The organism is Anaerosolibacter sp. (genome assembly GCF_029240175.1).
Classification (GTDB): Bacteria; Bacillota; Clostridia; order Peptostreptococcales; family Thermotaleaceae; genus Anaerosolibacter.
The window spans coordinates 230,685-279,351 of the sequence record NZ_JARBTM010000016.1 but is presented as its reverse complement, the minus strand read 5'-3'; the positions used below and the strand labels follow the sequence as shown (position 1 = coordinate 279,351).

52 protein-coding genes and 1 tRNA gene (1 of these 53 running past the window's edge) are annotated in these 48,667 nt (G+C 38.9%); 36 read left to right on the top strand and 17 right to left on the bottom strand.

Going from position 1 to position 48,667, the window contains the following annotated elements; genetic code table 11:
• Both K0R93_RS13235 and rpsR read left to right on the top strand, forming a co-directional pair.
• Nucleotides 1-412: single-stranded DNA-binding protein (locus tag K0R93_RS13235; protein WP_330685159.1), on the top strand; the 412-nt coding region annotated here is incomplete at its 5' end.
• 18 nt (nt 413-430) lie between these two features.
• Nucleotides 431-658, top strand: coding sequence for a 30S ribosomal protein S18 (rpsR, locus tag K0R93_RS13230; RefSeq protein ID WP_300302115.1), 228 nt, complete (start codon nt 431-433; stop codon nt 656-658).
• Between the two features lie 52 nt (nt 659-710).
• Here the strand turns inward: rpsR and K0R93_RS13225 are convergent, their stop codons facing one another.
• Complete coding sequence (locus K0R93_RS13225; protein ID WP_300302113.1) at nt 711-1,430, bottom strand: DUF4367 domain-containing protein; 720 nt, start codon at nt 1,428-1,430, stop codon at nt 711-713.
• Complete coding sequence (locus K0R93_RS13220; RefSeq protein WP_300302111.1) at nt 1,405-2,013, bottom strand: RNA polymerase sigma factor; 609 nt, start codon at nt 2,011-2,013, stop codon at nt 1,405-1,407. The genes K0R93_RS13225 and K0R93_RS13220 overlap by 26 nt, the downstream gene beginning before the upstream one ends.
• A 197-nt stretch (nt 2,014-2,210) precedes the next feature.
• Here K0R93_RS13220 and K0R93_RS13215 point away from each other — a divergent pair, with 197 nt between their 5' ends.
• On the top strand, nt 2,211-2,504 hold the full coding sequence (locus tag K0R93_RS13215) for a hypothetical protein (protein WP_300302109.1): 294 nt from the start codon (nt 2,211-2,213) through the stop codon (nt 2,502-2,504).
• 33 nt (nt 2,505-2,537) lie between these two features.
• Here K0R93_RS13215 and K0R93_RS13210 read toward each other — a convergent pair whose 3' ends face one another.
• Together K0R93_RS13210 and K0R93_RS13205 are read right to left on the bottom strand one after the other, a co-directional pair.
• On the bottom strand, nt 2,538-3,548 hold the full coding sequence (locus K0R93_RS13210; protein ID WP_300302107.1) for a LysM peptidoglycan-binding domain-containing protein: 1,011 nt from the start codon (nt 3,546-3,548) through the stop codon (nt 2,538-2,540).
• A 162-nt stretch (nt 3,549-3,710) separates the two neighbouring features.
• The gene (locus K0R93_RS13205) at nt 3,711-4,973 is read right to left on the bottom strand and encodes a response regulator (protein WP_300302105.1); all 1,263 of its coding nucleotides are present in this window, start codon (nt 4,971-4,973) and stop codon (nt 3,711-3,713) included.
• Nucleotides 4,974-5,292: 319 nt separating this feature from the next.
• On the opposite strand from K0R93_RS13205, the gene K0R93_RS13200 reads away from it, so the two are divergent.
• The 15 genes from K0R93_RS13200 to K0R93_RS13130 all read left to right on the top strand — a co-directional run bounded on the left by K0R93_RS13200 (nt 5,293) and on the right by K0R93_RS13130 (nt 19,631).
• On the top strand, nt 5,293-5,940 hold the full coding sequence (locus K0R93_RS13200) for a corrinoid protein (protein WP_300302103.1): 648 nt from the start codon (nt 5,293-5,295) through the stop codon (nt 5,938-5,940).
• 2 nt (nt 5,941-5,942) lie between these two features.
• A complete protein-coding gene (locus K0R93_RS13195; protein WP_300302101.1) occupies nt 5,943-6,998 on the top strand; it encodes a uroporphyrinogen decarboxylase family protein in 1,056 nt (351 codons plus the stop codon).
• Nucleotides 6,982-7,998 carry a uroporphyrinogen decarboxylase family protein gene (locus K0R93_RS13190; RefSeq protein WP_300302099.1) on the top strand — a complete coding sequence of 339 codons (1,017 nt, stop codon included), beginning with the start codon at nt 6,982-6,984 and terminating at the stop codon, nt 7,996-7,998. Before K0R93_RS13195 ends, K0R93_RS13190 begins: the two co-directional genes overlap by 17 nt.
• Before the next feature lie 6 nt (nt 7,999-8,004).
• Complete coding sequence (locus tag K0R93_RS13185) at nt 8,005-9,732, top strand: ASKHA domain-containing protein (protein WP_300302097.1); 1,728 nt, start codon at nt 8,005-8,007, stop codon at nt 9,730-9,732.
• A 12-nt stretch (nt 9,733-9,744) separates the two neighbouring features.
• A complete protein-coding gene (locus tag K0R93_RS13180) occupies nt 9,745-10,689 on the top strand; it encodes a CobW family GTP-binding protein (protein ID WP_300302095.1) in 945 nt (314 codons plus the stop codon).
• Nucleotides 10,674-11,507, top strand: a complete 834-nt coding sequence (locus tag K0R93_RS13175) for a putative manganese transporter (RefSeq protein WP_300302093.1) — start codon at nt 10,674-10,676, stop codon at nt 11,505-11,507. The genes K0R93_RS13180 and K0R93_RS13175 overlap by 16 nt, the downstream gene beginning before the upstream one ends.
• Before the next feature lie 4 nt (nt 11,508-11,511).
• Nucleotides 11,512-12,387 (top strand): uroporphyrinogen decarboxylase family protein, encoded by an 876-nt coding sequence (locus K0R93_RS13170; protein WP_300302090.1) that lies wholly within the window; start codon nt 11,512-11,514, stop codon nt 12,385-12,387.
• A gap of 77 nt (nt 12,388-12,464) precedes the next feature.
• The gene (locus K0R93_RS13165) at nt 12,465-13,190 is read left to right on the top strand and encodes a DUF5714 domain-containing protein (RefSeq protein WP_442870183.1); all 726 of its coding nucleotides are present in this window, start codon (nt 12,465-12,467) and stop codon (nt 13,188-13,190) included.
• A 176-nt stretch (nt 13,191-13,366) separates the two neighbouring features.
• Entirely contained in the window at nt 13,367-14,656 is a 1,290-nt protein-coding gene (larA, locus tag K0R93_RS13160) for a nickel-dependent lactate racemase (protein ID WP_300302086.1), read from the top strand.
• 172 nt (nt 14,657-14,828) lie between these two features.
• On the top strand, nt 14,829-15,674 hold the full coding sequence (locus K0R93_RS13155) for a transporter substrate-binding domain-containing protein (protein ID WP_300302084.1): 846 nt from the start codon (nt 14,829-14,831) through the stop codon (nt 15,672-15,674).
• A gap of 119 nt (nt 15,675-15,793) precedes the next feature.
• The gene (locus K0R93_RS13150) at nt 15,794-16,450 is read left to right on the top strand and encodes an amino acid ABC transporter permease (protein WP_330685161.1); all 657 of its coding nucleotides are present in this window, start codon (nt 15,794-15,796) and stop codon (nt 16,448-16,450) included.
• Nucleotides 16,434-17,159 carry an amino acid ABC transporter ATP-binding protein gene (locus K0R93_RS13145; RefSeq protein WP_300302080.1) on the top strand — a complete coding sequence of 242 codons (726 nt, stop codon included), beginning with the start codon at nt 16,434-16,436 and terminating at the stop codon, nt 17,157-17,159. The genes K0R93_RS13150 and K0R93_RS13145 overlap by 17 nt, the downstream gene beginning before the upstream one ends.
• 23 nt (nt 17,160-17,182) lie before the next feature.
• Nucleotides 17,183-18,346, top strand: a complete 1,164-nt coding sequence (locus K0R93_RS13140; RefSeq protein WP_300302077.1) for a pyridoxal phosphate-dependent aminotransferase — start codon at nt 17,183-17,185, stop codon at nt 18,344-18,346.
• 138 nt (nt 18,347-18,484) lie between these two features.
• Complete coding sequence (locus K0R93_RS13135; protein ID WP_300302074.1) at nt 18,485-18,967, top strand: CBO0543 family protein; 483 nt, start codon at nt 18,485-18,487, stop codon at nt 18,965-18,967.
• A gap of 148 nt (nt 18,968-19,115) precedes the next feature.
• Nucleotides 19,116-19,631, top strand: coding sequence for an ECF transporter S component (locus K0R93_RS13130; protein WP_300302072.1), 516 nt, complete (start codon nt 19,116-19,118; stop codon nt 19,629-19,631).
• Between the two features lie 85 nt (nt 19,632-19,716).
• Here the strand turns inward: K0R93_RS13130 and K0R93_RS13125 are convergent, their stop codons facing one another.
• The 6 genes from K0R93_RS13125 to K0R93_RS13100 form a co-directional block, all read right to left on the bottom strand.
• On the bottom strand, nt 19,717-20,274 hold the full coding sequence (locus K0R93_RS13125; protein ID WP_300302070.1) for a tyrosine-type recombinase/integrase: 558 nt from the start codon (nt 20,272-20,274) through the stop codon (nt 19,717-19,719).
• Nucleotides 20,235-20,603, bottom strand: a complete 369-nt coding sequence (locus K0R93_RS13120) for a tyrosine-type recombinase/integrase (RefSeq protein ID WP_300302068.1) — start codon at nt 20,601-20,603, stop codon at nt 20,235-20,237. The genes K0R93_RS13125 and K0R93_RS13120 overlap by 40 nt, the downstream gene beginning before the upstream one ends.
• Entirely contained in the window at nt 20,578-20,811 is a 234-nt protein-coding gene (locus K0R93_RS13115; protein ID WP_300302066.1) for a hypothetical protein, read from the bottom strand. Before K0R93_RS13115 ends, K0R93_RS13120 begins: the two co-directional genes overlap by 26 nt.
• 177 nt (nt 20,812-20,988) lie before the next feature.
• Complete coding sequence (locus tag K0R93_RS13110; RefSeq protein WP_300302063.1) at nt 20,989-21,213, bottom strand: helix-turn-helix domain-containing protein; 225 nt, start codon at nt 21,211-21,213, stop codon at nt 20,989-20,991.
• A gap of 13 nt (nt 21,214-21,226) precedes the next feature.
• The gene (locus K0R93_RS13105) at nt 21,227-21,373 is read right to left on the bottom strand and encodes a YvrJ family protein (RefSeq protein WP_300302060.1); all 147 of its coding nucleotides are present in this window, start codon (nt 21,371-21,373) and stop codon (nt 21,227-21,229) included.
• Nucleotides 21,374-21,375: 2 nt separating this feature from the next.
• Complete coding sequence (locus tag K0R93_RS13100; protein ID WP_300302057.1) at nt 21,376-21,912, bottom strand: sigma-70 family RNA polymerase sigma factor; 537 nt, start codon at nt 21,910-21,912, stop codon at nt 21,376-21,378.
• A gap of 448 nt (nt 21,913-22,360) precedes the next feature.
• On the opposite strand from K0R93_RS13100, the gene K0R93_RS13095 reads away from it, so the two are divergent.
• Nucleotides 22,361-22,582 (top strand): SH3 domain-containing protein, encoded by a 222-nt coding sequence (locus K0R93_RS13095; protein ID WP_300302054.1) that lies wholly within the window; start codon nt 22,361-22,363, stop codon nt 22,580-22,582.
• Nucleotides 22,583-22,765: 183 nt separating this feature from the next.
• On the opposite strand, the gene K0R93_RS13090 is transcribed toward K0R93_RS13095, so the two are convergent.
• Nucleotides 22,766-23,317 carry a DUF881 domain-containing protein gene (locus K0R93_RS13090; RefSeq protein ID WP_300302051.1) on the bottom strand — a complete coding sequence of 184 codons (552 nt, stop codon included), beginning with the start codon at nt 23,315-23,317 and terminating at the stop codon, nt 22,766-22,768.
• 672 nt (nt 23,318-23,989) lie between these two features.
• On the opposite strand from K0R93_RS13090, the gene K0R93_RS13085 reads away from it, so the two are divergent.
• Entirely contained in the window at nt 23,990-24,454 is a 465-nt protein-coding gene (locus K0R93_RS13085; RefSeq protein WP_300302047.1) for a L,D-transpeptidase, read from the top strand.
• A gap of 41 nt (nt 24,455-24,495) precedes the next feature.
• Here K0R93_RS13085 and K0R93_RS13080 read toward each other — a convergent pair whose 3' ends face one another.
• A complete protein-coding gene (locus K0R93_RS13080; RefSeq protein ID WP_300302044.1) occupies nt 24,496-25,335 on the bottom strand; it encodes a hypothetical protein in 840 nt (279 codons plus the stop codon).
• A 230-nt stretch (nt 25,336-25,565) separates the two neighbouring features.
• Nucleotides 25,566-27,263, bottom strand: coding sequence for a putative bifunctional diguanylate cyclase/phosphodiesterase (locus tag K0R93_RS13075; RefSeq protein WP_300302042.1), 1,698 nt, complete (start codon nt 27,261-27,263; stop codon nt 25,566-25,568).
• Nucleotides 27,264-27,593: 330 nt separating this feature from the next.
• On the opposite strand from K0R93_RS13075, the gene K0R93_RS13070 reads away from it, so the two are divergent.
• The 11 genes from K0R93_RS13070 (at nt 27,594) to K0R93_RS13020 (ending at nt 38,858) form a co-directional block, all read left to right on the top strand.
• On the top strand, nt 27,594-27,920 hold the full coding sequence (locus tag K0R93_RS13070) for a MazG-like family protein (protein WP_300302039.1): 327 nt from the start codon (nt 27,594-27,596) through the stop codon (nt 27,918-27,920).
• Between the two features lie 12 nt (nt 27,921-27,932).
• Nucleotides 27,933-28,886, top strand: a complete 954-nt coding sequence (locus tag K0R93_RS13065; RefSeq protein WP_300302036.1) for a YybS family protein — start codon at nt 27,933-27,935, stop codon at nt 28,884-28,886.
• An 18-nt stretch (nt 28,887-28,904) separates the two neighbouring features.
• On the top strand, nt 28,905-30,902 hold the full coding sequence (locus K0R93_RS13060) for a DHH family phosphoesterase (protein WP_300302034.1): 1,998 nt from the start codon (nt 28,905-28,907) through the stop codon (nt 30,900-30,902).
• The gene (gene rplI, locus K0R93_RS13055) at nt 30,899-31,345 is read left to right on the top strand and encodes a 50S ribosomal protein L9 (RefSeq protein ID WP_300302031.1); all 447 of its coding nucleotides are present in this window, start codon (nt 30,899-30,901) and stop codon (nt 31,343-31,345) included. Before K0R93_RS13060 ends, rplI begins: the two co-directional genes overlap by 4 nt.
• Nucleotides 31,346-31,358: 13 nt before the next feature.
• The gene (gene lonC / locus K0R93_RS13050) at nt 31,359-33,272 is read left to right on the top strand and encodes a Lon family ATP-dependent protease (RefSeq protein ID WP_300302029.1); all 1,914 of its coding nucleotides are present in this window, start codon (nt 31,359-31,361) and stop codon (nt 33,270-33,272) included.
• 114 nt (nt 33,273-33,386) lie between these two features.
• Nucleotides 33,387-34,718 carry a replicative DNA helicase gene (gene dnaB, locus K0R93_RS13045; RefSeq protein ID WP_300302027.1) on the top strand — a complete coding sequence of 444 codons (1,332 nt, stop codon included), beginning with the start codon at nt 33,387-33,389 and terminating at the stop codon, nt 34,716-34,718.
• A gap of 114 nt (nt 34,719-34,832) precedes the next feature.
• The gene (locus K0R93_RS13040) at nt 34,833-35,321 is read left to right on the top strand and encodes a ferritin-like domain-containing protein (protein WP_300302025.1); all 489 of its coding nucleotides are present in this window, start codon (nt 34,833-34,835) and stop codon (nt 35,319-35,321) included.
• Between the two features lie 108 nt (nt 35,322-35,429).
• Nucleotides 35,430-36,188 carry a GNAT family N-acetyltransferase gene (locus K0R93_RS13035; RefSeq protein WP_300302023.1) on the top strand — a complete coding sequence of 253 codons (759 nt, stop codon included), beginning with the start codon at nt 35,430-35,432 and terminating at the stop codon, nt 36,186-36,188.
• Between the two features lie 247 nt (nt 36,189-36,435).
• Nucleotides 36,436-36,645 carry a DUF1858 domain-containing protein gene (locus K0R93_RS13030; protein ID WP_300302021.1) on the top strand — a complete coding sequence of 70 codons (210 nt, stop codon included), beginning with the start codon at nt 36,436-36,438 and terminating at the stop codon, nt 36,643-36,645.
• Nucleotides 36,646-36,743: 98 nt separating this feature from the next.
• Nucleotides 36,744-37,406, top strand: a complete 663-nt coding sequence (locus tag K0R93_RS13025; protein ID WP_300302019.1) for a DUF421 domain-containing protein — start codon at nt 36,744-36,746, stop codon at nt 37,404-37,406.
• 165 nt (nt 37,407-37,571) lie between these two features.
• A complete protein-coding gene (locus K0R93_RS13020) occupies nt 37,572-38,858 on the top strand; it encodes an adenylosuccinate synthase (protein ID WP_300302017.1) in 1,287 nt (428 codons plus the stop codon).
• 211 nt (nt 38,859-39,069) lie between these two features.
• Here the strand turns inward: K0R93_RS13020 and K0R93_RS13015 are convergent.
• The 3 genes from K0R93_RS13015 to K0R93_RS13005 form a co-directional block, all read right to left on the bottom strand.
• Nucleotides 39,070-39,145, bottom strand: a tRNA-Lys gene (locus K0R93_RS13015).
• Between the two features lie 101 nt (nt 39,146-39,246).
• Nucleotides 39,247-40,230: an ATP-binding protein gene (locus tag K0R93_RS13010; RefSeq protein WP_300302015.1), complete on the bottom strand. Its 984-nt coding sequence runs from the start codon at nt 40,228-40,230 to the stop codon at nt 39,247-39,249.
• Between the two features lie 14 nt (nt 40,231-40,244).
• The gene (locus K0R93_RS13005) at nt 40,245-41,294 is read right to left on the bottom strand and encodes a DnaD domain-containing protein (RefSeq protein ID WP_300302013.1); all 1,050 of its coding nucleotides are present in this window, start codon (nt 41,292-41,294) and stop codon (nt 40,245-40,247) included.
• 154 nt (nt 41,295-41,448) lie between these two features.
• Between K0R93_RS13005 and K0R93_RS13000 the strand changes: the two genes are divergently transcribed.
• Both K0R93_RS13000 and K0R93_RS12995 read left to right on the top strand, forming a co-directional pair.
• Nucleotides 41,449-42,966, top strand: coding sequence for a M1 family metallopeptidase (locus tag K0R93_RS13000; RefSeq protein ID WP_300302011.1), 1,518 nt, complete (start codon nt 41,449-41,451; stop codon nt 42,964-42,966).
• Between the two features lie 263 nt (nt 42,967-43,229).
• On the top strand, nt 43,230-44,657 hold the full coding sequence (locus K0R93_RS12995; protein WP_300302008.1) for a LysM peptidoglycan-binding domain-containing M23 family metallopeptidase: 1,428 nt from the start codon (nt 43,230-43,232) through the stop codon (nt 44,655-44,657).
• 34 nt (nt 44,658-44,691) lie between these two features.
• Here the strand turns inward: K0R93_RS12995 and K0R93_RS12990 are convergent, their stop codons facing one another.
• Nucleotides 44,692-45,990: a S8 family peptidase gene (locus K0R93_RS12990; protein ID WP_300302005.1), complete on the bottom strand. Its 1,299-nt coding sequence runs from the start codon at nt 45,988-45,990 to the stop codon at nt 44,692-44,694.
• Between the two features lie 224 nt (nt 45,991-46,214).
• Here K0R93_RS12990 and K0R93_RS12985 point away from each other — a divergent pair, with 224 nt between their 5' ends.
• From K0R93_RS12985 to K0R93_RS12975, 3 genes are all read left to right on the top strand, one after another.
• Nucleotides 46,215-47,036 (top strand): peptidase MA family metallohydrolase, encoded by an 822-nt coding sequence (locus tag K0R93_RS12985; protein WP_300302003.1) that lies wholly within the window; start codon nt 46,215-46,217, stop codon nt 47,034-47,036.
• 382 nt (nt 47,037-47,418) lie between these two features.
• A complete protein-coding gene (gene yycF / locus K0R93_RS12980; protein WP_300302001.1) occupies nt 47,419-48,108 on the top strand; it encodes a response regulator YycF in 690 nt (229 codons plus the stop codon).
• Nucleotides 48,109-48,110: 2 nt separating this feature from the next.
• Nucleotides 48,111-48,667: the 5' portion of a sensor histidine kinase gene (locus K0R93_RS12975; RefSeq protein ID WP_300301999.1), read on the top strand. 1,246 nt of this gene lie beyond the right edge of the window; only the first 557 of its 1,803 coding nucleotides appear in the window; it begins with the start codon at nt 48,111-48,113; the stop codon falls past the right edge of the window.

Sequence of the window (48,667 nt, the reverse complement as noted above, 5' to 3'; positions counted from 1 at the left end):
AATCATGAATCAGGTAATCCTTATTGGTAGATTAGCAAGGGACCCAGAGCTTCGCTTTACTGCAGGTAGCGGCAAAGCAGTAGCCACCTTTTCAATAGCAGTGAATAGACCATTTTCTAAGGAAAAAGAAGCGGATTTTTTCCGAGTAGTTGTTTTCGGTAAAACAGGTGAAAACTGTGCGAACTACCTTGCCAAAGGAAGAATGGTTGCAGTTCAAGGAAGAATTCAGAACAACAATTATGAGACACAAAGTGGTGAGAAGCGATACACCACAGAAGTAATAGCGGATCAAGTAGAATTCCTTGAGTGGGGCAATAAGGCAAGTTCAGGCGGCGGCTTCGAAGGTTCATCCTATGTGGATACCAACGGCTTCCAGGCCATCGACGAAGATGACGATGATATTCCGTTCTAAAAAGGAGGGAAAAATAAGATGATGAAAAAGAGACGTTCTCGTAAAAAAAGAGTATGTAACTTCTGTGCTGATAAAGCAAAGCATATAGATTATAAAGATATCAGAAAGCTTGGCAAGTACGTTACAGAAAGAGGAAAGATTCTTCCAAGAAGAATTTCTGGAACTTGTGCGACACACCAAAGAGCTTTAACTGTAGCAATCAAAAGATCAAGAGTTATTGCTTTATTACCATATACACAAGACTAATCAAAAGAGAAGTGAGAAATCACTTCTCTTTTATAGTTTATTCATAAATGAATTACTCACTTTTCAAGGATAAGGCAATTTTCAGTGCTTCCTCTTCGTGGACATTTCCTTTCAATGTATATTTCACTTCATCCATATCCCAAATCATTTCAGTAAAGCCATTGGTAAACCTTATGATATGATATTTGTGTCCACCTTCAAGGTGCTCGCTTATGGTGGCATATTCACCTTGGATGGGTTCTTGAAGGATCTCAAGGATGTCATCTCCATTGGTATATAGGAGACGAAGGTTTATTGTTTTTTTACCTAGTTGGATTAACAAAACCTTGTCAAGAACAAAACCATTGGGTATATAGGATGGTAACATTACTTGGAAGTTGGCTATTTCCAGAGCTGTTTCATAAGGTAACTCTATCTCTTGGAGGTCATTCATTTGGGAGGGGTTACTGTCCTCTAAGGTTTGGGCAAGTTCTCCAGGTGTCTTGTTTTGTACTTGAATATGAGTAAGGGTAGCTGTTGAGGTTGTTAGGAATTTCAGGGATCTAAAGTAGCTTGCATAACCTTGGTTCATATAGCCTATTCCCATAAAAGATAAGAGGATGATCACCGCTGCTGCGAAGCCAGCAGCTTTTTTGAGACGCTTCATCTTCTGTTGAAGAATATGGTGTTCTATATAAATCCAAACATCATTCATATCAGGAACTATGATGCTTTCTACACTATCTTTTAAAGCTTCTTTTATGGCTTTATCGAGCATATCTTGATTTTTCATGGTTATGATCCTCGCTTTTACCTTCTGAAATCATCATTTTCTGTTGTCTTTCTAGATTGTCTTTAAGATATCGCTTACCCCTAAAAAGCCTGGATTTTATGGTGCCAAGATTTTCACCAGTAAACTTGCTAATTTCTTCATAAGATAGTTCCACAAAGTAGTACAGATAAATGACTTCTCTATACTGATTAGGAAGGGCATTGATTTGTTCCATTAAATGAGCAGAAAATTCTTTTTGAATCAATAAATCTTCAGGGATATTAAAGGGAGTAGAAGGGTCTATCCATGGAATGATTTTGTCTTCATGATCAACAGGGAGCTCCCTTTTGTTTTTATTATATCTTGATTTTGCATGATTGCTGGCGATGGTAGTTATCCAAGCTGTAAACTTGTCCTTATCTTTGAGTTGGTCAATTTTTTCGAAAACAGTGATGAATGTATCCTGTACAACATCCTTTGCATCTTGTTCGTTTTTCAATATGAAGTAGGCTATTTTATAAATTCTATCTTTATGATCTTCAAATAATATACGAAGATAAGATAACGTATCTACTTCTTTCCGTGTGTTTTTAGAAAAAAGCATTGTATCGACTCCATTCCATATATTGGATTTTATGGTTATATCATACCATGTAAATAAAATTTGTTAAAGTCTTGACAATGAAATTTATGACAGAATATCAAAGAAGTAACTAGACTGTGAAAAAACTTTCTTGCTGATAAAGGAATAAAAATTTAGCAAAGGAAAATCCTAAGAAAAAGACCGAGGGAGGAAGGCTCATGGCTATAGAATGCTATATCGGTGCCGACTATATGGAGAATCATCCCATATCTTACAGTGGATTGCTTTTAGAAATCTATGAGGATGATCAGCCTGTTTGGCCTGTTTGGATCAATACAGGGCATGGATTTGAAAAGGATTTTGAAATGTTTCATGAATTGGTTGATGCATGGCAGCAGGAGGGAGAGTTGGTAACGGTTCTGCATCATCGATCTATTGACAGTTATCAAAAAGAAACAGGGATACAAGGATATTATCAAAATTCTGTTTGCGATAGGCCTCAATTACAATAAATAAGCGGAAGGCCACAGGGGGCCTTCCCTACATTAACGTACACCAATGGTCTTCATCATGGCGTAGAAGCTGGGGATAATACCTTCTGCCGCTTCAGTGTTGGGAAGGTGCATGGTGAAACGGAACAGTGAACCGTCGATTTCCATCACAATAATGTTCTTGGAAACCGTAGGGCTAGATGCATGGAGGAAGAATCGTGCATTACGGAAGAACGGATCAAATATTTCTTCTCCTTTCATTTCATGGGGTGTGCCAATAAGCCTTAACTCTGTTAATGCATTTTCACGTAAGTCTTCAATGTTTGCATTGTTAGGAAGCCGCTCTATGCGCACAAAGAATCGATCATCAAAGGTGGAAAACAACAAATCTCTTCCAGGTTCTTCGGCTGTAAATTGGAAGCGATCCAATACATAAATATAGTATCCTTGCTCGCTGCGCTGTAATTTGGCTTGTCGGTATTCCGTTTGTCCTTCTACGATGACAGGAATGTTTTTGGTTGCTGGTAAAGTTTGACTCGGCCTCGGAATGCAGACGGTTTGCCCGATGAGTAAAGCTGTTGGATTAAGGGCTGGATTGGCCCGTACAATAGCTGATACTGTGGTGTTAAACTGTTGGGCAAGCTTTGTAAAAGTATCTCCGCTTTGAATCACATAGGGTGTTGTGTCAGGAGGACAAGTTTGAGGAGGCGTAGCTAAAGGAATACATATCACTTGACCCACCATGAGCATGTAGGGATTGATTCCTGGATTTGCTTCAACCAGATCAGCCAGGGAGATGTTATAGGTTCTGGCAATGCCATAGAGGGTATCTCCAGAACGAATGGTATAGTAGTTTCCCTCGGGGCAGGCAGGATAGATCTGCTGTCTTGGAATGCAAATAGACTGCCCTATCTGAAGGGTATCAGGCGTGGCCAATGGATTTGCTGAAATAAGGGCTGGTACGGTGGTTCTAAATCTCAGGGCCAAACGATAAAAAGTGTCCCCAGGCTGAATGATGTAAGGAAAAGTGCCTGGAGGGCACGGTTGACGATAATATGAATACATGATTTTCACCTCTCAATAAAATGTACGCTAAAGCAACAATGTTGCAAATATCAGCATAATACATTATATGGAAAAAGTGAAACCCTGGTTCCTTTCGTCATTTGACCTTTGTGATAGAGAAAGGAAATCATGTATTAAAAAAGGCATCAGTAGATGCCTTTTTTAATACATGATTTTATTTCGTCCGCTACTTTTTGCTTTATAGAGCAAATGGTCTGCTTTTTTTACTAGCTCAAGGGCACTGTGATTTTCTAGGGATGCCACACCACCACTGATAGTTACCTGGAGGGTTGGATGGCTATAGGTAAGTTCCGAAACTTGACTCCGAAGTCTTTCTGCCAGCTTTATTCCTTGAGACAAGCTTGTTTCAGGAAGTATAATAAGAAATTCTTCTCCCCCATATCTTCCTAGAATATCGGTAGACCTACATATATTTTTTAGTGCGTTACTTACTTTAACGATGACTTCGTCTCCCGTTGGATGGCCATAGATATCATTTACTTCCTTAAATTTATCAATATCAATCATAACAATAGAAAGATCATGGTGGTACCTTTTGGATCGTTGAATTTCTTCTTCTAGACGATCATAGATATATCGATGATTGTATAGCCTTGTTAAACTGTCCAGCTTTGCCATTTCTTCCAATTCGAGATTCTTCTGCTTAAGCTCCTGTAAAAGCCTGTAGGTACGAATATTTGCAGTTAGTCTAGCCATAAAGATATCTTTGTTGACAGGCTTTGAAATATAGTCATCAGCCCCTGAAGTTAGGATTTGAGAGATGATTTTTTCATTGGCAATAGAAGAAATACCAATGATCAAAGCATACTGGTTCCTTTGCCTTACCTCCCAAACCACCCTTTCCCCTGAAATGTGGGGTAATATGAAGTCAATCAGATAAAGGGCATATTGTTTATTGCTGTTGAGCAGATCATTAGGATGAACATAATAGTCTACGTTTCGAATGTGGTAGGACTCAAATATGTCCTTAATGACCCGAATCTGCAGCTCATTATCATCTAAAACGGCAATACTTATGTTTTGTAATGTTTTGTGAAAGGAATCCAGGGAAGCAATATTGTTCAGGTAGGGAACAAATCGATCAATAAATAATGACTTTGGAATAAAGTCAATGACCCCTAATTCAAAAAGGGTAGTTTTTGTGGATAGATCATCCCTAGAAGACAATACGATAATGGGAATCTTTTTATACTTACTCTTATGAATCGATAAAATGAAGGCATCGCCAGTCCCATCAGTAAATTCTAATCCAGTGATAATCAGATCTACCTCATTGTTTTCCAGTAAGTGAAAGGCTTCCTGTATATTTCTTGCAGTTAAATATTCAATTGAATTTTGCGAAACCACGTCTTTGGCGATCTCGGCATAAAAAGGATTGCTATCCACATGTAGTACACAGAACATGGCATTCACCTCAAATGTTTATAAGAGAGTATAAATACAGGCTTGACTTTTTACAAGGAAATATCTTGCATGCAAGATATGAATGAGGAAGCAAAATATATACATATCGATCAATAGAGGCTTTAAATAGATAAAAAGACATAACATTTTGAAATTCGACGCAGAGCAAAGAATTCCTCTATTATAGTATAGCCCTTTTATAGATGAATCTTATCTAATTTTCAATTTCATGAAATATTTCTATAGATAACCATAGCCATAGTTTTCATATATAATCCACAGTATAATGGGATTGAAGATTAAATAGGGGGCGTTATAAATGAATAAAGAAACCATATTGAAAGAGATCCGTGAATCACTGGTGGAAATGGAAGAAGAAAAAGTAGTAGAACTATGCGAGAAGACACTGGAGCTAAATATCCCTGCCTATGAGACCATAACAGAAGGATTAATCCCTGGTATGGATGAAGTATCAAGGCTTTATGAGGAAGAAGAATACTTCCTTCCAGAAGTTTTGGTTTGTTCTGATGTGATGAATGCAGGATTAGATATCGTGAAGCCTCACTTAGATAAAAGCAGTATGCAAGAACCCATCAAGGTTGTGATGGGTGTTGTAGAGGGAGATACCCATGATATTGGAAAGAATCTTGTACGAATCATGATGGAAGCATCGGGTATGGAAGTCCATGATTTGGGAAGGGATGTGCCGCTGGAGCGTTTCATTGAAAAAGCAGAAGAGGTAAACGCGGATCTTATCGGCATGTCAACACTGATGACGACAACCATGGATGGCATGAAGACTGTAATAGATCGACTATCAGAAAGAAATATACGAAATAAATATAAAATCCTTGTAGGCGGAGGACCAATCTCACAAAATTTTGCTGATCGTATTGGTGCCGACTTATATACAAAGGATGCCAGTGAAGCCGTAAGAAGAGTAAAAGAAATTTTTGGGAGGGCATAACAATGGAAATCAGACAAGACATTTTAACCCCAAAGGAAAGATTATTGGCTTTTTTAACAGGAAAACCCCTAGATCGAATTCTCTGTATGCCCATTGTAACCAGCAATGCAGCCCATCTCATTGGTAAAACCGTAAAAGAATTTCAGTTAGACGGTAAAGTCATGGCGGATTCCTATATGGCAGCCATGGATCGATTCGGTTATGATTTAAACTATCTTTTTACCAACTGCTCTTATATCGCAGAAGCCATGGGGCAGGAACTTGTCTACTCTGAAGATGAACCTGCAAACTGTGAAAATCCAGTGGTACAATCCATGGAAGATTTAAGTAAAATCAAGGTTGCGGAAAAGACTGACGGAAAGTTTCCTGTTTTTTATGAAGCCTTGGATATCTTAAACACAGAAGTAGGAGACAAAATATTTAACTCCGTATGCTTCTCAGGACCAGTATCTACGGCGGCAACCCTCAGAGGAACGGAAGACTTTGCTAGGGATACATATGCAAATCCCGAATTATGCCACGCCCTTCTCAGAATGGCTACGGACAGCTGTAAAAACTTTATAAAGGAAGTTGTGGCAAAGGGAGCGATTCCTATTATTCTTGAACCTATTGCTTCTGGGAGTATCTTTAGCCCTAAAATGTTTGCCAAATTTGCATTTCCATATATTAAAGAACTAGTAGATTATGCCCATGAATTAGGAGCGGCAATCCCTCTTCATATTTGTGGAAAGACTCATAAAATTGTAGACCAAATGACAGAGACTGGAACGGATATCGTCAGCCTGGATATATGTGATTTAGCAGTAGCAAGGGAAAAAGTAGCCGGAAGAGCTGTATTGTTAGGGAATATTGCCCCAGCCGATGAACTATTGTTTGGTCCTATAGAAAGAATTCATGAGGTATGTAAGAATGCCATGGATATTATGGAAGGCTATACCCCAGGGTTTATTTTAGCTTCCGGCTGTGAAATTCCGACAAAGGTTCCCTTTCAGCATATTGATGCCATGATGGATGCAGCGAGAAGCTATGGTGCCTACGATTATGCAAAAGCGGAGTAATCTCACAGAAAAAGAAAGACTTCTAAAGGTGCTGAAAGGAGAGGCGGTTGACCGCCCTCCTGTTATTTGTCCTGGGGGAATGATGAATGCCAGCGTAACAGAGGTCTTAAAAGATATTGAGGAAAATCACAATATAGACTTAGACGCTATGACAGCGGCAGCCAAAGCGGTGCGTGAGATAACAGGTTTTGAGAACTATGGTGTACCCTTTGATATGACAGTAGAGTCAGAACCACTAGGAGCTAAAATTGATTTGGGAGACAAATTCATTGAACCAAGGGTAACAGAATACAACAATAAATCGATTGAAGATATTATCCAAAATTATAAAGTAAACCCCAGAGATTCCCATCGAATGGGGATTACAATTCAAGCTGTTGAGAAGCTAAAAAATGATGAAATACCTGTCATTGGAAATATCACAGGACACATCAGTACAGCCACATCTATTATAGATCCCCTGTATGCCCTTAAAATGCTCAGAAAAGACCCGGATAAGATCTATCGTTTTTTCCAATTCATTCATGATTACTCCAAGGAATATGCAGTAGAAATGATTCGGGCTGGGGCTGATATCATTGCAATCTCAGACCCCACAGCCACAGGGGAAATCCTAGGGGCAAAAAATTTTGAAAGGTTTGCCATACCTTTCTATAAGGATATGATTGCGACCATTCACCAGTTTCATGTTCCAGTGATTATTCATATTTGTGGAAACGCCAATACCATCATAGACAGTTTAAATGACACAGGTGTAGATGCGGTGAGTTTTGACTCAATGGTAAACATGCGCTTTGCCAAGTCCAAGCTGACTACCCGTTTGATGGGAAATGTAAACACCCAGCTCCTTCATACCGGTGAACAGGGAAAAATAGAGTCTATCACCAAAAACTGTATGGATTCAGGCGTGGATATTGTCTCGCCTGCCTGCGGCTTAAGCATGGCAACATCTGTAAAAAATCTGCGGGCTATGACGGAGTTTGTAAAGAGAGGTATTTAGAAATAGATGATACAAGTACATTTTATCAATGAAAATAAATCTATGGAAGCAGAAGTTGGAGAGCGATTAATTGACTGCATACGCAGGGCAGGATTGGTTGTGGAAGCCCCTTGCAACTGTATTGGCATTTGCGGAAAATGCAGGGTGAGAGCTTGGGGAGCGTTATCTCCACCGTCGCCAGCGGAGCAAAAGCTCTTGATGGGACAGGATGGCATTCGGCTGGCATGTCTAGCATTGGTACGAGGAGATGTGGAGATAGAATTATTCCATGGAAAAAATGAACTGAAAACCATTAACTGGGGATATACTGTAGAAGTCGAAGCAAACAATTCGATACAAAAGGTAGAGCTACCTAAAATAGATAGGAAAAGTCCTATACCCTACGAGGAATACATCGGCTACCCTATTGAATCTATGCATTTGTATGAGAAAATCGGGCGCATGGAAAAAGGCCAAGGGGAAAGAATCTTTGGCATCATATCCGAGAATCGTTTGATAGATATAGGAGAAGATTTGAAGGAAATGCTGGGGATCGCGGTAGATATAGGTACTACGGGAATCTCTGCCTATCTTTTAGATTTAGAAACAGGAGAGGTGCTGAATAAAGTATCCTGTTTAAATCCCCAAGCCCAATATGGTGGGGATGTTTTAACCCGAATTAGTTATTGCAAGGAAAATGAGGATGGTTCAAGGCGCCTAAAAGAACTGATGATAGATTGTATGAATGAAATCGTAATGAAATTGTTGAGCAATCAGTATCATAGGGATGCTGTATATCAAATGATGATCGCAGGCAATACAACAATGCTTCATTTGTTGGTAGGGATTGATTCCATGACCATTGCAAAGGCCCCTTACCGACCGGTTTTTTTGAAAAAGATAGACATTAAGCCTAAAGAATTATCGATTGAAATAAATAAGGGCGGAATCATAACATTGCTGCCTTCTGCATCGGGATATGTAGGGGCAGATATTTTGGCAGGTATTGCGGCAACTGATTTTGATGAGAAGAAAGACACATCCATATTTATAGATATAGGAACCAACGGAGAAATCGTGGCCATTGTAAATGGAAGAATGGCAGCCACGTCTACGGCGGCTGGGCCAGCCTTGGAGGGGATGAACATAGCCTGCGGATGTCGAGCTGAAGCGGGAGCCATCGATTCTTTTTACATAGATGAGGGATATCAGATTCACTATTCCACCATTGGGGATCTACCTCCAAAGGGCATTTGCGGAAGTGGTCTTATTGACATTGCCGGGGCTTTGGTAAAAAAGGAAATTATCCTTCCCAATGGAAAGTTCAATCTGGATATAAATGATCGAATAGACGGAAGACTGCGGGATAAAAAATTCTATATTACCGATACGGTGTATATTTCTCAAAGAGATATTCGACAAATCCAACTGGCAAAGGGAGCGATTGCTACGGGGGTTACCATGCTGTTGAAAGAGATGGGGGTATCAATTGCAGAGGTAAAAGAAGCAGTGATTGCCGGGGCCTTTGGCTATCATCTAAACCCGGACAATATACAGGAAATAGGACTCATACCCAAGGGCTTTAAAGGTAAAGTCTCTTTTGTAGGAAATTCGTCCGTAGAAGGGGCTAGACTAGCTTTAATCAATAAAGACGTATTGAACAAGATATCATCCTTCAGAAATAAGATGGAAGTATTGGAGCTTTCTATGAAGGATGAGTTTCAGAGCTGCTTTGTCAAGGAATTAAAATTTTAACCGAGGTGGATTATGATCAAGATTGATGTGATTTCTGGATTCCTAGGTGCGGGAAAGACAACCCTTATCAAAAAGCTGTTGAAGTCTTATGAGCATGAGAAGGTAGTATTGATTGAAAATGAATTTGGAGAAATTGGGATCGATGGAGACTTAATAGAGAGAGAGGGATTTGAAGTCTTTGAAATTTCCAGCGGATGTATTTGCTGCATCATGCAAAAAGACTTCATCGGGATGCTTTCCAGGGTGATTGATGAGTTTAAGCCTGAACGTATTATCATTGAACCAACAGGTATCAGCATATTGAGTGATATCATTGAAATATTAAACAAACCCACCTTTAAGGAAACATGTACAATTCATTCTTTGGTTACAGTGATTGACAGTATGAACTATTTGGCCCAATGTGAAGTTTTTGGGGAGTTCTTTGAAGATCAAATTGCCCATGCATCTTCTTTGGTTCTAAGCAAAAGTCAATTTGTTTCTGAGCATCAGGTAAAGGAAATTATAAGCTCATTGAGAGAGCTAAATGAGACAGCACCCATTGTCGCAGCCAGCTGGGAGAATATGTCGATAGAAGATGTAAAAGCCCTTTTGTCAGGGGATCTGACCATGGAATTCAAGGAATTGATTCACCCGAGCCATAGACCATGCAGAGAAAATGAGTTTGATACCTTTGCTATAGAGACTTCCGCAAAGTATACGGTAGAAAGCTTGGAAGAGATACTAAATGAATTAAAAAATCCTCTTTATGGAAAAATTCTGAGAGGAAAGGGATTCCTGAGAGGGCCTGGGTATTATCTGGATTTTAGTTATACAAATGGGCAGTTCGATATCCATAAGACCGATCATAAATCCAGTGGAAAGCTTTGCCTGATCGGCATGAAGATGGATGAAAAAGAACTGAAACGCTTGTGGAAGGCTAAGGGGGGAGGGCTATTCAATTGGTTGACATTTTAGTGGATAGCATCAAAGATACAGTTCGCGTTGTGCCTATTATTTTTCTTCTATTTCTATTTGTTGATTTTTTCATGATAAAGGTGAACAACGAGAATCGTCTGATTGATAGGATATCCAAGTATGAGGTTGTTGGAGGCGGGCTTTTAGGGATTATACCCCAGTGTGGCATTCCTGTAGGATTTGCCAAGCTTTACGCCAATGGTCATATAACTTTGGGAATGCTTTTTGCCATATTTCTTTCTAGTTCCGATGAAGCCCTTATCATTATGGGTGCCCATCCAGACCAAATAGGATTTGTCATGAAATTAATTACTGTGAAAGTACTCATTGGCATTGTTGTGGGTTACGTCATATACGCAGTAATTAAGGAAAAAAGAAATCGTATAAAAGGTTGTGACGCTGACTGCACATGTCCGAAATGTACTAAGCATAGAAATATATTCATAAATAGTTTCATACACACCCTCAAAATATCTCTATTTTTACTATTGACGGTGTTTCTCCTGAGTCTTGGACTTGAAAGAATCGGGGAGGCGGGTCTTGGTGCTCTTCTTGGGAAAAATACATTTATGCAGCCCATTTATGCTGCTGTGATAGGCGCCATTCCGAGCTGTATGTCATCTGTGGTACTAGCCGAGGGATATATACAAGGGGCCGTGGGATTGGGTGCATTAATCAGTGGACTATGCGCCAATACAGGCTATGGAATCCTTGTAGTACTAAAGGAGCTTCCTTTTAAAAAAGCTATAGGCATTATTTTTCTTTTATTAACAATCAGTATTGCCATTGGCGAAATAATCTTTGTGTTTGGAGGTTAATGACATGGAACATATAGTGACATTCAAATGTGAGGGTGAAAACCTGGAGCAAATACCCGAATCAATCATCCAGCGGACAGGCATCAGCTTCCCAAAGGCCCATTTAGATCAAGAACAGATGATGATCCTTGCAAAGGAATTAAAAGCGTATAAGGGGGATCGGTTTGTCAGAGTACCTTTCTGTGTCACGGTAGAAGCAGAAGCACTGGGGGGAAGGATTAAGCTTGGAGACGACAAGAACGGACCTCGCGTGGATCAATATTTATTTTCAACGATTGAAGAGCTTGAGAGAATCCAAGAAATTGATTTAACTAGGGGTAGAATAAAAGAAGTATTAGATGCGGTAGAGAGATTAAACAGAGATAATGAAATTGTAGCCTTGAATGTGGAAGGTCCTTTCACAATTATATCTTCACTGATAGATCCTATGATTTTTTATAAGGGAATACGGAAAAACAAAGAACGCATTGACAAATTTATGAAGATGATTGAAGATAATATTGTGAAGTACATTCTCGCAGGGATAGCGCGCGGGGCCAAAATAATTTCCTATGGAGATCCTGTGGGATCTTTGGATATCGTGGGACCTAAAGTGTATCAAGAAATCAGTGGACAGACAACGTATAATATATTAAAACGAATAGAACCATTTTTGGATGGAAGAATCGTGCATCTTTGTGGAAAGACCTCCACAGCCTTTGATAAGCTTGGATTTAGTGAGACCTATGCTATTGAGGCAAATGAAGACCTTACTTATGGGGAAGCGATTCTTCAGTTGATGAACAGCAATCAGAAAATTAAATTCATCGGGCACGCTTGCATCAAAAAGACACCTTTTAAAATGAAAAAGGCGGTTGTTTGGAATGTTTGCTTGAAGTAAGGTGCATGATTGTTTCTGTAGGAGGTGTGACCATGGAACATAGACAGCAAGGCTGCTGAGGCCCATCCCATGATGGTATTGGTCAATACCAAAATGAGAATAGTGAAAACTGCATGATGTGTGGCCAAAAGCTCATATATTTAGAAACGGGCAGAGAATTTCAGTGTTTGAAATGTAATAGGACAGAGCAGGGATATGTGTATTGCCCAAGTAATCATTATGTTTGTGATGAATGCCATGGTAAGGAACAGTTTGATGAGGTTCTGCGTATAGCACTGCTGGTAAAAGGGAAAGATCCCATGACCAATGCTGAATATATGATGAAAAAAATAAACATCCCTATGCTGGGCTGTGAGCACGCATGGATTGCGACGGCATCTCTCATGGCCGCCATCAGAAATACGGGTGAGATTACAATCACTGATGAACAGATCAAGGAAGCTTTGCAGCGTACAAAAAAACAGGCTATAGGTGCCTACTGTGGGCTAACAGGGATTTGTGGCATTGCTCCTGCCATTGGAGCATCCTTTAGTGTAATTTTGGGGGCAGCTTGTCCAAAGGATCAAGAAACTGCTGTGACTATGCACGCAGTGGCTCGGGTGATCGAAGCTATAGCCAATGAGGCGGGTCCCTGCTGCTGTAAGAATTTTTTAAGGACATCGCTAAGTTTGGCCAGTGAGCTGGCAGAGGAATATCTAAAGATAAAACTCGTGAAAGATGGAAAAGTAACCTGCGTCGATAGTCATCATCATCCCCATGGTTGCAGAGAGACAAAATGTAAGTATTTTAATAATGTACGATAATCGAGCTGGCCAGAAGGACAGCTTTTTTTTACTCCATCATCCGCGCAAATATTTATACAGTTTACTAGCATAAATATACATGATATACTAAGCAAGAGAGAAAGACAAAAGAATTTTTAAAGGGTTTTGTAGAAATCAATACTATATATACTGTATAAATCGGAGGGAGAAGCCGTATGAAGACGTATCCTATGAAGTATGGAACAGAAGAGATATCGGTAACCGTACCTGAAAAAAATCTACTGGGCGTTATCAAAAGCCATGGTGATCATATAAAGAAGAGCGAAGAACAAGTGATATTGGATGCATTACAAGATCCCATTGAGAGTCCAAGATTAAAAGAGATTATATCCCCAGGAGATACAATCTGTATTGTGATTTCTGATATTACACGGGCATGGCAGAAAATGGGCTTCTATTTGCCTTACTTGGTAGAAGAGTTAAATCAGGCAGGTATAGAGGATAAGGATATTGTATTTCTTTGTGCAACGGGATCCCATCGAGGACAGACCCAGGAAGAGCATGGGGTATTGTTGGGAGAAAAGCTGAGCAAAAGGTTTCAAGTAATTGATCATGATTGTAGAGCTGAGGATAATATGGTATATGTAGGTACCACCACCTTTGGAACCCCAGTAAAGATAAATAAGGTTGCCATGGAATGTGATCATATCCTACTGACTGGGGCAGTGGTCTACCACGATTTGGCTGGTTGGGGAGGCGGCAAAAAATCCATCCTTCCAGGGATTAGTGCCTATGAATCCATCATGGCCAATCATTCCTTGTCTTTAAATCCAGTTGTAGGAAAAGGATTAAATCCAAAGGTACGATGTGGTAATGCTTTGGATAATCCTCTGCATCTAGATATGGTGGAGGCAGCAGTCTTCGTAAAGCCATCTTTTTTGCTGAACGTGATTATGGATGATGAAGGCAATATTGGAAAGGCAGTGGCGGGTCACTACTTGAAAGCCCATGAAGCAGGACAGAAGCTGATAGAAGAAATGGATGGCGTCAGCATCTCTGAAAAAGCGGATTTAGTGATTTCATCGGCGGGAGGATATCCAAAGGATATAGAGTTGTATCAGTCATCGAAAGCATTGATCAATGCAAAGGGGGCAGCAAAATTAGGCGGCAGCATCATTTTGCTGAGTCAGTGCATCGAAGGCTTTGGTCATGACGAAGTGGAAGAGATTATTGTGAATTATAACAGCAATCAAGAAAGGGAGGCGGCACTGCGGGAGAATTATACCGTGGCAAAATATACAGGTTATCTCATTTCAGAGATTGCAGCGGCTTATAATGTAGTGTTGGTGTCCCAAATGCCGCCTAAGTCATTAGAAAAAATCAATATTCCCATCGTAGCTACCTTAGAGGAAGCATTAGAGATAGTTTATGCAAAAAAAGGTATGGACTTACAAACATATCTAATACCCTACGGTGCAAATACATTGCCGAAAATGAATGAATAGTGTATTAATTCTAAAAACGAGCAAGCTGAATGCCGAAGGACCCTAAACCGGGTTCTTTTTTTGATGCAAAAAAACTCAAAAAAATTTATAAAAAACCTATTGCTATTTTATCAAACGCCGTGTATAATGATACAATATGAAGAATAAATATTCAGTATAGGGGGAAGAAAATATGTTTAAAGGAAAAACAAAAAAAATAATGGCACTCATACTTGCATTGGTATTTGTGTTTGCATTCACAGGCTGTTCACAAAAGCCAGCCACAGAGGAGAAGGCACCTGCACCGGCAGAACAAGCAGCTCCTTCAAAGGTTGAAGAAATTCAAAAGAAAGGTAAGATCGTGCTAGGAACATCTGCTGACTATCCACCATATGAGTTCCACAAGCTTATCGATGGTAAGGACGAAATCGTAGGTTTTGACATCGAAATCGCGAAGACAATCGCCGCAGATCTTGGTGTGGAGCTTGAAATCAAAGATATGAAGTTTGATGGTCTATTGGCAGCATTGGTTGTGGATGATATCGACTTCATCGTTGCAGGAATGGTTCCAAAAGAAGAGAGAAAGAAAAGCGTTGATTTCTCAAAGCAGTACTATCAAGCGGAGCAAAAGATTCTAATCAGAGCAGAAGATCAAGATAAGTTAAAAACGCCAGAAGACTTTAAAGGTCTAAAGGTTGGAGCACAAAAGTCAACGGTACAAGAGGAAATCGCCTTGACAATTGAGGGTGCAGAAGTAAAATCTTTAAGTAAGATTACTGACTTGGTATTAGAGCTAAAAAATAAAAAGATTGATGCCATCGTATTGGTAGATCCTGTAGCTGCAGCTTATGCAAAGCAAAACGCTGACTTGGTTGTACCAGAGATATCCTTTGGGACAGAGGAAGGTGTAGCCATCGCTGTAAACAAAGGAAATGAGGATTTGGTAGAAGCGATTAACAAGACGATTGATAAGCTATTAAGTGAAGGAACGATTGATAAGTTTATTGAAGAAGCAACAACATTAGCAGAAGAAGAATAATTACAAAGGAACGATAGAGTGGCAAAAGACGGATGTCTTTTGCCCTCATTATTTCTCGACAAAATATTACAAAAACGTAATAATTATAAAATATAGATAAGGAGGTGAAAGGAGTGGTTATGGAATTTATTGCCAAGTACCACAGTTTTTTTATCACAGGTACGGCAGTCACTCTCTTTCTTTCATTCTTTGGCGTAATATTAGGTGTTGTTATCGGTGTAATTATTGCATTGATGAAGTTATCGAAAAATAAAGTGGTGAGTGTTTTGGCATCCGCCTACATTGAAGTAGTTAGAGGAACACCCCTCTTATTGCAATTATATATCGTTTATTATGGGTTGCCTCGATTGATAGGGATAGAGTTACCTGATATGACATTGGGAATTATCGCAGTATCCCTAAATAGTGCAGCTTATGTGGCTGAAATCATCCGTGCAGGCATATTGGCCATCGATAGAGGTCAGATGGAGGCAGCGAGATCTTTAGGAATGACCCATGGGATGGCCATGAGATACATCATTATACCCCAGGCATTTAAAAATATTCTTCCTGCTTTAGGGAATGAATTTATTGTACTGATTAAGGAATCAGCGATTGTATCTATCGTTGGTATTGCAGATCTTATGTATAAAACAGACACCCTTCGAGGGATTACCTATAAGCCGTTTTTACCGCTCATCATCGCAGCAGTCATTTACTTTGTGATTACCTTTACACTATCCAAGCTGCTGGGAATCGTAGAAAGGAGGTTGAGAGCTGGTGATTCAAGTATCTAATCTACACAAAAAGTTTGGTAAGCTCCATGTGTTAAAGGGGATTAATGAACATATTGAACAGGGAGAAGTAGTCGTAGTGATCGGACCTAGTGGGTCTGGGAAAAGTACTTTTCTTCGCTGCCTCAATCTTTTGGAACAACCCACCGACGGAGAAATCATATTCGAAGGGGTTTCCATCACAGATGCGAAGAATGATATTAATGTGCAAAGACAAAAAATGGGGATGGTATTTCAACAGTTTAATTTGTTTCCCCATTTAACAGTGCTAGAAAATGTTACATTGTCTCCGATCAAAGTAAAGAAAATGACCACGGAGGAAGCTGAAAAGGTAGCTTTCTCTCTATTGAAAAGAATTGGTCTTGAAGATAAAGCTCATAACTATCCAAATCAATTGTCCGGCGGACAGAAACAAAGAATTGCCATCGCGAGAGCCCTGGCCATGTCCCCAGATGTGATGCTTTTTGACGAGCCGACTTCAGCATTAGACCCAGAGATGGTGGGCGAGGTATTGGATGTTATGAAGAAGCTGGCAGCAGAGGGAATGACCATGGTGGTTGTTACCCATGAGATGGGCTTTGCTAAAGAGGTAGGGAACAGAGTGATCTTTATGGATGAAGGGCAAGTGATTGAGGAAGGTTGTCCTACGGAGATTTTTAGCAATCCAAAGCACCCTAGAACCCAAGACTTTTTAGGCAAAGTGTTGAAGTAGGGTTAGAGAAGGTAGGGATTTATATGAAGCATAGATTTCTTGCAAAGAGATATTGGAACAGTACAACCACCGCCATGAGTGCCACGGCGGATCTGGTGAATCGGTATAGTGATTTAATCAATCTGAGTTTGGGAGATCCAGACTATATCACAGATAAGCTTATTATAGATGGTGCCTTTGCCGATGCCCATGAAGGACATACCCGATATACAGATCCCCAGGGGCAGATGGAACTGAGGGAGGAAATCAGTAAATTCTATAGGGAACAGCACGGTTATGCCGTAGACCCTAATCACATTATGGTGGTAGTAGGGGCTTGCCATGGGATGTATTTGGTACTGGAGGCAATCTTGGATGATGGGGATGAGGTTATTGTCCCAGCCCCATATTTTACACCCTATGATCATCAGATTGGCTTAGCAGGGGGTAAACCTGTGGTTCTGGAAACCTATGAAGAGGATGGGTTTCAGATTGATATTGAGCGAATGAAAGCATTGATTACCAATAGAACAAAAGCTATTATTATCAATACGCCAAACAATCCTACAGGGGCTTGTCTTAGTCATCAGACCTTAGAAGCGGTAGCAAAGGTAGCCAAGGATCATGACTTGATTGTTATTGGTGATGATGTTTATGGCGCATTCTCCTTTGGGGAACCCTTTAAACCGATGACAGCCTTTGAAGGTATGGCAGATAGAACCATTACCATAGGCAGCTTTTCTAAGGATTATGCCATGACAGGCTGGAGAATCGGCTATGTGATCGGCCCCGAATTTTTGGTTTCCTGTATTCGAGATATCAATGAGGGGGTGTGCTTTTCTGCACCATCCATATCCCAAAGGGCAGCGATCCATGCATTAAGAAATCGTGAGCAAGTTCAGCCTGGAATGATAGAAGAGTATCAGAAAAGGGTATATTATGCCCATGACCGCATCAATGGGATTGCCAACATGTCGGTGATTGCACCCCAAGGGAGCTTTTATCTATTTGTAAATATAAAGAAAACAGGGCTTAGCTCTGAAGACGTCAGCAAGAAGCTTTTAGAAGAGGCCCACGTGCTGGTAATTCCAGGGAACGCCTTTGGACAATGCGGTGAGGGCTATGTACGGATTGCCTGTACCGTAGGTGTAGGTAAACTGAAGGAAGCCTTTGATCGTATAGAGAAAATGCAGATTTTTTCGATATAAAGGAAGTTCCTCCTCCAACAATAATGAAAGAGCCCTTTTCTGTTTTAAGAAAAGGGCTCTTTCTAATAGTATTTGTTTAAGGAATATAATTCTGATAGATGCACACATACTAAATAGTATTTAGAGGAGGGAGTATGAATGAGCAGTAAAACGTGGGACTTAGTTTATTCTATAAGTGCGATTATCATTGTATGGGCGATATTTCTTTATATAGCAGACAGAAAAAGATGGAAAGAATATTTTGTGGCCTTTGGATACTCCATATTTATCGCGGAATTAATATGCTCTTGGGCCCGTGTGTATGACTATTGGTACTATCCAACAAAAGCATACAATGAGTTTTCTGCTATGCTTATTAAGGATATATTCTTTTTCGCAGTGTTTGGTTTGATTTATGTTCATTTTTTAAAAGATCGCTTGGGTAAAAATATTTTTCTTGCCCTATCCATGGCAGGAATGAGCACAGTCATAGAAGCCATCACTTTATACACCACACAATTAGTGGGTTACACTGAAAAGATGAACTTTTATATTACATATACAACCTATTTAATCGGCTATCTGTTTGTCATGGGTGCCCACTATATTTATACATGGAAGGAAAAAAAAGGGTCTGTGTAGAAATTCTAAGAACAAGGAATTTTGCATAGCATGATAATGTAGAAGAGTCTTAGACAGGTTTTTGCAAATCTTATCAAGCAAGGAGAACACCACCTATTTTTCATGAATGCAGCTCGGGCATAAAATTAAAGGGGAAAGAAGGGAACGTATGAATCAAGGAACGCAGAAAATAACCAGGGTAGGGATTTTGTTGGCATTAACCCTAGCCATTCAATTCATGTCACTGCCCCAATTGGTAACAGGAACGGCTATAAATGCCATGCTTCTCATTTCAGCTGGCACAGTTGGGATGATCCCTGCAGTAATGATCGGATGCATTACGCCGGTTGTAGCGTTAATGGTAGGCATTATGAAAGCGCCCATGGCGCCAGTGATTCCTTTTGTCATAGGAGCCAATGCAGTGTGGGTATTGGTCTATGGATTTATTCAAAATAGAAATAGATATATGGCGATGATCTTAGCAGCCGTGACAAAGTTTCTGGTATTGTGGACTGCTGTAAAATGGATACTTATCGGTATGCTGCCTGGACCTGTACTGGAAAAAGCAGCAGTGGCATTTGGTATTACCCAGCTCTTCACGGCTTTGGCTGGAGGTGCAATTGCACTGGCAGTGATACCATTCCTACACAACTATCTAAATAAAGGGAAAGAGATAAGGATGTAGAGAGATGCAAATCTCTCTTTTTGTTTTGTATAGTCTTGATTTATTTTGTTATTCCTTAAAATTGTATTTAGGGAAAAGTTAGAAGTTATTCTTTCCATTCCCCATTTCGAGAGTAACCAAAGAATTTAACATATATAGATTTAGGTAAGTCATCTAATATATAGTCCACCTTATAAATACCGTAGCCCTTCCCAATCCAATCACCTTTAAATGCATCAAAGGGTCCTGCAGTAAAAAAACCTTTGTGCATTTTTTTTATCTTAATTACCTGACCACCTAGTGATTCTATTTTTTTCTGCATTGCTTTTGAGCGGATTCTTTGCCTTATGAAAGGATCTACTACGATGAAATATATTATTATTACTAAAAATAAATCCAACTTATAGCCTCCCTTGCATAATAAATTCAATCTCATATAGGCATCGTTGATCTCATCTTGGGTGATCCCAAGATATCTTTTGGTTACTGTTAAGCTGCTGTGGTTTAATACTTCCATGATGATCGGCAGCGGCACACCACTCTTCCATGCCCAGTAGCCCCAGGTCTTTCTCAAGGTATGGGTTCCAATGTTTCCCGTAACCCCCACAGCTCTACATGCATCGTTTATAGTACGCCACGCCATAGATCGTGATATGGCGGCCATATTTCCTTTTCTAGAGGTAAAAATTGGACAAGCATATCCAGGTTATACTGATCCTTTAAAAGTCGTTTTAGGCCATCCTGGGCGCTCTCATTGATGGGAAATTTCTTTTCTTTTCCGGTCTTCCCTTCCCGGATATAAATGTGGTCTTTAAACTTCTTTTTTTCATCCAGGACGTCACTCCATTTCAGATCCAGAAGATCCGAAACCCTAAGGCCGGTGTTGATCCCTAAAACGAATAGACAATAGTCTCGGATCTTCCCAGCTCCCAACAGGTACTTCTTTATAGCATCAATCTTTTTCTTATCACGAATGGGTTCTACGGTGTTCATGTTCTTGGCTCCTTCTTATTCTTCTACTCTTTTCTTCCATCTTTTTTTCCAAAGAATCTAATCGTTTCATCACATCCATCAGCAAGATGAAAATGCTCATGGCTGCACCAAAGATAAGACCTACAGCTGCACCTGGAAAAGGCATCGGTATAAAAAGACCCACTGCAGCACAGAAAATAGAAAGTACAAAAAAGCTAAATAGATTCATCCCAATTCCCCCTAAAATAGAATGCAACATATTATATATACATCATATAATATGTTGCATTCAAAAACAACAAAATAAAAAGGTGATTAGTATAATCACCTTCTATGATAGTCATATCAATATTTACATGGTTTTTACTGAATGCAACACAATTACTATTGTGTTGCGTTCGGTAATCTAACTAAAATAATTTGTTATGTCTGATATGTTCGTAAATTTGAAGTTTTTGATACAGTATATAAATTTAATACAAAGTTCCTGAAAACAATCACAATCGAAGCATCCATTGATACAGCTATTTTTATAGATCATGGGTTGAAATATATCCAAGATAGCTCCTATGGCATCACCATCTCCACGTTGGGCTGCATCAAACAATTGTCTTAGAAATGCATCACTCATAGGCTAACCTCCTTTAATGCTGGGTTTTTCCCAGGGTCTCAATCACGAGTAATAGGGTTTTATTGAGTTCATCTAGCTTCTTTTCAATTCGAACCAATAGAAAGGCTGTGACGGCAATAGGGAAGCCCAATGTTGAAACGAATTCATTTAATATTTCCATGTCTACTTCCCTCCTATCTGTTTCCTTAACTTATCTAAAGCAGTTTTCTTAATTTTATTAACGGCTTGCTTGCTGATTCCCAGCTCCTTAGCCAACGTCTCTTCTTCTTTATCTTTAATAATGCATTCATGGATGATTTGTTTTTGCCTGTCTGTTAATGTGCTTATGGCTTCTAGGACTTCCTTGTCCGTAAATAGGTCTCGATAATCTATATCTTCTTGATCCCTATAGATTTCTTCTGCAAAATCCATAGGGGCATCGGCAATGGTGTTGATCTTTTCCTCTTCAAAATCAGCATCTAATACATTTAGGTATAGCCCTTCTTTTTCTCTGATTTCACTATCCTTTTTCTTTAGATCCATGGCTGCATAGAAAATGGTCTTCTTTATGTAGCTGTAGAGATTGATTCGAAACAGGTAATCATTAAACTTTTGATTGAGGACATTTAAAAAACTGTCATTTTTGAAGATAATTCCCTGGACGTATAGATCCTTATTTGCCGTATCTTCCTCCAAAAACTTCTTTGCTAAACTATCCACCTTATCCCCTCCTTGTGTAACCCCCTGTAACCTGTTAACCAATAAGATTCATTTTAGAGATTGTTAAAAATTAATCTCTTTAATATATAAGACGTCTAAAAAGTAAATTCAGTCAACCATTTTATATACATTTATCTAAAAAATTTAAAATTAGGTCAATTATTATAATTAAATAACAATACATATCCAGATTATATCATAATTTACGAACGTAAGTTCGATTAAATTTAGAAAAAAATATCAAATTTCCCTAGAGAAAATTTGATCTCTATATATAAAACGGATTTTTTTGAAAAAAATCAACCTCTTTTGAAAAAATTTTTAGAAATTATTTTTTGATTTGGTTGATTTTCGATCCCTTTCCCCCTTTTTATTTAGTGTAGGGCAAAACGAACTGGCCAGGGAGTAGACGCCTAGAAAGATAAAACGTAAAAGGAGGATTATTTATATGGGTATTGGATATGTTAAATCACAATATTTGAAATCTGATGTTAATAGGGGATCATCATGGCCTGCAGTTGTTAATTTACAAGATCCTAATAGTTATTTAAATGTTAGATCTATACCTTCAACAAGTGGCTCCATAATTGGAACACTATACCATGGAGATACTGTAACAGTATATCTAGATCGTACCATTCCTTCCGATTGGTCAAAAATTGGTTTCTAATAATAACAAAAAGAATCTTCGCCTTGGAAAATCAAGGTGAAGATTCTTTTTTATAAGGGTTATTAATGGTTTAAAGGATTTTACTAGGTATGGATTTAACACTAGAATCTATAATATTTGTTTTAGATAATGTGTTTTATATAAATTTATATTTGTAAATTCTAGTTATATATTAAAGAAACTTCATTTTTTTTCTGCTGACTTAGCATAGTTAAAATGTATATTTCCTGTGTACTTAGGGATAAATAATTTTTCATGCTTTTCTATTTTTATATCTATATGTTCTCTCAATAAACTAAGATAGCTTTCTTCAGCATTCAATACATTATTTAATGTTTCAGAATCTCCTATAGCTCTGATAACAAAAGGACTACTGTATTCATTATTATTTATTTGTATCATCATATTATTAGCTTTTATCTTGCTTACTGAAATTAATCGTTCATCATTTATAGAAATGACTTCTGCTCCAGCAGATGTTAATAGATTTATAATTTTAGTAAGGTCAACATCATGAATAATATTATTTGGATTATTTATCTGGGTCTCATTATCTGTGAGCATTATACTAATACCCTCACCTTCGACATCTACTGCTCCTGCGAGTATTTCTTTGTTTTCCATGTTTTGTTCTAGCGATACTGATTTTTCTACGTTTGTACATCCTGTTACCATTAAAAATGCTACTATTGGAACTATAAACTTTAGTGAATTTTTTCTTAATAGTGATATCATACTAACAGCTCCTTACATATCTTATTTCTCTTTTACTAACGCAATACTAACGAATTATAACTTAAAAGTAAAAAAATGTAAATAAATAACTACATATCAGTATAACGATCTTTTAAGATTTTATTCCCCCTTTTTTAGTTTCTTAACAGTAAGACACTTTTAACTGGAGATATGTTCCATTATTTGTTTATATTTCAAAAATTAACCACAATTAACTACTTACCTTTTATGACTTCCATATCTAAAACGGCTATTCTGCTTATTTTATATGGTAGGTAATTTCTTATGATAAACCTAAACATTCTTTCGGTTGCAGTTATGTGCCAGAAGTTATTTTGAATAGAGGTTTAATAGTATTGATAATATTGAATTACTCTACTACCTATGGTTGGAATGTCCACCATATAGTATAAGCGGTATTGTACTATTTATCGACGTTCCAAAGACCTAAAGAAAGTAAAAAAGTATCAAATTCCTCCTAAAGAAGATTTGATCTATATAAAGGATTTTTTAGAAAAAAATCAACCATTCCTGAAGAAATTTTCAGGAATTTATTTTTTAGGATTTGGTTGATTTTCCATCCTTTTTCCCCTTTTTATTTAGTGTAGGGCAAAACGAACTGGCCAGAGAGTAGACGCCTAGAAAGATAAAAAATAAAAGGAGGAATATTAAATGGCTTGGTCAATTGAAATCAATCTCCCTGAAAACAGGGATTATAAAGGCACATTAAAAATGTATGCTAATGGAAGTGTTGTTCATACTTGTGACTGTTTAGGAAGAGGCAGCGAGTGCCCAGATCATACCCAATGGTGGGCTACCAATGGGGACACTCCTACCGGTTCATATGATGGTTCTTTGGTAGGTGCAGGTTCCCCAACCTCTAGTTATGGACCATATAGGAGAATTTCTTTAGACCCAATTGGTGGACACGCTTTGCAAGCTGAGCAAGCAGGAAGAAGTGGTATTATGATTCACGGTGGGGACCCAGCAACTAGTGGGACATGGGCGCCATTGAGACCTACCCATGGTTGTATTAGAGTTTCTAACAGCGATCAAAAGACTCTTGCTGATCTTGTTAGTGCATACGGTGGAACTGGTTACATTGGTATCTATGGTACTCAAAAGGAAAGGCCATAAAGAACTTCATTAAACAATAAAAAATAATAGGCAAAAGCCTATTATTTTTTATTGTTTAAATTCAATGGTATTTTTAGAGATTTTATGTTTTCTAAATAATAACTACCGTTCGCTATAGCTTCTTCAGGACAATCAAAACGATCTATCCCTTTCTTCTTATATATTGCTTTTACCATCCCTGGATACTCTTTATTTATTATCTCCTGAAGATCTCCAGCCTTATATTTCAAAGAAGCTTTATTCATAATCAAGCAATCATCTGTGATATCAAACATGTTCTCCATATGTATATTATCCCATACAAAGTACTTATCATCTTCTGCATAGGCAAGGGTGCTAATATTACCTGCATCAAAAATATTTATTTTCTTAGATATAGCCATATAATTGGAGTAACCATCATCAAAATTCATTGTGTAGTAATATCCATTATCCATATACAGTCCTTTATTACCGACCCACATGAACGCTACATTATCTTTTATTTCTATTAATTTATCAGTTTCGATATCATAAATGCTATTCCTTATAAAAATATATCCTTCATTTTGAGACCATTGTATATTATATTTTTCTAAATTATACATTGAATATGGATCCTCTGATAATGGCGAATAATTCTGGTAGATAACCTTCATAGTCTCTTGATTGCCACTTTTCACATGAAGTACTAATTCATTATCACCAGTACACGCTATTTCTTTATCACCACTCGGGGATACACTTAAAACATAACTTTTATTATCTTTAAGTACTCCTTCTTCAACTGCATTTATATTATCATTAACCTCTATTTCAGTGACATGAGTATCTCTTAATATCCAGACTCTGACCATTATTACAGCAGCAATAGCAGTAAAAATTAGTACTCTCTTTAACATTATCCATCACTCCTATTTCCTAATTTATTATGAGGTTATTATTTTTGCATAGATATAGATTACCTCTAGTTTTATGCATCAATTATTCCTATAGATTAAACGTTACGTTATCCTTTCATAATTGTTCTCAAAAAGAAGACATTTTTTTTTCGTATTTGTTCCATTTTTTATCATTTTAGAGAAATTTATTTTTAGACAAAGAGTTCCTTAAAGAACAATTTAAGGACTAGTTAAATACCTGATTTGGCCGATAGAAACGTGTCTTCAATCTCATGGGCAGGGAGGGGCTTGCTAAATAAATAACCTTGAAACTCATTACAACCTAGGGTGCCTAAAAACTCCAGCTGTTGTGATGTTTCAACGCCTTCAGGAAGTACCTGTATCTCTAATGCTTTGGCCATGGCAACAATGGCTTTGATAATAGCTTCATCCTTCTGACTCTTAGAAATGCCGTCAATGAATTGTTTATCGATCTTTAATACATCTATGGGAAGTTCCTTGAGATAACTAAGGGATGAATAGCCTTTTCCGAAATCATCAAGAAGGATTTTTATGTTTCTTTTCTGTATTTCACCTAAGGTATAGGCTGTATGATGAATATCTTCAATGGCAAGTGTTTCTGTAATCTCAATGCTGATACAGGTAGGATCTGCTGCAGTTTCGACTAAAATTTGATCAAGCATATTCAAAAAGTTTTCTTCTTTAAATAAAGCAGCAGAAATATTTATTGAAATATTTACAGGGGCCAAACCTTTATTTTCCCAATTTTTTATTTGCAGACATACCAATTTCAGCACAAGCTTGTCGATCTCCTTTATAAGACCGGTTTCTTCTGCTATAGGAATGAAATTGTTTGGATAGAGCAGTCCCAGATCTGGGTGAGTCCATCGCACTAAGGCCTCTATTCCAGTAATTTCGTTATTACGGAGAGCAGCCTTTGGTTGATAATGGAGAATGAATTCATTTTTCCCAAGTGCCTCTCGAATCTTCTCAGAGGTATCCTGTTTTAGGGCTATAGCCTCTCCCATGGCGCTGTCATAGAAGTTGTAGCGGTTTTTCCCTTTTGACTTAGCCCTATACATGGCCATATCTGCATTTTTTATCAAGGTGTCAACGGTACACCCATCATAGGGAAACATAGAAATACCTATACTGCAGCTAATATGTACAGAAGTAATTTCTGTTTTAATGGGTGTATGTAACTGATTGAGAATTTTTTTCGCCATCTCTTCTACAGCATCTACTGAATATAAACTATGGACTATAATCAAAAACTCATCTCCAGAAATACGAGCTAAAATGATTTTATCATCGGTCAGTCGATTTAATCTTTCAGTCACTTTCTGTAAAACAAGGTCTCCAAAGCTATGTCCGAAAGTATCATTCAATATCTTAAAATTATCTAGATCGATAAATAAAACAGCGATTAAAGAGCTTTGCTTATGGGCGTGATCAATGAAACGGGTAAGTTCTTTAATGATAAAGTCTTTGTTAGGTAATCTAGTCAATGAATCATGGGAAGATGTATATTTCAGGGTATTCAAGAGTCTATTTTGTTTTAATATCGTACTATAGAATCCATGGGAGATGATTATCATCCCTAGAAGAAGGAAAGGTTTTTCTACGAAAAGGTCTAGCATATCAATTATCTGGTGAAGCGCACTGATAAATTCCAATTCATCAAAAACATCTATTAAAAATGAGGCAGCGACCAATGACCATCCTATGCTTAGCATCTTAATATTAAGGTGTGATGAATAAAGCACTCCAAGAATACTGAGAATGAGACAGCTTATTCCAGTTATATAATCATACCAATCTATACTTAAGTTGTAGCCAAATAATATAATATTTACTACAAGCGCTGTGACTATAAGGATGAAGAAAGTAAAAGATTTAAATAGCTTGCTTATAGACGGTATTCTCATGATGTATTACCCCTTAGGTTTTAGGATGAAAGCGGTTTTCAATAGATATAAAAAGTTTATTATAAAAGAATTATCGAATGCAGCTGAAAAAGCAGAAAATTAAAATTTTGTGGGGTTTGTTCAATTATTTTTGTAAAGCGATTCCATTTTAAGAGCCTTTTTACGAAAAAAGTATCTATGATACCTAATAAGAATACGTATGAGAAAGAATAAGTGTATAGCTTTGGTTTCAATGGAAAATATTTTAAAAAGGAGTCCAATCTTTCCTGCAGAATATATACATTAAGGGGTAATCTGCTATAATGTATATAAAGGGAGGAGAGTATACTTATGGCGATGGGTGATCAACAAATAGATGTAACGAAAAACATAAAGACGATCGAATGGCTGAAAAGCGAATTGCTGACAACCATTGCATCCTTGTTTGAACTTTTAGTGAGAGGTGTAAAGGGAACACAGGATGCCTTGATTGATGTATTGGCAAATATTATCCTGGTGACCTACATACTAGGCAAACGTTTAGGCATTAACTTTGCGACCATCGATATGCGGATTGAGGACAAAATCCGTTTGGGAATATTGGAGCAGCATAAGGTGGAGGGCTGGTATGGGGATTTATCCAGTTTGAAACAATATCTAGATAGAAATAGAAGCTAGGAGGAGCAGGATTTGGAAAAACAGAACAAAGCACGATCGTTAGCGGAGGCTGCCATGATCATTGGCATTGCAAGCCTATTTACGATTATTGGTAATTATATACCGTTCCTGACGATTCTGCTATTTTTACTACCAGTACCTTTTATGATACTTGGAAAAAGGCAAGGCTTATATGTTGAACTACTTTCAATTGGTATAACGGGTACAATTGTTGTCGGGCTTATCGGTATTTGGTCTACAGCCATATTGTTCTCTTTGACCAGTATCGTAGCCATTACGATGGGTTATATGATGGATAAGAGATACGATCCTATGAAGATATGGGCGGGAGGAATCGTTTCATTTGTAGCTTCTATTGTTTTGATCATGGGGGTAATCTCATTGGCCATGGGAAACAATGTGGTACATGGCCTCATGAATATGCTAAATCAGTCCAAGGATATGGCCATATCCCTGTATAGCGGTATGGGTATAGAACCTGACAAGTTAGGGCAAATGGAAACGGCCTATGAAGCATTTATTGTGATTTTTGGTATGACATTTCCATCCATATTGATTTTAATTTCCGTAGCCTTTTCGTATATTAATTATTTATTAACAGCGTATATACTGAACAAGGTGGGAGATCGAACACCGATATTTCCACAATTTAAGTATTTTAGGCTGCCTGACAGCATTGTTATGGGTACGGTAATCATCTTATTGCTAACGTACCTGACCCAGTACATTCGGGTTGTAGATTTCAATACATTATCAGCCAATGTATCATTGCTTTTCAGGGCAGCTTTTTTTATTCAGGGCCTTGCAGTGATCAGTTTTTTGATAGAAAAATACCGTCTGGGCAGATTATATAGAACCTTTGTATTTGTATATGTGTTGTTTAGCCCAGCGGGTGGCTTGATGGCTGTTATTTTAGGGCTTATAGATGTATTTGTGGATTTTAGAAAACTAAAAAAGTTAGGTTAATTTATAGGAGTGCAGCCCATGGGAAATAAACGATTTATAAAAATGCTGGTGCCCGATACAAAGATACATCTATGGATCATGACTGTATTTATCTCGATTCTGGCCTATTACAATCTATTTATTGGTGGAATCGGTATTTTTGTATTAGTATATCTGATTTATCACCACTGGAAGACCCAGCATGATCGAAAGGAAATGTGGACCAGCTATATCGAAAGCTTGTCCTCAGATATCGATTCTGCAACGAAACATGCTATCCTCAACCTTCCGATTCCCTTGGCCATTGTAGAATTTGATGGCAGCATTGCATGGTATAATCCCAAGTTTGCCGAAATGGTGGATGTCAAGGATATACTAGAGAAAGACATTGAGGATTTGATTTCTGGATTAAAAGTCAGCAATATTTTGCAAGACAAAAAAGATATGGTAACAGAGGTAACAATTAATGATAGACATTATAAAGTCCTCTATAATATAGTTAAAATAACAAATGACTATGAGTCCCGATATATCATTATGTTATATTGGATTGATATTACCCATTTCCAGAATCTCAAGGTGAAATATAATGAAGAAAAGCCAGATATCGCATTGATTCAGGTAGATAACTATGATGATGTAATTCAAGGTATGGAGGAAGCCAACCGACCGATGGTTACGGCAGAGATTGACCGGAGAGTGACGCTTTGGGCGAGCAGAATGAATGCTGTAGTGAAAAGATATACAAAGGATAAATACATAGTATTCTTTGAGCATAAGTATCTAGAACGATTGGAGTCAAAAAGATTTGCCATACTTGATGAAATCCGGGAAATACAAGTGGGGAATGAGATTCCTATTACCTTAAGTATAGGGGTAGGTGTGAATGGAAAAACACCGATACAGCTGGAGGAGTTTGCAAGGGCTGGTGTAGATCTAGCCTTGGGAAGAGGCGGAGATCAAGCTGTTGTCAAGAAGATTGATACTTTGAGTTTTTATGGTGGAAAGACCAAGGCTGTTGAGAAGAGAAATAAGGTAAAGGCAAGGGTCATTGCCCATGCTTTACGGCAGCTTATAGATCAGTCCAGCAAAGTCATTATCATGGGACATAAGATCCCGGATATGGATAGCTTCGGAGCGGCTATTGGCGTATACAAGGCTGTGAAAAGCAGAGGAAAAGAAGCTTATATTGTTTTTGACGGGGTCAACCCGGCCATAGAGAATCTTTATGAACGTGTGACGCAGCATGGGGAATATCGTATGATCGATTGCGAAGATGTGCTGGAACAGGTGGATGAACAGACGCTGCTAGTGGTAGTAGATACCCATCGCCCTGGATTTACCCAATGTCCAGAGGCTATACAGAAGGCAGACAAGATTGTATTGATTGACCATCATCGAAGGGGTGCAGAGTTTATTGATAATACTGTGCTTACATATTTGGAACCCTATGCGTCCTCTACCTGTGAGCTGGTAACGGAGATTCTTCAATATATGGAGGATAAGCTGACCTTGGAAAAGGTAGAAGCGGAAGCTCTTCTGGCGGGGATTACAGTGGATACAAAAAATTTCTCCTTTAAAACAGGTGTTAGAACCTTTGAAGCGGCGTCACTGCTTCGTAGGGCTGGAGCCGATACTACCAGCGTCCGGCAGTTATTTCAAGATGATTTGCAAACCTTTGTGGCGAGAGCCCAGGTGGTAAAAAATGCTGAGGATATTGGCCGAAATATCGCCATATCCATTTGTCCAAAGGGAACCCATAACGCCAGCTTAGTTGCTGCCCAAGCTGCCGACGAATTGTTGGATATCCGGGGAATCATGGCATCCTTCGTATTGGGCGTGCGGGATAATGAGGAATCATTTATTAGTGGAAGGTCTTTGGGCGATATCAATGTGCAAGTGATCCTTGAAAAGCTAGGCGGAGGGGGTCACTTAACAGTTGCAGGAACCCAGCTGACCAATGTGGGGTTAGAAGAAGCAAGGGAAATGCTGATCAAAGCAATAGATGAATATTTTGAGGAAGGTGAAGTAAAATGAAGGTGATTTTATTAAAGGATGTAAAAGGAATGGGTAAAGCTGGAGATGTAGTAAATGCCAGTGATGGACATGCCAGAAACTATTTATTCCCTAGAGGACTTGCCAAAGAGGCGACTGAAGGCGGCATGAAGGTGCTGGAGAAGCAAAAAGCTGCTGAGGAGAGAAAGAAGCAAGAAGAACTGGCAGAAGCGAAGGCTTTGGCCGATAAGATATCTCAGCTTACTGTAAACCTAAAAGGAAAAGCAGGCGATGGTGGAAGATTGTTTGGTTCCATTACTTCAAAGGATATTGCAGAGGCGTTGGAGAAGCAGCATAAAGTTAAGATTGATAAGCGTAAGATGCATTTGGATAATCCAATCAGAGAATTAGGTGCAGTATTTGTAGAAATCAAAGTTTATCCAGAAGTAGCAGCAAGATTAAAAGTAGAGGTTGTAGCAGAATAGAAGGGAGATACCCATGGCGTCACAATTTGATCAATATCCAGAGATCTCAGATATGGCAAGTGTTCACGAAAAATTAAATGAGAGGGGACTTGTGCCAAAGCAGATTTCCACTCTCTATCAAATTCTAGACCATGTTTTAGGAACAGAGAAAGTTTCCAAGCGGGTTGAAAAGACAGGGGCGGGAGAACTGATACATTCCGAAAAGATCGAGGATAGGGTCTTAGCCCTCCATCGGGTTGTATTTGATTCATCAGAATTGAAAGAGCTTCCCGAGGGAGAAGACGTCAGGAATCTATTAGGCAGTATAGAAGAAAAGCTAGCCGATATGTTAGCGAAGAAGACCGTAGAGTATAGGATTGAGCAGGAGACCCTGGAGAAAATTGAACAGAAGCAGCAGCAGTATATGGAAGAAATGAAGCTGCAGATTCTAAAAACCACCACAGGGCCCGAAAATGCCTATACCTTCAAAAAGTATGCCCAGCTTGAAAAGCTGGAATCTAAGCGGTTATCCAAGTCAGCGATGGAGCTTTTCAGGCCATCAAAGCTTGAAGATATCGAGGGCCAAGATAAGGCCATTAAATCTCTGGTATCTAAGATTGCGTCTCCTTTTCCCCAGCATATCATTATTTATGGTCCACCGGGGGTAGGGAAGACAACAGCAGCCAGATTGGCTTTAGAGCATGCAAAGAAAATGAAGCATACGCCCTTTGATGAAGGTGCGAAATTTATAGAGGTAGATGGAACTACACTGCGGTGGGACCCTAGGGAGTCTACAAATCCCCTATTGGGCTCTGTCCATGATCCCATCTATCAAGGCAGTAAAAAGGATTTGGCAGAGGTGGGAATACCAGAGCCAAAGCCTGGTCTTGTAACAGAGGCCCATGGCGGCGTACTGTTTATTGATGAAATTGGAGAGTTGGACATGACCCTCCAGAATAAACTGCTAAAGGTCTTAGAGGACAAGCGGGTAGAGTTTGATTCTGCTTACTATGATCCAGACAATCCAGCGGTACCTTTATACGTAAAAAAACTTTTTAATGATGGAGCACCTGCAGACTTTGTCTTGATTGGTGCTACCACAAGGCAGCCTAGTGAGATTAATCCTGCCCTTCGGTCCAGATGTGCTGAGGTATTTTTCGAACCACTGTCCTCCCAACATATAGAGGATATTGTAAGAAGAGCAGCTGGGCGGTTGAAAGTTAAGTTAGATGAAGAAGTTGCCAAGCTCATCAGCCAGTATACCATTGAAGGAAGGAAGGCGATCAATCTGCTTTCCGATGGTTATAGCATGGCCCTATATGAGCAAGGAGAACACAAAGATGTTTATATTACGAAAAAGCATATTTTAGAAGTAGTGCAAATGAGCCGCTTGGCACCTATGGCTACCCATAAGGCCAGTGAAGTCCCAGAAATCGGTAAGGTTTTTGGCTTAGGTGTCCATGGATTTTTAGGCTCTGTCTTAGAGATGGAGTGTGTAGTCTTTGATGCCATAGAGAAAGGCAGAGGAAACCTGCGATTTAATGATATGGCAGGAACCATGACCAAGGACTCCTTGTTCAATGCCGCATCCTTGGTACGGAAGACCACGGGAGAACTTCTGACAGACTATGACGTTCACGTAAATGCTATCGGGGGCGGAAACATCGATGGGCCTTCAGCCGGGGCAGCGATTGTAACCGCCATTATCAGTGCTATAAAAGACAGACCTGTACGACAGGATATAGCTATAACAGGGGAAATTTCCATTCGAGGAAGAATAAAGCCTGTGGGCGGTATCAATGAGAAGATTTATGGTGCAAAGCAGGAAGGAATGAAAAAGGTAATCCTTCCAAAGGAGAACATGAAGGATGTTCACCTGAACTGTGAAGGGGTAGAGATTATCCCTGTAGAAACGATTGAAGAAGTATTGGAAATTATGTTAGTATAGTGATGAGAATAAGAAGGATATGGATGAAAGATAAGGCCAGAAGAGGTTCTTTTAACCTTGTCTCTGGCTTTTGCTATAGTTATACCAAGGGTGAGTGTGTGAGGAGGATTTAGAATGGAATACTTGGGAAGAATTCCGCCCCATAATATTGATGCAGAGCAATCCGTTCTAGGTGCTATGATTCTAGATCGGGAAGCGATTATCACTGCTTCGGAGATCATACGAGGCGATGATTTTTATAAGGAAGCCCATAAAGAGGTTTTTGATGCCATCATTGACCTGTATAACCGAAATGAGCCTGTTGATATGGTCACCCTTTCGGAGGAGTTATCCCAGCGGCAGATATTGGATGCCATAGGGGGCATAAGTTATCTAGCAAGCTTGTCTTCAGCGGTGCCGACGACGACCAATGTAAAATACTATTCTAAAATTGTAGAAGAGAAGGCCATTCTTCGCCGATTGATCAAGGCTTCTTCAGAAATTTTGGACAAAGGATATCAAGCAGAGGACGAGTTAAACAGCATATTAGATCTGGCCGAAAAAAATATATTCAACATTTCCCAAAGCAGGTCTCAGGAGGGCTTTAGTCCCATCAAAGAAATCCTTTTGGAAAGCTTTAATAAAATAGAAGAGCTTTATCAAAGCAAGGGCGGTATTACAGGGATTACCACGGGCTTCTCGGATATCGATAGAAAAACCTCTGGTCTTCAGCGGTCGGACTTGATCCTAGTTGCCGCCAGACCTTCCATGGGAAAAACAGCATTTTCTCTGAATCTCGTTCAAAATGCAGCATTAAAAGGCGGCGCTGCCGTGGCAGTATTCAGCCTGGAGATGTCTAAAGAGCAGCTGGTGCAGCGTATGCTCAGTGCTGAATCCCACATTGAGATCCAGAAGATCAGAAATGGTACCCTTTCCGAGGACGAATGGCCAAGGTTAGCGAAAGCCATGGGGCCGTTAGCCCAAGCAAAGGTTTTTATTGACGATACGCCAGGAATTACAGTTATGGAGATGAAGGCGAAGTGCCGAAAGCTTAAGATGGAACATGGATTAGACATGATCATGATTGATTACCTGCAGCTTATGAGCGGCGATGGAAAGGTTGAGAGTCGACAGCAGGAGATTTCAGCAATCTCCCGTAACCTAAAGGGTCTTGCCAGGGAAATGGATTGTCCTGTAGTAGCCCTTTCCCAGCTTTCCCGTGCAGCGGAGTTAAGAGCCGATCATCGACCGATCCTTTCTGACCTTAGAGAGTCTGGAGCCATCGAGCAGGATGCCGATATCGTTATGTTCCTATACAGAGATGAGTACTATCATCCTGACAGTGAGAAGAAGAATATCGGAGAAGTAATTATTGCAAAACAGCGTAACGGTTCTACAGGTACGGTGGAGTTGGCATGGCTTGGACAATTTACAAAGTTTGTAAACCTAGAGAAATTCAGAGATTGATCCATCATGGAGATCTAAAATATACTATTTCTGAAAATGAATAACCTTGAACCAAATTCCTACGGGGATGATAACAACAGATAAAATATTATTCGATAGAGGGAGGGATTCAATGTGGCTGGAGAGGGTTTAAATGAAGTGGATGTGTTAAAGATTGCCATAGGTGCTGAAGAAGAAGGACATCGCTTCTATACAGAGGCAGCTGGGCAATATGATGATCCACAGATAAAAGAGATGTTTCTACATCTAGCGGAAGAAGAAATGGATCATATTAAGACCTTTCAGGACATTTATAAAAGGGTTACAAAGGAAGAGGAATATAGCTTCTATGAAGAGCCAATTTCAGCCTATCTGAGGGCAATCAGTGAAACGGCTATATTCAATACAAACGGGTTAACAAACTATCGTGTAAGGAATGTTTCAAGCGTGAAAGAAGCGCTGTTGATTGGGATACAAGCAGAAAAGGATGCAATTTTATTTTATGAGGCAGTTCTAAACCATACGAAGCATGAAAGAACAAGAAAAGTATTGGATCGTCTAATAAAAGAGGAAATCAAGCATCTACATAAGATGAAAACACTGGTTAAAGCGCAAGGGCAATAGACAGAAATCGCAGGTTTAAAGAAATATAGTATGTTTAGAGATCATGCTGTGAAAATCGTTACTGTTATCAATACAGCAATGGGGATAGTCTGAAAAGGACTATCTTTTTTGTTTTGTTTAAAGAAGTTTAAAGAAGGGATGACTGGGGAGAGAGTAGAATATTTTTATAAAAAAGGTCATAATAATCAGAGAGGTAAGCTTTCAATACATACAGTGGGTAGGGGGAACAGCATCGTGTGGATTGCCATTGGGGAAAAAACAAAAATTAGGAAATTAGAGAGGGAAGATGTGGATCGAATGCGGAATTGGGGAAAGCATACGAATCCATTATTTTTTCACTATAATTTTCCTCACTTAAGCAAGCAAGAGCGAGACGAATGGTATAGATTAAAGACAGGAAAGTTCAGAAAAAAGAGCTTTGTAATAGAAAATCTAGAGAATGAAATTATAGGATTTCTTTCTATTCGAGATATGAACTGGTTTACGGGTGAAGCAGAATTGGGAATTGTTCTAGATCCCCATCATATGAATCAAGGCTATGGGACCGATGGGATTCAGGCTTTTTTAGAATATTATTTTCGGCGGATGAGAATGCGAACCATTACACTGCGAGCAGCTGTGTACAATAAACGGGCCATTCGATGCTATAAAAAATGCGGATTTGAAGTAATTGGGGAAGAAATCATGGAATTTGAGGATCAGACCGCCGAGATATTTTATAACCCAAAGTATCAGGATTTCGAGGAAATATTTATTCCATCGAATTGTGGTATGATGACAAAATATGTGAAAATGGAATTGAAAAAAAGGAATTATGAACACAGTATTAACAGCATGTCCACAAAAACTGTGTGGAAATGTGAATAACATTGTGGATAAGTTGATAAAAAATAGGACTTTTTGCGCATAAAGGGTATATTTTGGATAAACTTGTGTATAAGTCATAAAAATTTTACTGTTTAGAAGATATTGTTTAAAGGGATAATAAAAAGGATAGATATCATAGTGAACATTGAGTAAAGGAGAGATAAATCCCTAGAAAATAATGTTTGTTTTCACCTGAAAAATGATATAATGTTAGTGGATTGTTAAACCAATATAAGGAGGAAGTAAGATGGCAAAAGTAACAAAGGATATGATTATTGCGGATGTATTAAGAATGGATAGAGAGACAGCACCTATTTTTATGAGACATGGATTACATTGCTTAGGATGCCCTGCATCTTCTATGGAAAGCATTGCAGATGCAGCAATGGTTCATGGACTAAATGTAGATGCTTTAATAAATGATCTAAACGAATATTTAGCAAGTAAAGGCGAATAATCGCTGAAGGTGTCTAAGGAAACTTAGGCACCTTTTGTATATTTCAGGGATATTTGCGTTATATTACCCGTAGAAATATGAACGGGCAGGAGGACAATATGGCATATTCCTTTAAGGTAATTATTGTTTTTTTTATGATCTTATTTCTCTTTAGGCTTTTGGGAAAGCGATCTGTCAACCAAATAACCAACTATGATTTGGTGAATCTATTTGTAGTGAGTGCCATGGCGGCAGGACCACTAGCCACGGAAAGCTTAGGCCGCTCATTCTTAGGAATAGGAATTTTTATTGGACTATTTTATCTGATGAAGCGACTAGGAACAAATCAGCGCATGGAGGAGTACATCCAAGGAAAATCCAAGACGTTGATTCACAGAGGTAAGATTTCAGAAGATAACCTGAAATCAGCAAAAGTTAGCTTAGGAGAACTTATAGATGAACTCAAAAGATTAGGGTACACCAGCGTAGCTGATGTGGAGTTTGCAATTCTAGAAAATACAGGGCAAATGACAGTGGTACCTAAGCAAAAAGATAGAGGATCCATGATAGCTCAGATTGGTACAGCAAGAAAAGGGAGAGAAATTGCTTTGCCACTGATCATTCATCAACGGCTAATACAGGAAAATTTGGATTATGCAGGACTACAACTAGAGTGGCTGATGGATGTACTAAAGGAAAAGGGAATTAACAGCATTGAAGAAGTTGAGCTGGCAGCAGTAAACAGTGAAGAACAAGTGTACATAGAACGTGTAAGAGAATAGGGAGTACAATTAACGAATAAAAAAATAGGTATACAAATAAATATTCGTAAATTTATTGACGACAAAGGGTATATTTGATAGTATTAGTTGTGGATGTTCGGAAATTAAAAATTATCATAAAAGTAGAATACTACTTTATCATAAACACAAAGGAAGGTGTGGGTTATGTCAACGGTTGTAATCGTAGGGGCCCAGTGGGGAGACGAAGGAAAAGGGAAGGTTATTGATTATTTAGCAGGAGAAGCAGAGGTTGTCGTGAGAGCCCAGGGTGGTAACAATGCGGGACACACTGTGGTCGTTGGAGATACCAAATATGCACTGCATCTTATTCCTTCAGGAATCCTATATCCTGAAACCATCAATATAATTGGCAATGGGGTTGTATTTGATCCAGAAGGATTTATAAAGGAAATAGAGAAGCTTGAAGCCCAAGGGGTAAAGACAGACAATATTAAAATCAGTGATAGAACCCATGTGATTTTCCCATATCATAAAAGAATTGATGAATTGGCAGAGGCATCTAGGGGAGAAGGCATGATCGGCACAACAAAAAAGGGAATAGGGCCTTGTTATATGGACAAGGTTGAACGATCTGGCATTCGAATCTGTGATCTAATGGACAAGGAAGTATTTATTGAAAAGGTAACAAAGCAGATTGAACAAAAAAATATAATTATCGATAAAATCTACGGCGGAGAAAAGGTAGATCCAGATGAGATTATTGAGAATTATTTAACCTACGCCGATAGAATTCGTAAGTATGTTGATGATACCACAGTGATCCTATATGATGCGGTGACAGAGGGAAAGAAAGTGCTGTTTGAAGGTGCTCAAGGAACCCTATTGGATGTAGATTTGGGTACGTATCCTTATGTAACGAGCTCCCATCCAATTTCCGGTGGATTTACGGTAGGCGCTGGCATCGGACCAAACATGATTGAAGAAGTGGTAGGGGTTATCAAAGCCTATACCACAAGAGTAGGAAAAGGTCCTTTCGTCACAGAGCAGGACAATGAAACTGGAGATCGTATCCGAATTGCAGGAAATGAATTTGGTACAACAACAGGAAGACCAAGACGCTGCGGCTGGTTTGATGTTGTTATGGTAAAATATGCAGCAAGAATTAATGGACTGACTTGTCTTTCCATGATGCTTCTGGATGTATTGACAGGCTTTGAGAAGATCTCCATCTGTACAGGCTACAAGCTGGGTGACCGGGTGATCGAACATTTCCCAGCAAGTTTAGAGACCCTGGCCAAATGCGAGCCAATCTATGAGGTAATGGACGGTTGGCGTGAAGATATCACTGGATGTACTTCCTACGAGGAGCTACCGGAGAATGCAAGAAAGTACATTGATCGCATTGAAGCCCTAATCGGCATTCCTGTGAAGATCATTTCCGTAGGACCAAAGAGAACCCAGACGATTGTTAGAGATAAGATTTTTAGGTAAGGAGGTTAGCGGTTAGCAGTTAGCCGTTAGCAGCAAAAGAATTAAAGATAAGATAGAGCCACATATAAAAACCACAAAGATGATAAATCCTTGTGGTTTTTTTCGTATTAAACCGCTAACCTGCTAACTGCTAACTGAGAAAATGCTATATACGCATATTGCGCAAAATCAACAAGTCAGCTGCTCTACCGTTGAGCCACACTAGCAAAGGTGGTGACCCATCCGCGGCTCGAACGCGGGACACCTTGATTAAAAGTCAAGTGCTCTACCTGCTGAGCTAATGGGTCATACTGTTTTGTACCACAGTTATATATATTACAGGATACAACAGCATAAGTCAACACGAAACGATGAAATTTTCTCTAGTAAAATCTTGAAATAATAGAAGCTACTTCTCCCAGCGCAAATCCTTCCCGTAGAACTTAAGGATTGTAAATTCACCAAAAATCCTGGAGGACACCCTCTGACTGTAAATGTTGGCGACCTCGATCGGAGAAAGATTTGTAGAGATCAGTATCTTTTTTCCCTGAATCAAGCGGGAGTTAATGATATTGAAAATTTCCGTATTGGTAAAGGCATTGGTCAGCTCTGTACCTAAATCATCAATGATCAAAAGGTCACAGTCAAATAGAAGCTGATAGGCCATTTCCACTTCAGAGGTTCGGTTGTTATTGAATTTATAGTTTTCTAAAATCTCTAGGATTTTAAAGGCTGTCTGATAAACAACAATTTTACCCTTATCCAAAAGGGATTTGGCAATACAATTGCACATAAAGGTTTTACCTAATCCGGTGGAGCCATAAAAGAATAGGTTCTCCTTTAGATTTCGGTCAAAGTTGATCGTAAAACCCTCAGCGATGCTCAGGATATTCTGCATGTTTTGCTTTGGAGACAGCTCTTCATCCTTATATTTGCTATCTGAGAAGATATCGAGATTAAAGGATTGGAAGTTTTCTTCTGACAAAACCTTAGACATATTGGACATTTCATAAGCCCGATTGATGAGTCGCTGTTTAAAGCAATTACACTTCTGCCCCTCCGATGAAAAACCTGTATCTTTACAGGACTGACACTGATGGTTTAACGCCAAATAGTTTAATGGAAAATTATTTTCTGTCATCAGAATGGCTTTTTCCTGCTTTAATTGATCCATTTTGTCTTTGATATTCTGCAAAGCTTCTTCATGGTTTTGTGGATTGGTAAGGATGACCTTAGCAACCATCATACCAGTTTTTGAAATTTCTTCTTCAATTTCTTTAATCCTTGGAACCAAGCTGTATAGATGTTGCTTTCTCTTTTCTAGCTCTCTGTGCTCGTGGTCTCTAATCTTCTCATAGCCGAGTAGTATTTCTTTGACGAATGGATTATGCAAGGTTAACACCTACCCTATTTCTTTTTTCTCAGTAAATCCTCTAATTCCTCGTTGGTATATTGAAATGATGGTTGTTCAAAATTATGGAATCTATTATTTGTTTGCTTTGCCGGTTTCTTTGTAATTGATTTCTCCACAGAACGCGGCTCAGGAATGTCGTCAACAGACTTTACATTGCCAGTCTTCCAAGCGGCTAAAATACTATTTATGTAATTGATATTGGGATTAGAAGTCTTTTTAGAGCTTTCACAAGCTTTCAAGATTACTTCTAAGCTAAATTCCCAGTCATCCAACCAAGTGTCCATGGTTTTCTTTTCTGCCTCGGAAGGCTCCCTAAAATGAAAGCCAAGGGCTTTAAAAATCTTATCATACTGAACGTATCTCCCATCTGTTTTAGAAAGATGCTCCTCCAGTTTTTCAGCAGTTGTAATCCCGTTATCGTACCAGCTGCGGATAACAGCCCCTACATACTTTATGTTTTTGATATTTTTCTGCTGTATGCAATACATGAAGGCCTGAACAATGAGATCAGGATCCATATTATAATTATAAATCCATTCAAGGATTTTCATCATCTCATTAGGGACAAGACTTCTTCGCACCAGCTGGTTGATATGATAGAACATATCTTTGATTTCAGGGACCTTGTTGGCTTCAATCAAATCCCCGGGTGAAGAGGTATAAGTGCTCTTCTCAGCCTCCTCAGCATCATTTCTAATTTGTATACTCTTGAAGTTGTTATGTATGTATAATTGTTTAAGGCTTAAAAACTCTACAATGAATTGGGCCCTGTCTTCTTCCTCTACAGCATGTTTGCGAATGATCCCTTTTTTCTCCCAGAAGTCCCAGGCATCCAATACATCGGATAAAGGGATGCTCAGATGTTTTGCAATGGTCTGGTTGTCCAAAGACAAAGAAGTGTCATCATCATGGGCATACTTATAACCTAAAAGATAAACCTTTACATAGGTTCCATTTGCCATAGGCATAAAATCATTGATAAAGATATTCTCAATAGGGGTATCGCCCAAGTCGAAATCTACAGTCTGTTTGATAAAGCGCACTCAGCTCATCCTCCCTTTCCTTCGTCATTTGGATTAATTCTATTATATCATAACCTCTGGGTGGAAATTAAGCCAGGCAAGAAAATATGTACATATTGGAAAAAGCCTAACATATAGTTATATAAGCACAGAAATAGCATAGGGAGGGATTTTATTGGTAAAGTTTAGACTGAACAAAAGATTTGCTGCATTCACCATTGTATTGTTAATCTTATCCTTATCTGCAGTTGCAGCAAAATATCAAATGATAGAAAAAGTAGCATCTGTTTATTCAGGTGTAAGAATACCTACAGGAAAAAATATCAATGAGTATGACATAAATGCACAGCTGGATCCCGTAGAAAAAATATTGACAGCCACCCAGAAAGTAAAGTATGTCAATACCTCAGATCGAAGCTTCAATGCTCTCTATTTTCATCTTTATCCCAATACTTTCAAATCAGAGACCACGGTGCCTTTTGAGAAAGGTGAAATGGAATTTGCCTATCCAGGAGGGTTCGAGGAGGGGAATATCAGTATTTCCTCTGTAAAGAAGAACAATGAAGTATTGACCCATCTGATCATGGGAAAAGGAGATACGATCCTAAAAGTCAATCTCGGAAAACCATTGGAAGTAGGTGAAAGTATTGTATTAGAGATGGCTTATACAGTAAAAATTCCTCCCAGTTATGGCAGATTTGGCTATGGACAGAATACCATCAGTATCGCCAATTGGTATCCCATAGCAGCGGTATTTGATCATAGGGGTTGGAACCTAGAGCCTTACTATGCCATTGGAGATCCTTTCTATAGCGAAGTGGGAAATTATAGGGTTGCTATGGCATTACCCACGGAATATACATTAGCTACCACAGGAAATATCACCAAAAAAGAAAATAATGATGGGAAAGTTGTATGGACCATAGATGCCAAATCGGTTCGAGATTTTGCTATGATTACCAGTGATCGTTTCAAGGTTCTAGAGGATGAAGTGGATGGCGTTAAGATATTTTCCTATTACTTCGAAGACCAATATGGAGAAATAGCTTTAGACACAGCCAAAGATTCTATCAAAATATTTAACGAGTGTTTTGGAAAGTATCCTTATGAGCAATTTTCCGTAGCAGCAGCAGATTTTTTCATTGGAGGCATGGAGTATCCCAATCTTGTCTTTATAGATGAAGGACTTTATCAGGAGGAGCAGAAGGATATTTTAGAATATGTGGTGGCCCATGAAGCAGCTCATCAATGGTGGTATGGTATTGTGGGTAATGACGAAGTCAATGAGCCATGGTTAGACGAAGCACTGACAGAGTACTCGACCCTTCTTTATTATGAGAAGAAATATGGCAAAGAAGTGAAGGAGCAAATCTACAAAAATATGATTGTTCGCTACTATGATGCCTATCGAAATAGTGACCCCAATGTAAATGAAGCAGTATATCGAAGTATAAACAAATTCAAGGACTCCATAGAATACCAAGTGATGGTGTACTATAAGGGTGCTATGTTTGTGGAGGATCTAAGAAATAATTTGGGAGATGAGCAGTTTTTCAAGGTATTAAAGGTATACTTTGATAAGTACAAATTTAAAAATGCAAACACCGAGGGTTTCATCAACCTCTGTGAACAAGTGACAGACAAAGAGTGGCGACAAAACTTTAAAGAATGGCTGAAATATAATAAGGAATAATTTAGCATTTTGTACATAGAATAAAGAAAAGGTTGTCCATATTATGGAAAAATTTTGAGGATGGCTACATAAGATACAAACCCTGTCGGAATAGAACGAATATAGTTACCCAGTTAGGGGTTGATTAAACATAGGAGTATTGATATAATAAAAAAGCTTAGGAATGTTACATAAATGTTACAGAAATGCAAAATGCATGAATGAACACTTGTGTAAATAGAAGCAGTGAAAAACAATAGAAAAATTAGAAGGGAGTTTTTTCAATGCCGAACAGCAAATTCCCTGAGCACGTAAAGCGGTTCATTGCACAATCAAATATACGACTAAGAAGATATATCGCACGTTTTGACCATATGAGTCGAAAAGATCGACGTAAAATTGCCATAGCATCTATATCCGCAATAGCTTTATGTTTTCTGGCTGTCTTTCTCTATGTTCAGAACATAGCCTATGCCGTGAAAGTTGATGGAAAGATGGTAGCAATTGTTCGAGAGAAGGAAGATTTTTCTAAGATTGTCGAAACAATGCAGTCAAACCTTCATCGTACATACAACCGGGAAATTGTACTAAATCAGGTCATTGTTTATGAGAAAACCAGAGCAAAGAAAAAAGAGTTGACGAAGGCCGATACACTGCGGACGGCAGTCAAAGAAATGATGCATTTTCAGGTGAAAGCCTTTGGTATCAAAGCAAATGACAAGGTGATCGTAGCCGTATCTACTAAGGAAGAAGCCCAGAAGGTCTTAGGCCAAGTGCAAGATGCCTATACGGGCAGCGAAGAAAACACCTATGCCCAGGTATCCTTTGGGGAAAAGGTGGAAATCGCAGAAATAGATGCAGAATTTAATCAGATTAAAACGCCAGAGGAAGCGCTGAAGCTGATTCAGCAAGGAACTGACGAAATCAAGGCCCATGAGGTTCAAAGCGGAGAAAGCTTCTGGAGTATTGCAAAAAAGTATGGTTTGAAGGTAGAAGAATTACAGTCTGCAAATCCAGGGGTAAATCCCGAAAAACTTCAGCTAAAACAAAAAATAAATCTGCTTATGGCAAAACCTCTTTTGACCGTAGCTACGGTGGAAAAGGTAAGATATGATGAAAAAATTCCCCGTGAGATTGTGCTGGAAGATACATCGGCCCTCTATAAGGGAGATAAAAAGATAAAGGTTGAGGGTAAAGATGGTGAAAGGGAAGTTTTGGCGGAAGTAATCCGTCAAAATGGTGTAGAGGTAGAGCGAAAGATCTTAGAAGAAAAGATCATTGCGCAACCAGAAAAGCAAGTTGTACTGCAAGGTACAAAACCCAAGCCGTTAACAGTAGCCACAGGTTCATTTAGTAATCCTGCCAGAGGAAGGCTGACATCCAGATTTGGCTGGCGATGGGGAAGAAATCACGATGGAATTGATATCGCCAATAAGATTGGAACACCGATTTATGCAGCTGATGGTGGAACCGTGAGCTTTTCAGGTACTCAAAGCGGGTATGGGAAAGTAGTGATTATCAACCATGGAAATGGCCTACAGACCGTCTATGGTCATAATAGCAAGAATGTAGTTTCTAAAGGTGATAAGGTTTATAAAGGACAAAAAATTGCAGAGGTAGGAAATACTGGACGAAGTACAGGACCCCATGTTCATTTTGAAGTGCGAAAGAACGGTAAGGCTGTGAATCCGTTATCCTATGTAAAATACTAATAAAAGCCTGGCGAAAAAGCCAGGCTTCTTTATGTTATAAAAACAAGAACAGCATAGCTAGCAGACTGGGATCAAAACGCATTCCTGGGTTTTGGCGTCTAGGCCGGCCAAATCTTTGTCTAGGATAATCTTGACTGGGTGTGGTGGGCAGCGAAATATTTTCTACACTCAGAGCCTTGTCAATATTGATAATGCCAGAACCTTCAGCCGTTCTAGGCTCTCCAATAGCTACGCAGGTGCTCATGATTTTGTTTTTGACTGCTGCAGGAGAAAGATTTTTGTCCTGCTCATACATAAGTGCTGCGACACCTGCAACCATTGGGGATGCCATGGAAGTTCCAGAGTGACTTACATAAGCCGTAGGACCTGTATTGGATAGGGATGTGATATTGACCCCCGGTGCAACCACATCTGGTTTTACAGCACCACTAGGGGTAGGACCTCTGCTGGAGAAATCTGCGACAAAGTCATCAGCGTAGGTGGAGGTACGGTTGTCATCTACTGCACCGACAGTAATAGCTGATGGGGTGACACCGGGAGTGGAAATAGTACGAGCATTTGGACCGCTGTTACCGGCTGAAACTACTACGGTTAATCCGCTTTGTACAGCGGCGGCAGCAGCTCTGGCTAGAGGATCATCTTTATAGCTGTTATCGGCGGGAGAGCCAAACGACATATTAACAACTTTGATATTGTATCTATCCTTATTATCGATGATCCATTGAATACCAGCGATAATATCGGAGGTAGTACCACTCCCTTCTTCATCCAGGACTTTTACACCGATGATATTTGCTTCTGGTGCAATTCCTTTATAGCGTTCGTTGCTAAGGCCGTTCCCTGCTGCAATGCCAGCTACGTGGGTTCCGTGGCCATCATCATCATAGGGCTGTGCTCTGTTATTGATGAAATCTTTGAAGGCTACGATACGATTGGTAGGCCTTACCAAATCATGATGGGGATAGACACCCGTGTCCAGAACTGCAATGCCTATGCCCTTCCCTGTGTAGCCTGCATCATTTACCAAGCTTGCATTGGCGGCTAAGGAGGCAAAATCCATGCATTTAAATACCTTGGCATCATCATTGATGAATTGTACCATGTGATGAGCAGCAATGTGATCTACAGATTCTGCAGGAATTTCTGCGGCGATGGCTCGAATCGCTGGAAGCTCATATTTAATCTTTCCACCAGCTTTTTCAATACATTCTCGAATATGATCACACTGATTTTGGCTATATACAATGACAGATAGGGTTTGCTTAGATCCAGCGGCAATCCGTTTGAGAATTGTAGGGTGAACAAACTTTTTTCTTATCATTTTCTGGTTCATTCAACTCACTCCATATCATTAATTTTCTGACAAAACTGCATTTTCTCAGTACCAATGTATGCCGGCATGTCATAAAGTGTTCGATATGGAGATTTTGGTAATGTATTGTAATTGTTTTGTAATAGTTGACATAATACTGTAAATCATTTATCATTCATTTAGAAAGCAGACATTCTCCTTCCCGTTGAAACATATACATACTCTTATAAAGGGAGGGGATATAAATGAAAAGAGTATTGCATAAAAAGACAGGGGTTTCCCTATACCTTGTTCTGGCAGTGATACTATTTTTGGGCGCGTTCCGGGCAGAGGTGCTGAAAATCAGCTTATATCCTCTTTTTCGCGAAGTTCAATTTAGAATCATTGAGTATAAGACAAAGGATTTTGGTGTAAGGGAAACAGAACACTTTATCATAAAATATCAAGAAGCAGATCAAGAAGTAATCGAACTGGTGGCAGAAGCATCTGAAAAGCATTACGATGAAGCCAGCAGGCTTTTAAACTACTATCCGAAGAAAAAAACCACCGTTGTAATTTATGAAGATCCTACAAAGCTTATGAAAAATGCAAATCTAAGGCAAGGAAAGCCTCCTATGGGGGTATACTATGCATCTACGATTCAAATTCTATCTCCAAGACAATGGATTCCAGAAAACACAGATATGAAGGAAATATTTATGAATGAAGGGCCTATGGTCCATGAGTTTACCCATCTGCTGGTAGATGACCTGACGCGGGGGAACTATCCCCTATGGTTCACAGAAGGGGTTGCCCTATATCAAGAATATGTGCACACAGGGTATGAATGGGGTAAAGGGTTAGAATATGAAGAGGCTCCTTATGATGTGGCACAATTGACAAATGATTTTCATGAGCTTGATGAAATGCTTGCCTATAAAAGATCTTTTGAAATGATGAAATCCATGGTAGAAAATAATGGATCAGAGGATTTAAATAAGATTTTACGAGAATTGGGCAAAGGGGAAGATTTTGAGAAGGCCCATGAAAAAGTTTTTGACAAGACTGTTGAAACAATATACAAATAAAAAACGTCAAATAAAATGCAGGATATATTGGGGTAATATATCCTGCAAATCATATATTTAAGGAGGAGTCGGTTTTTCTATTCATTCTAAAAGTTAGTAACTCGGCTAAAAATGAGGAAATTTGAGAGAAAACCATAAAAAAGCTTATACTATCTATAAAGATTAATGTCATTATATCTTATATTGAGCAGCCTGGATATGGGTAAAATGTAGGATTCATCTAGTGCTTAGGTAGGACAAGGAAGATAGAAGAACCATAAGCTCCTTTAGGATAAATGAAAAAACTTTCAGCAAACTACAAATATTTTGTATTGGGGTAAAAGGATTCAAAGAAAAAAAAAAGAATATTATCAAAAGAGATGAAGATGATGGGGTGAATTGCGTGAAAAGGAAAGTACTTGTGGTAGATGATGAAAAACCGATTTCAGATATTTTAAAGTTCAATTTAGAGAGAGAAGGTTATGAGGTTGGTGTTGCCTTTGATGGGGAAGAAGCCGTACGCAAGGTATACCAGTTTGAGCCGGATTTGATTCTATTAGATATTATGCTTCCCAAGCTTGATGGCTTTCAAGTATGCAAAAAAATTCGAGAAAGTATGAACACACCGATCCTTATGTTGACTGCTAAGGAAGAAGAGGTGGACAAGGTCTTAGGTTTAGAACTAGGAGCAGATGATTATGTTACCAAGCCTTTTAGTGTAAGGGAATTGATGGCTAGAGTAAAGGCCAACATGCGCAGAATGGATTCCAATGGTAACGGAGGCAAGGGACAGACCCTGAGCTTTGGCGTATTGAATATTGATTTAAATAAATATGAAGTAAAAAAAGGGCAAGAAACCATAGATTTAACCCTAAGAGAATTTGAGCTGTTAAAATTCCTAGCTACCCAGGAAGACCAAGTGTTCACTAGGGAACAGCTCCTAGAAGAAGTATGGGGCTATGAGTATTATGGCGATATTCGAACTGTTGATGTTACGGTGAGAAGATTACGGGAAAAAATCGAAGATAATTCCAGCAACCCTCAATATATCCAAACGAAGAGAGGCGTAGGATACTACTTTAGGAGGGTATAACCATGTTTCGAAGTATTCGGTGGAAATTTATTACCATCTACTTTCTCCTGGTATTTATGGCCATGGTGATCGTAGGTGTATTTATTCTACAACAATTTGAGGAGTATCACCTAGGTGCGGTTAGTGAAAACCTAGAGAGAGTCGCAAGAAACACGATGTTGCCAGAATTGAGCAAAATAGACGGCCTAGATGCCAATCGAAGCGAAGTCCAAAATATGATTAAAAACTGGCAGGTGGCATTAAGCGATGAAATTTTCGTAGTAAATACAGATTTTAGAATTATTGCCAGCAGTAATGACAGCTATATTGGAAAAAATGTATTGGATATAGTAGATGAGCATTTGTTATTAGATGGCCGAGCAGGGCGAATGGCAGAAGGAAAAGACTTTGTTACCGACCAAACCACAGAAGAAGTTAAACCTGTAAAAAACATTGTTTTTCCTATCGAAGATGCCAAAGGAAAATCTCAAGGTATTTTGTATTTTCGCTCAGATTTGGGGAATATTTACAAGACTTTGGAGAATTCAAAAAATATTCTTATCGAAGCAACGGCCTTGGC

Coding starts and splice junctions, on each gene's coding strand:
- K0R93_RS13220 (WP_300302111.1), bottom strand. CDS start 2,013: ATGCTTTTTTCTAAAAACACACGGAAAGAAGTAGATACGTTATCTTAT.
- K0R93_RS12985 (WP_300302003.1), top strand. CDS start 46,215: ATGAAAAGAGTATTGCATAAAAAGACAGGGGTTTCCCTATACCTTGTT.
- larA (WP_300302086.1), top strand. CDS start 13,367: ATGAAGACGTATCCTATGAAGTATGGAACAGAAGAGATATCGGTAACC.
- K0R93_RS13115 (WP_300302066.1), bottom strand. CDS start 20,811: ATGAATCTATTTAGCTTTTTTGTACTTTCTATTTTCTGTGCTGCAGTG.
- K0R93_RS13020 (WP_300302017.1), top strand. CDS start 37,572: ATGTCAACGGTTGTAATCGTAGGGGCCCAGTGGGGAGACGAAGGAAAA.
- K0R93_RS13180 (WP_300302095.1), top strand. CDS start 9,745: ATGATCAAGATTGATGTGATTTCTGGATTCCTAGGTGCGGGAAAGACA.
- K0R93_RS13140 (WP_300302077.1), top strand. CDS start 17,183: ATGAAGCATAGATTTCTTGCAAAGAGATATTGGAACAGTACAACCACC.
- lonC (WP_300302029.1), top strand. CDS start 31,359: ATGGCGTCACAATTTGATCAATATCCAGAGATCTCAGATATGGCAAGT.
- K0R93_RS13110 (WP_300302063.1), bottom strand. CDS start 21,213: ATGAGTGATGCATTTCTAAGACAATTGTTTGATGCAGCCCAACGTGGA.
- K0R93_RS13125 (WP_300302070.1), bottom strand. CDS start 20,274: ATGGCCGCCATATCACGATCTATGGCGTGGCGTACTATAAACGATGCA.
- K0R93_RS13225 (WP_300302113.1), bottom strand. CDS start 1,430: ATGAAAAATCAAGATATGCTCGATAAAGCCATAAAAGAAGCTTTAAAA.
- K0R93_RS13205 (WP_300302105.1), bottom strand. CDS start 4,973: ATGTTCTGTGTACTACATGTGGATAGCAATCCTTTTTATGCCGAGATC.
- rpsR (WP_300302115.1), top strand. CDS start 431: ATGATGAAAAAGAGACGTTCTCGTAAAAAAAGAGTATGTAACTTCTGT.
- K0R93_RS13080 (WP_300302044.1), bottom strand. CDS start 25,335: ATGTTAAAGAGAGTACTAATTTTTACTGCTATTGCTGCTGTAATAATG.
- K0R93_RS13195 (WP_300302101.1), top strand. CDS start 5,943: ATGGAAATCAGACAAGACATTTTAACCCCAAAGGAAAGATTATTGGCT.
- dnaB (WP_300302027.1), top strand. CDS start 33,387: ATGGAATACTTGGGAAGAATTCCGCCCCATAATATTGATGCAGAGCAA.
- K0R93_RS13185 (WP_300302097.1), top strand. CDS start 8,005: ATGATACAAGTACATTTTATCAATGAAAATAAATCTATGGAAGCAGAA.
- K0R93_RS13060 (WP_300302034.1), top strand. CDS start 28,905: ATGGGAAATAAACGATTTATAAAAATGCTGGTGCCCGATACAAAGATA.
- K0R93_RS13030 (WP_300302021.1), top strand. CDS start 36,436: ATGGCAAAAGTAACAAAGGATATGATTATTGCGGATGTATTAAGAATG.
- K0R93_RS13085 (WP_300302047.1), top strand. CDS start 23,990: ATGGCTTGGTCAATTGAAATCAATCTCCCTGAAAACAGGGATTATAAA.
- K0R93_RS13135 (WP_300302074.1), top strand. CDS start 18,485: ATGAGCAGTAAAACGTGGGACTTAGTTTATTCTATAAGTGCGATTATC.
- K0R93_RS13170 (WP_300302090.1), top strand. CDS start 11,512: ATGGAACATATAGTGACATTCAAATGTGAGGGTGAAAACCTGGAGCAA.
- K0R93_RS13105 (WP_300302060.1), bottom strand. CDS start 21,373: ATGGAAATATTAAATGAATTCGTTTCAACATTGGGCTTCCCTATTGCC.
- K0R93_RS13200 (WP_300302103.1), top strand. CDS start 5,293: ATGAATAAAGAAACCATATTGAAAGAGATCCGTGAATCACTGGTGGAA.
- rplI (WP_300302031.1), top strand. CDS start 30,899: ATGAAGGTGATTTTATTAAAGGATGTAAAAGGAATGGGTAAAGCTGGA.
- K0R93_RS13150 (WP_330685161.1), top strand. CDS start 15,794: ATGGAATTTATTGCCAAGTACCACAGTTTTTTTATCACAGGTACGGCA.
- K0R93_RS13025 (WP_300302019.1), top strand. CDS start 36,744: ATGGCATATTCCTTTAAGGTAATTATTGTTTTTTTTATGATCTTATTT.
- K0R93_RS13090 (WP_300302051.1), bottom strand. CDS start 23,317: ATGATATCACTATTAAGAAAAAATTCACTAAAGTTTATAGTTCCAATA.
- K0R93_RS12995 (WP_300302008.1), top strand. CDS start 43,230: ATGCCGAACAGCAAATTCCCTGAGCACGTAAAGCGGTTCATTGCACAA.
- K0R93_RS13190 (WP_300302099.1), top strand. CDS start 6,982: ATGCAAAAGCGGAGTAATCTCACAGAAAAAGAAAGACTTCTAAAGGTG.
- K0R93_RS13130 (WP_300302072.1), top strand. CDS start 19,116: ATGAATCAAGGAACGCAGAAAATAACCAGGGTAGGGATTTTGTTGGCA.
- K0R93_RS12990 (WP_300302005.1), bottom strand. CDS start 45,990: ATGAACCAGAAAATGATAAGAAAAAAGTTTGTTCACCCTACAATTCTC.
- K0R93_RS13095 (WP_300302054.1), top strand. CDS start 22,361: ATGGGTATTGGATATGTTAAATCACAATATTTGAAATCTGATGTTAAT.
- K0R93_RS13210 (WP_300302107.1), bottom strand. CDS start 3,548: ATGTATTCATATTATCGTCAACCGTGCCCTCCAGGCACTTTTCCTTAC.
- K0R93_RS13070 (WP_300302039.1), top strand. CDS start 27,594: ATGGCGATGGGTGATCAACAAATAGATGTAACGAAAAACATAAAGACG.
- K0R93_RS13155 (WP_300302084.1), top strand. CDS start 14,829: ATGTTTAAAGGAAAAACAAAAAAAATAATGGCACTCATACTTGCATTG.
- K0R93_RS13075 (WP_300302042.1), bottom strand. CDS start 27,263: ATGAGAATACCGTCTATAAGCAAGCTATTTAAATCTTTTACTTTCTTC.
- K0R93_RS13120 (WP_300302068.1), bottom strand. CDS start 20,603: ATGAACACCGTAGAACCCATTCGTGATAAGAAAAAGATTGATGCTATA.
- K0R93_RS13215 (WP_300302109.1), top strand. CDS start 2,211: ATGGCTATAGAATGCTATATCGGTGCCGACTATATGGAGAATCATCCC.